Here is a 57,671-nt window from a genome sequence, read left to right on the forward strand (position 1 = left end):
TATCATTCCCCTCATACTGCAATGCCGGGCGTTGCTTGACCACGCTGACCACCACCGGTTTTAGGATGAAGTTGGCCATGGCCCGTTGTTCGGATTTGGCGGCGTGGATGATTTCCAGGGTTTTGGGTTGGAGGATCTGGTCCAGGTTGCGGTTCAGGTTTTGCAGTTCGTCCTTGGTCAGCATAAAGCTTACGGCCAGGTATTCGAGCTGCTGCTGTACCAGCTTGAGCATACGCACGCGGTCTTCTTCCATGAGTTTGCCGGCGATCTTGTTGGTGATGACCGAGGAAATCACCCCGCCGATGATGCCGCCTGCGGCGCGGCCAAGCATGGCGGAGACCGGGCCGAGCGGGCTGAATACGATGCCGCCGGCAATCGAGCCGATGGTGCCACCGGCAATGCCGGAAGACACCACGGCAAGGTTTTTGACGAACTGGGCTTTGGAGATGCGGCCGCGGACCATCTTGACCATATCCGGGCCGGTGGTGACGGCGATCAGCACGATGGAGGTGATCACGGTGCCGCGCAGGGCTTTGTTGAGGCTGTTCTTGGAGCTGACGCCAAAGCCTTTTTGCAGCAGGCTGCGTTTGCTGTGCGACAGTGCTGAGACGTCGATCTTGCTCAGCACCTTCTGCACCACGGCGACCCGGTTGAGCTGCTGTGCGCCAACGTACACGGTCAGGCTTTTGCCGAAGGTTTTGCCGCCCTGGATGGCGGCGACCTTGAGTGCCTGCTTCTTGTCACCGGTGGAGGCGTAGTAGACGCAGGCGCTCAGGGCAAAGCTGATGCCGCCGGCTACGGCGCCAACAATGGCCCCTTCGGCGATGTCATAGGTGACCGATTCAAGGGTGCCGAACTTGGTGATGTTCTTGGCCTGGTCGTAGGTCAGGTGCCCTTTGACCACCAGGTCTTTGGCCTGTTCGGGGTCGCTGACGCCCGGGACCTTGCCGTCCTTGATCTTGTTTTTCATGGTTTCCACGGCCAGTTCGTACTGATCCTTGGGCACCTCGATCTGCATGGGCTTGCCCTGGGCATCCAGGTATTTGTAGCTGCCATTCTGCCCATCGAACCCGGCACCAACGCTGCGTGCGGCGGTTTGGCAGTATTTGGTTTGCAGGCTGGCACCGTCGACCAGGCGGTCTGCGCCGTTCTTGGCATTGTCGCCGCCAACAAGTTCCGCCTTTTTCATCATCAGCTTGTCGATCCGATGGTTGGCGTTTTCAGCGGCAAAGCCGTGGCCCTGGCCGCCGGTGGCGAACAGCTTGTGGTTGGCATCCAGCGCCGCGCCACCGGCCATCAGCACAAAACCACTGGTGGCGGCGCTGTCGAGAAAGTCCTTATAGGGCTTGTCTTTGATTTCCAGGCACAGGTTTTCGGTTTCGCGGCAGGTGCTGGAGCAGAACCATTCGCCCTGCTCGGGCACGTGGCCCTCTTCAGCGTGCCCGCAGGAGGTGCATACCCGGATGTTGTCGATCTGTTTCAGCGGTACGAAGAAGGCCTCGGTGCCAATGCCGTAGATCACGCCCAGCCCGGCGCTGAATTCGAGAAAGTCCCGGGCCTGCTCTTCATTCAGGCGATAGGTCTGGCCGATCAGTTGCACCACTGCATCCAGGTCCAGGCGGGCCGATGGGTTGATCATATGTTCGATGCGTCGGCGGTTGTGCGCGTCCCACTCGGCCTTGAAGACCCAGGGGTCAGACAGTATCTCGTACTCGTGCAGCACGCCCCGCTCGACCAGCAGGACGACGCAGCCCTGATACAGCGCCTCGGCATCGGCCTGATCCAGGTGGTGTTCATCGGCCAGCGTTTCACAGTGTTCCCGGGCGTTGAGTTGCTCGGTCTCGGACAGTTCGGCAAACGCCTGGGTGCAGAAGGTCCGGCGCTCGTGGCTGTCCATCAGGGCGTACAGTTGCACCAGCAGGGCAGCCACCCAGTAAGCGCCGCCCAGCCAGGCTTGCAGGCCGTTCAGTGGCTCGATCGCGGCGGCAATCCAGGGTGAGATGATGGCGCACAGGGTCAGCAACAGGGCGGCATGGAACAGGGCCCAGCCTTGCCGCTCTTTCTTGAGCAGCAGGGTGTGATTGGCGTTGATTGCATTGAGCCCGCGGGTCTTGAACACGGCGCCGATGACCGCCAGCGCCAGCAGCAGCGTGATCAGGTTGCGGTAGTAGCCAAAGCCCGAATCCTGCAGCCCGTAGTAACGCCCTTCCAGGTAGACCCAGCCAACCAGCAGGCTGAAACCACTCAGCATCAGGTAAGGCATAACCAGCTTGAGTCGCAGGGCGTTGGCGAACTTTTCCAGCAGAATCGCCAGCAAGGCGGCCGGCCCCATGAACACCGCAGCGACCATGCCCAGCACGCCGCCGGCCACTACCACGATGAATTTGAACAGTTTTTTCAGCAAGACAATGCCAACAACCAGACCGACCAACCCTAGCAAGAGATACAGCATGCTCCCTCCAAAGAGCGAAATAGCGCGATGCCATCATGCCATGCGCCACTCACCAATATTCTGCCGATAAACGCAACAAACTGTGCCGCCGTTTCGCCTGAAAACACACATTGCCGGAGCAAAAAAGAAAATCGACGGACAGCCCGACAGCAAGCATGGCATCATCATGCGACCATTTATGTCGCAGCAAGATGTCTCAGCACATTCAGCCCAAGGACCGACCATGAGCCAGCGCGATACCCTGTTCCGCCACCTCGCGATTCTGCAGATGCTGCCGCGGGCACCGCACAGCCTGAGTACCACCACCATTGGTCTGCGTTTGGAGGAACAGGGCTACGGCATGACGCCGCGCTCGATCCAGCGTGATCTGGAAAAGCTCGCTGAGCACTTCCCGCTGCAGTGCCACAAGGAGTCCAAGCCCTATCGCTGGAACTATGTGGCCAACTACAACAGCGACCTGCCCGCCCTGGATACTGTCACTGCGCTGACGCTGGTGCTGGCCGAGGAGTCGGTGCGCGGGCTGTTGCCTAAGGTGGCGATGGACAAGATCAGCTACAAGTTCCAGAGTGCCCGCAAGCATCTGGAAGGGCTGCAGGGTAATGGTTTCTCGCAGTGGAGCCAGCGTGTGCGGGCGATCCCCAACGGCAAGTCGCTGATCCCCGCCGAGATCAAGCCGGCCATCTGGGAAGGGCTGACCGATGCCCTGCTCAATCATTACGCCGTGGACGTGAGCTATCTGAGCCGCTTCAAGGGGGAACTCAAGCACTACACTCTGCACCCGCTGGGGCTGGTCACCCGCGACAGCAGCTCCTATCTGCTGGCCACGGTGAACGAGCATGAAGACGTGCGCCAGTTTGCCCTGCACCGCTTTCGCAAGGTCAAACCCAGCGCCAGCCTGTACCGCGCCCAGCCAGGCTTCAACCTGCAGCAGTATATTGACCAGGGGGCATTCGGCTTTCCGCTGGCGCAGGAGCCGGTGAAACTGGTGGCGCGCATTACCAACTCAATGGCCTGGCTGCTGGCGGAAACACCCCTGAGCCGGGACCAGTCACTGTCCGAGCCGGACGCCGAGGGTTGGGTACGGCTGGAAGCCACGGTGCCCAACGATCAGCAGACCCAGTGGTGGATCATGGGTTTTGGCGCCAGTATCGAGGTGCTCGAACCACGCACCTGGCGCGAGCAGATTTTGCAGCAGGCTCGCGAGATAGTGGCGCGCGGAGCCTGATGCGACACAACTTGTCGTAGCAGGCCGGCATCATCCTCGTATCGCGTCACGAGGATACGAAATGGCCGTTGCTCCGCTGCATGACCTGCTGTTCATCACTGCCCTGCTCTGCGGGCTGAACCTGCTGTTGTGGCTCAAGCTGGCACTGGCAGCACAGCTGGGCCGCTGGCTGTCGCAGGGTTGGGTATCCAAACTCGACACCCTGCGGGGCTGGCTGGGCTGGAGCGCGGCGGCACTGGCGTTTGCCAGCGTGTTGCTGGCGTATGTGGCGGTGTTGGTGTGGTGAGGGGCTCTTCCCACGACAACTTTCTGGCCCTTAACGTTTTTTTGCCAGCAATTCGGAACGCCCAATTATCGCGTTGGTACGCTCCGGTTTACGCGGTCCTGAGAAGCCTGCATCTGCGATGGCAGTATCCAGGCCACGAAACTGGGGTGCGGCTTTGGCGCTGCGTAATGTCTCCATTCCCTCATTCCAGGCATGCACCATGTGCTTGGCCACATCGCGCCAGGCCGGTTCGTTCTTGGCGGCTTCAATGACTTCTTTGCCTACCTCTACCGCTGACTGACAGAGCTGATCGACCATAGCAGCGTACTGAGCCGGGGGAATGCTCAAGACAGCTTTGAAGAATGTTTCCAGCGAACGGCCCGGCGTCCAGGTTTGCCGGCCGGCAATGGAGAGCCCAGGGGGACTGGCTGCGAAGCGTGGATAGGCCTGCGTGGTCACCAGGTCATAGACCGGGGTAAAGCCCACGTCGGCCAGGGAGGTGTAATACAGTGCGATGTTTTTTGCGTGACAATCTGCATTGCGCACCACGTAATTGGTCAGCAGTTGCCAGCCCAGGTGCTCGCGCTGTTCACGCAGGTGATCTGCGCTTATGTAGGGCCGGGTGGCGTTCCACACCTGCTCAATGGAGGGACGGTATTTCTCGTGTGGCGGCAGGCCCAACAGCCCACACGCGTCTTCCATACCAAACCGGGGAACGCCCTGCTCATCAACATCAAAGCGGTCCACGACCAGTACTCTGCCATCCTCCGACATACTGCACCTGGCAACGGGGACGACATTCAGCCGTGCCAGAACGCGCATGGTGTAGAACTCGTTGAAGCCTAGAAATGGGGTGCTGTCATCAGAGCCTTTGATGATATGAAACCCCGTCCTTAACGTCGGTTTGCCATGCAGTGGCTGGTTGTGTACTGCATCTTTGGCAATGAACTTTGGTACGACTCCCGAGACAGCTACCCGCGCATACTGGCGCACAAGTCTGGCGAAGTGTTCCGTGGTGTTTTCCGCTTGGAGCAGTTGGCTGATTTCAAGCGGGTCCATGTCGATGCCGGGGCGAACGCCCTCAGGCGTAACCGCCACCCTGCCAATACCGGTGGCGCCGACCAGCCCCAGAAGCGATAAGTCGGTGCCATCAAGCAGCGCTCCGAACTCTTCACGAATAACCCCCAGCAAATAGCCCTCGGGCAGGTTCTGCCGGAAAAATGGAAACAAATCACGAGGCCAGCGCCATGGCTCTTCGCGAACTGGCATTGTCAGGCTGACGAAGTCTGCCAACTCGGTGCCCGGAAGATATTTCAGGACGTACTCATCACGCTCCCGGTAGAGCTTGGCCACATGTTTTGCATTGACGTGTACGTCGAGAATCATGGTTACCCTCTCTCGGAACGCTGTTCGGCAAGGATATCCTCAACGGTACGCGTATGGCCGGCCTTGACCAGCTTCAAGTCATACCCTGCGGCCTCCAGCAGGCGAACCAGCGCCGAAACGCTCATATCCCCCTTGGCCAAGGTTTCCATGCGGGCCACAGTGGAGCGTGATACACCGGCACGCTTGGCAATGGCTTCCTGGCTCAGGTTCGCGTCACGGCGTGCTTGCTTGAGCATTTCGGCAACGTCGTACAGTGAGGACATTTGTAGCTCCTGAGCATCAGAAATAGACAATTCACCGAAAAATGTAGCCTGCAAGCTACATTTATACAAGTTCTGCCTATAAAACATTGTAGCCCTTAAGCTACATATCTGCCCGACCTGGTACATTTTGTAGCTTACAAGCCACAAATACCAGCTGTGATATGCGTATCTGGTGTCGCTATGACAGAGGTCCATTTTTTTGGGGGGGAATGGAATGGATGGAGCGGTCAGACTTGGCGCTGGCGCTGGCTTCCCCAGGCGCGAGCGGATGCTCGCGCCTCCCAGGGGGGACAGGTTAGTGGCTGATCATCCAGGGCCGGGCGGAGGGGAACATCTTTTCGCCGTTGGCGGTCCAGAACAGTTTTGATTTACCGAGTTTCTGATGCGCGCAGCCGCAGCCCTTGCCGTGCTTGTGCTCGTGCCGGGCCTGTTCTTCGGCGCGGTACTCGGGCGTGGACAGGATCGGGCTGTGCATGGCCTTTTCGTTGCGGTCCTTGGCCTTGCGTTCACTGTCGTCGACCTTGAACAGGTGGCTCGGTAGCAGGATCACCTTGGCTGACATCACGCCGCACTGCGGGCAGGGCTGCGGTTTGTCGAACTCGTCCATGGTGGCCAGGGCATGGAAAATTCCATGCTCCTGGCACTTGTAGTCATACAAAGGCATGGCGGCTTACTCCTTGTCTTTCGACAGCGGTACGTCCATGCCGCCGGACACTTTGGTTTGCGGGCCGCTGGCGCTGGGGTTGATGTCGAAGTCGAAGATGCCGGTCGGCAGCCACAGGGTGGCGCAGGCGTTGGGTACGTCGACCACGCCGCTGATATGCCCTTCCACCGGGGCGCAGCCCAGCAGTGCGTAGGCCTGGGCGCGGCTGTAGCCAAACTTGGTCAGGTATTCGATGGCATTGAGGCAGGCCTGGCGGTAGGCGATATGCACGTCCAGGTAGTGCTGCTTGCCCTGCTCGTCGACCGAGATGCCTTCGAAGATGACGTAGTCGTCGTAGCGCGGCTTGATCGGGCTGGGTTTGAAGATCGGGTTCTTGATGCCGTACTTGGCTACGCCGTCCTTGATCAGGTTGACCCGCAGGTGAATCCAGCCAGCCATTTCAATGGCGCCGCAGAAGGTGATTTCGCCGTCACCCTGGCTGAAGTGCAGATCGCCCACCGACAACCCGCCGCCCTTGACGTAGACCGGGAAGTAGACCTTGGAGCCGCGCGACAGGTCCTTGATGTCGCAGTTGCCGCCATGCTCACGCGGCGGTACGGTGCGCGCGCCTTCGGCAGCGGCCTTGGCTTTGGCCTCGCCGCTCAGGCGGCCCATGTGCGCGGTTTCGGCATAAGGCAAGTTGGCCAGGCCGGGGACGCGTTCGGGGTCGGTTTCAAACAGTTCGGTTTCGCGCTTGTTCCACTCTTCGAGCATTTCCTTGGACGGCAGACAGCCGATCAGGCCGGGGTGGATCAGGCCGGCGAATTCGACATTCGGAATGTGCCGGGACTTGGTGAACATGCCGTTGAAGTCCCAGATGGATTTTTGCGCTTCGGGGAAGTGCTCGGTCAGGAAGCCGCCACCGTTCTGCTTGGAGAAGAAGCCGTTGAAGCCCCACTGACTTTCGTCGAAGGTGCCGATGTCGAGGATGTCGACTTCCAGCAGGTCACCCGGTTCGCAGCCTTCCACGCCAATCGGGCCGGACAGGAAGTGCACCTGGCTCAGGTCAACGTCACGCACGTCGTCGGCGCTGTCGTTGTTGGCGATCTGGCCGCCGGTCCAGTCGTAGCATTCAAGGATGAAGTCGTCGCCAGGCTTGACCGTGGCGACCATGGGAATGTCCGGGTGCCAGCGGTTGTGGACCATGTCGTTTTCGTAGGGCGACTTTTTCAGATCGATCTTGATGATGGTGTCAGCCATTGTCAGCTCCTGAGGGCAGATGGGGGTCGAAATGAACTACCGGGTCACTATCGCCAAGCGCTGGCCTGGCGACCATTCGTGAAATGACACCCCTGTCTACGTCATTTGACGTAGATGGTATGGGGAGGCTGATTCAGGGGTGGGGATGCCTTTGTGGATTGCCACGGCGCTGACGCGCCTCGCAATGACGGGGTGGGGGGCGGTGGATTGCCGCGGCACTGCGTGCCTCGCAATGACGAGGTGGGGGGGCCGCGGCGGCGGATGACTGCCCCCTGCGCCTCGCAATGACGCGGTGAGGGGGACGTTGCGCCGGGGCTGGCCCCTTCTCCGTCATCGCGAAGGCCGTAGGCCTGTGGCGATCCAGGGTTAGTCGGTGGGGAAGACTTTTAACTGTCCGTTCTGGTAGTCGGCGATGAACAGGCTGGCACTGGGGGTTTGCAACAGGGCGTGGGCGAGTCTTGGGGTGAGTATTTGGCGTACCTGGCGCGCCAGGTCGCGGGCGCCGTAGCGGCGGTCATAGCCCTGGCACAGGAAGTGGCGGGCGTTGGCGGTGAGGCGCAGTTCGGCCTGCTGTCTAGCCAGGCGGCGGGTCAGGCGTTGCAGTTCAATATCCAGCAATGGTTCGCTGAGGTCATCGTTCAGACGCTGGTACTGGACGATATGGTCGATGCGGTTGATGAACTCAGGGTCGAAGCGCTGACTCAGGGCCTGGTCAAGTATCTGCCGCTCCTGGGCGGTGCTTGGGCCAAGCCAGCGCCACCAGCCGGAGCGAAAGCGGCCGTGGTAGCGCGCCAGTTCAGCGGCACCGAGGTTGCTGGTGAGAAAGATCAGGCTGTTGCGAAAATCCAACGTGCGGTTGCCGGCCGGCAGGGTCAGTTGGCCGGCGTCGAGGACGTTGAGCAGGGTACGGATGACCTCGCTGCTGGCCTTTTCCAGTTCGTCGAGCAGGACAATGCCGGGCTTGCTGTAGCTGCCACGGATTTTGTCGGCATCGAACAGGGTGTGGCCTTCCTTGCTGCCGACGTAGCCGGGCGGCGCGCCCGTCAGTGCCGAGGCGTAGTGTTCCTGGCTGAGGGTATTCATGTCGATGCGGCACATGGCGTCCGGGCTGCCGTGCAGCGCCTCGGCCAGTACCCGCACGGTTTCGGTCTTGCCGACGCCGGTCGGGCCCATCAGCAGGCAGACGCCAAGCGGTCGCTGTTCCGGGGCCAGGTCGGCGCGGATGACCTGCAACAGGTCGCTGAGGGTGGCGAGGGCGGCGTCCTGGCCGATGATGCGCTGGTGCAGGAGTTGGCTGACCTGCTGCGGGTCGAAGGTAAAGCGGGTCTGGCGTAGGCCGGTTTTGCTCGGGCGCTGGGCCAGCAGGTCGCGGTTGGCGGCAAGGCGTTCGTTGGCGAAGGGCATGGACCTGTCCTTGTCTGTGGTAGTGAATAGATTGCCGTGTCGGTGGATTGCCACGGCACTGCGTGCCTCGCAATGACGGGGGTGGGGGTGTTACACCGGTACTTGACTCCCCCCTCCCCGTCATCGCGAGGCCGTAGGCCGTGGCGATCCATGCCGGCAACTCAGCCCCAGGCACCCCTCTCCTTGCCGGCCACTGGCAGTTCACCTACCGGGCAGTCGGCCACGCCTATGGTGCTGCGGGTCATGGCTTCGACCTGGTCGCGGGCTTTTTCTGCGTCCATGACCCAGGTGCGGTAGAAGTCGAACGGGCAGTCAGCCACGCCGCGGTCCCCATCGCCGGAGTTAAACACGCCGGTGTAGCCACGGTGCAGCAACTTGAACAGGTGGTTCTGCGACTGGTCGTTGGCGCGCGCGTCGCGGATCTGGCTGACCGACAGCTGGGCGTACTGCACGCCCATATCTTCCTCGCCGCATTCGCCCAGGGTGCGGCCGTCGAAGCCGATGATCGCTGAGTGGCCGAAGTAGGAATACACGCCGTCAAAACCGGTGGCGTTGGCCACGGCGACGTAACAGTTGTTGGCCCAGGCCATGCTCTTGGCCATCATGATCTGCTGTTCCTTGGCCGGGTACATGTAGCCCTGACAACGGACGATCAGTTCGGCACCCTTCATCGCGCAGTCGCGCCAGATTTCCGGGTAGTTGCCGTCGTCGCAGATGATCAGGCTGATTTTCAGGCCCTTGGGGCCTTCGCTGACGTAGGTAGTATCGCCGGGGTACCAGCCTTCGATCGGGCACCAGGGGATGCACTTGCGGTACTTCTGGACGATCTCGCCGTCGCTGTTGATCAGCACCAGGGTGTTGTACGGCGCCTTGTGCGGGTGCTGTTCGTGGCGTTCGCCGGTGAGCGAAAACACGCCCCAGGTGTTGGCGTCGCGGCAGGCCTGGCTGAAGATCGCGGTTTCATCACCGGGGATGCTGGCGGCGGTGGCCATCATCTCGTCGTTGTCATACATAATCCCCATGGTGCTGTATTCGGGGAAGATCACCAGGTCCATGCCGGGCAGGCCCTGCTTCATGCCGCGAATCATGTCGGCAATCTTGTGCGCATTCTCAAGCACCTGCCCGCGAGTGTGCAGGCGCGGCATCTTGTAGTTCACCACGGCAACGCCGACGGTGTCCTTGCTGCTGGAAATGTCACCATGACGCATGGCGGACTCCTTATCGCTGATTGATGGTCAGACGGCCAGGTAGGAAGCGATCTTGGCTTCGTCGACGCTGGCTCTGAGTTCTTCATGGACGATCTCGCCCTTTTCGATCACCAGAATGCGGTCGGCAATATCGAGGGCGAACTTGAGCACCTGTTCGGAGACGATGATCGACAGGCCACGCTGATCGCGGATGGTTTTCAGGGTGCGGGCCATGTCGCTGATGATCGACGGCTGGATGCCTTCAGTCGGCTCGTCGAGCAGCAGTAGTTTGGGGTCGCTGGCCAGGGCGCGGGCAATTGCCAGTTGCTGCTGCTGACCACCGGAGAGGTTGCCGCCGCGCCGTGAGCGCATTTCCAACAGCACCGGGAACAGCTCGTAGAGATCGTCCGGCACGCTGCGCCGACCGGTCACGGTCAGACCTGTTTCGATGTTTTCCTTGACTGTCATGGTCGAGAAGATCATCCGCCCCTGGGGTACATAGGCCAGCCCGGCCTTGACTCGCTGGTGGCTTTTCAGGCCGGCGACTTCGCGCTCATCCAGGGTCACGCTGCCGCCCTGGCTCGGGATCACACCCATCAACGACTTCATCAGCGTGGTCTTGCCCATGCCGTTGCGGCCCATGATGGCGACGATTTCATTCTTGCCGACGCTGAAATTGAGATTGCGCAGGATCTGGCTCTGCCCGTAGGCCACGCTGTAATCGGATACGTTCAACATGTTCTGCCCTCTCAATGGCCCAGATAGACTTCGATGACCTTGGGGTCGGCCTTGACCTTCTCCGGCGAACCCTCGGCCAGAATGCGGCCCTGGTGCAGCACTGTGACCTTGTCGGCGATTTCCGCCACGAACTGCATGTCGTGCTCGATCACGATCATGGTGTGTTCCTTGGCGATCTCACGCAGCAGCACGGCGGTCTGCCGGCGTTCGTTGACCGACATGCCGGCCACTGGCTCATCGAGCATCAGCAGTTCGGGTTTCTGGATCAGCAGCATGCCAATCTCCAGCCACTGTTTCTGGCCATGACTGAGCAGGTCGGCCTGGGTGTGCAGATGCTCGGAGAGGAAAATCCGCCCGGCGATTTCCTCGATGCGCGCTACCACCTCGGCGCTGCGCTTGAAGGCCAGGCTGCCGAACACCCCACGCCCGCTGGGGTAGGAGATTTCCAGGTTCTCGAACACGGTCAGGTCCGGGTAGATCGAGGGGTTCTGAAACTTGCGCCCGACCCCGGCCTTGACGATCTGGTGCTCCTTGAGCCGGGTCAGTTCACGGTTGCGAAAGCGGATCGAACCGTCAGTGGCCTTGGTACGGCCACAGATCAGATCCAGCACTGTGGTCTTGCCGGCGCCATTGGGGCCGATGATCACGCGGATCTCGTTCTGGTCGACATAGAAGCTCAGGTCGTTGACTGCCTTAAAGCCGTCGAACGAGACCGTGAGCCCCTCCACGGCGAGGATGAAATCGGTATTGGATCCCTGGCTCATGAGCTGGCTCCCTGGCTGCTGGGTTGAAGGACGTCAATGCGCGGCTCGCCCGGCTTGCCGAACAGGCGATCAAGCAGCCGGTCGACATGCGGCGCCACCCAGTTGGCGTACAGGCCGGCAATGCCATTGGGCAGCGCCAGCACTACGCCGATGAAGATCAGGCCCATGGCGAACAGCCACAGATCCGGGAAGCTCTCGCCGAACAGGGTCTTGGCCACGCTGACCAGCAGCACGCCGTAGACCGCGCCGATGATCGACAACCGGCCACCGACGGCGCAGAAGATCACCATCTCAATCGATGGCACTACCCCGACGAAGCTCGGCGACATGAAGCCTTCCTGCAGGGTGAACATGGCCCCGCCGATGCCAGCAAAGGCGGCGCCGACGCAGAACACGAAGACCTTGAAGTTGGCGATGTCGTAACCGGAAAAGCGCACCCGGTCCTCCTGCCCGCGCATTGCCACCAGAATCCGTCCGGTCTTGCTGCGGCGGATGTACTGGGCGACCAGCAGGCAGACGAACAGCAGCGCCACGCAGACGAAGTAGAGAATGTAGCTGGCCTCGTCGGTGTGGATGTTCCAACCCTTGAGCGTGCGCAGATCGGTGATGCCATTGACCCCGCCAGTCAGACCCTGCTGGCCGATGATCAGGATGGTCAGAATCGCGGCGATCGACTGGGTGATGATGGCGAAGTACACCCCACCGACCCGGCGCTTGAACATCGCTACGCCGATCAGGTAGGCGACGATGCTCGGCACCACGACCACCGCGATGATGGCGAAGGTCAGGCTGTAGAAGGGTTCCCAGAACCACGGCAGTTCGGTGATGCGGTTCCAGTCCATGAAATCCGGGATACCCGGAGTGGTCTGGATCGCGGTGTTTTCCGGGGTCGAGGCCTCGAGCTTGAGGTACATGGCCAGGGCGTAGCCGCCCAGACCGTAGAACACCCCCTGCCCCAGGCTAAGGATGCCGCCGTAGCCCCAGCACAGCACCAGGCCAACGGCGACGAAGGCAAAGCTGAGGAACTTGCCGACCTGATTCAGACGCATCACGTCCAGCGCCAGCGGCAGCGCCACCAGCAGCACCAGCGCCAGCACCAGAAACGACAGCAGATCCTGGCGCGGCATGAACTCCTTGAAGGATGAGAATGGCATGACGGGCTCCTCCTAGCGGCGCACTTTGAGACTGAACAACCCCTGGGGGCGGAACATCAGGATGATCACCACCACCAGCAGGGTCAGAACCTTGGCCATCGAACCGCCCATGAAGAACTCCATGATCGATTGTGACTGCGAGATGCTGAATGCCGAGGCGACCGTGCCAAACAGGCTGCCGGCGCCGCCGAACACCACCACCAGGAAGGTGTCGACGATGTACAGCTGGCCAGAGCTGGGGCCAGTGGAACCGATCATGGTGAAGGCACTGCCGGCGACCCCGGCAATGCCGCAACCCAGGGCGAAGGTCAGGCGGTCCACCCGGGCCGTGTTGATGCCCACAGCGCCCGCCATGTCGCGGTTCTGCACCACGGCGCGCACCTGCTTGCCCCAGCGCGAGCGGTACATCAGCACCGCCACGGTGACTGTGGCCAGCACCGCCAGGGCCATGACGAACAGGCCGTTGATCGGCACCTCGATCATGTCGGTGAGCTGGTAGGAACCCATCAGCCAGTCGGGAATCACCACCCCGACCTCACGGGCGCCGAAGATCGAGCGGTAGGCCTGCTGCAGAATCAGGCTCAGGCCCCAGGTGGCCAGCAGAGTGTCCAGCGGGCGATGGTAGAGAAAGCGGATCAGTCCCCATTCGACGATCACCCCGAGCAGCGCCGCAGCGAAAAAGGCGAGGACGATGGCGAACAGGAAGTAGGAGCCGAACAGCTCGGGAAAGTGGTTGGCGAACAGGTTCGAGGTCATGTAGGTGACATAGGCACCGAGGATCATGAACTCACCATGCGCCATATTGATGACCCCCATCTGGCCGAAAATGATGGCCAGGCCCAGGGCCATAAGAACGAACACCGCGAACAGGATCAGACCGGCAAAACCCTGCATGGCAAAGATCGCGGTCAGCTCGGCGGCAGAGAAGTCAGAGAACATGGTCCTTCCTCCGGCAGATGGACAGGCAAACCAGGCAAAACGGTCCCGCCGGCCGACTGGCCGGCGGGGTATACAGGCTTACTGGTAACCGGCCGGGAACGGATCGGGTTCCATCAGCTCTTCGGTCTCGTAGACCACCTTGAACTGGCCGTCACGCTGGGCGTGGCCGATGCGGGTCTTGGACCACAGGTGGTGGTTTTCGTGGATGCGTACATAACCTTCCGGTGCGGTGGTCAGCTCGATGCCCGGCGAGGCTTCGCGCACGCGGTCAACATCGAACGAGCCGGCCTTCTCCACGGCGGCCTTCCACAGCCAGGGGCCGAGATAGGCGGCCTGGGTGACGTCGCCGATCACCGCATCAGCACCCCAGCGGGCCTTGAAGGCTTCGACGAAAGCCTGGTTGTTTTCATTCGGCAGGCTCTGGAAGTACTTCATCGAGGCATAGGCACCCTCGATGTTGTCACCGCCGATACCGAGAATTTCATCCTCGGTGACCGAGATGGTCAGCAGGGTGAAGTCTTCCTTGGTCATGTCCAGACCCGCGGCCTTGAGCTGGCGGTAGAAGGCCACGTTGGAGCCACCAACCACTGAGGCGAAGATCACGTCCGGCTTGCGCAGGCGGATGCGGTTGATCACCGAGTTGAAGCTGGTGTGGCCGAGCGGGAAGTAGTCCTCACCGACCACCTGGCCACCCAGGTGCTGCTCGATGTGGGTACGGGCGATCTTGTTCGAGGTGCGTGGCCAGATGTAGTCCGAGCCGATCAGGTAGAAGGTCTTGGCACCCTTGTCTTCAGACACCCAGTCAAGCCCGGCGAGAATCTGCTGAGTGGCTTCCTGGCCGGTGTAGATCACGTTGGGCGACTGCTCCAGCCCCTCGTAGAAGGTCGGGTAATAGAGCATGCCGTTGTTGCGCTCAAAGATCGGCAGTACCGCCTTGCGCGAGGCCGAAGTCCAGCAGCCAAACACCGCTGCCACCTTGTCCTGGCGCAGCAGCTTGTTGGCGCGGTCGGCGAAGGTCGGCCAGTCACTGGCGCCGTCTTCCTGAACGTATTCGATCTGCCGTCCGAGTACCCCGCCCATGGCGTTGATCTGCTCGATGGCGAGAATCTCGGCCTGCACCGAGCCCTCTTCACTGATCGCCATGGTGCCGGTGATCGAATGCAGGATGCCGACCTTGACGGTGTTGTCGGTCACCGCCAGGCCAGTGGTGTTGACCTCAGCGGTGCTCGGGTTGGCCGTGGCGGTCAGGCTGATGCCGGACAGCAGCACGGCGGCGGACATGGCCGCGATCGAACGCGCCAGAAAACTGCGGCGGGACAGCTTGGGTTTGGAGTGCTCCATGGTGATTCCTCGTGTCGGTGAAACTGGGAAAAAACGGCACCACCGGGGCAGATCCGGTGATGCCTTAAGCGCACGACTCGCATTCTGCTAAGCACCCATCAAGCTGCCCATTCGACAAATACCCCAGCCGCCTACGTCATTTGACGCATGGCCGGCAGGTTCGCTGCGGTATAGAAATTAGCGCGGTTATATGTATTCGGAACGGCCTGCCCGACGCGAACCACGCATGGATTGCCACGGGCCTGCGGCCCTCGCAATGACGGTGAGTGAAGGCGATGACGGGAGGGGGACTAGCCTTGTCATTGCGGGGACGCTAGCCCCGTCAGTGCAAAGACGCCACAGCGCGTCATTGCGAGGAGCAGAGCGACGCGGCAATCCAAACGCCCTGCCCAACGCGAACCCGGCATGGATTGCCACGGGCCTGCGGCCCTCGCAATGACGGGAGGGGGGCTGACCGGAAAGGAGCAGATGAAAGGCTCGCTTAAATAGACAAGCTGGCATGTATATTGAGAGAGAGCCTGCCAGGGGGCGGCCAGTGCAGCGTTACAGCGAACTGGCCATCCGGATATCGCACCATGCCGGTGCAGATCGAGCCGCCAGTGTCACCAAAACTGGCACCGAGGGGAGTCCATGACTGCCAGGCAACACATCTTCCGCGTGCGCCGCAACTACAACCAGTGGGTCGCCAACGAAACGCTGGAGGACTACGCCCTGCGCTTCACCGCCAAAAGCGCCCGACGCTGGCCGGCGTCACGGGTGGCCGGTACTGCGCTGGGGGCTATCTCGTTTCTGGCCCTGGAAGCGATTGGCGGCGCCATTACCCTGCATTACGGCTTTACCAATGCGGTGGCGGCAATTCTGGCGGTCAGTCTGGTGATTCTGCTGACCGCCATCCCGATCAGCTATTACGCTGCCCGCTACGGGGTCGACAGCGATCTGCTGACCCGCGGTGCCGGCTTTGGTTACATCGGTTCGACCATCACCTCGCTGATCTACGCCAGCTTCACCTTTATCTTCTTTGCCTTGGAAGCAGTGATCATGGCCATGGCGCTGGAGCTGCTGTTTGGCGTGCCGCTGGCGCTGGGCTACATCATTTGCGCACTGGTGATCATTCCGCTGGTGACCCATGGCATCACCCTGATCAGCCGCTTCCAGCTATGGAGCCAGCCTTTCTGGATCATCCTGCAACTGGTGCCGTTCGTCTTCATCATCTATGCCGACGCCAGCGCGGTGCAGGACTGGACCCAGTTCGCCGGCCGTGAGCCGGGCAGCGATCCGGCCAGCGGGCTGAACCTGCTGATGTTCGGCGCCGCCGCTGCGGTGATGTTCTCGCTAATCGCCCAGATTGGCGAGCAGGTCGATTTTCTGCGCTTTGTACCCAAGGCCGAGCCCGGTAAAAGTCTGCGCTGGTGGGCGGCGGTGATGGCCGGCGGGCCGGGCTGGATCATCATCGGCGCGCTGAAAATTCTGGCTGGCTCGTTCCTGGCCGTGCTGGCGCTAAACCACGGGGTGCCCTACGAGGAAGCCGCCGATCCGACCCGCATGTACATGATCGCCTTCGGCTACCTGACCAACTCGCCACAGGTGGCGCTGGCTGCAGCCGGTATCTTCGTGATCCTGTGCCAGGTCAAGATCAACGTCACCAACGCCTATGCCGGCTCGATTGCCTGGTCGAACTTCTTTTCCCGGCTGACCCACAGCCACCCCGGCCGGGTGGTCTGGCTGGTGTTCAACGTCAGTATCGCGCTGCTGGTGATGGAGCTGGGGGTATACCGGGCGCTGGAAGAAACCCTGGGCTACTACGGCATCATCGCCACCGCCTGGGCCGGCGCACTGGTCGCCGATCTGGTGATCAACAAGCCGCTCCGGCTGTCGCCCAAGCATATCGAGTTCAAGCGTGCGCATCTGTACGACATCAATCCGGTGGGGGTCGGCGCCATGCTGCTGGCCACCCTGGTCGGATTCCTAAGCTTTGCCGGGCTACTCGGTGAAGTGGCGCAGGCTCTGGCGCACTTCATTGCCCTGGGCACTGCCCTACTCTGCGCCCCGCTGATCGCCTGGCTGACCGGCGGACGTTATTACCTGGCGCGCGAGGTGATCCGCCTGCAACCCGAGGCTGACGAACGACTGGCCTGCTGCGTGTGCGAAAACCGTTTCGAGCCCGAAGACATCACCCATTGCCCGGCCTATGGCGGACAGATCTGCTCGCTGTGCTGCTCGCTGGATGCCCGCTGCGGCGACTACTGCAAACCCGGCGCCGGCTATGCCGAACAGATGCGCGGTTTTCTCCGGCTGCTGCTACCCGAGCGGCTGATGCCACGGGTCGGCTCACGGATCGGTCATTTTCTTGGCCTGCTGGCGCTGATCAATGGCGTTACCGGTCTGCTGCTGGCACTGATTTACTACCAGACACCGTTCAGCGACAGCGCCACCCAGGCCCTACTGGCCAGCACCCTGTGGAAGGTGTTTTTCATTCTGCTGATCATCACCGGGGTGATCAGTTGGCTGTTTGTACTGGCCAACGACAGCCGCCGGGTCGCCCAGGAGGAATCCAACCGGCAGAACCGCCTGCTGCTGGAAGAGATCGAAGCCCACGAGCTGACCGACCGCGCACTGCAGCAGGCCAAGGAGCAGGCCGAAGCCGCCAACCAGGCCAAGAGTCGTTACCTGACCGGCATCAGCCATGAGCTGCGCTCACCGCTCAATGCAGTACTCGGTTACGCCCAACTGCTGGAACAGGACCCGCAGATTCCAGAAATTCGCCGCCCGGCGCTGGGGGTGATTCGCCGCAGCGGCGAGTACCTGGCCGATCTGATCGAAGGGCTGCTGGATATTTCCAAAATCGAGGCCGGACGCCTGGAGCTGCACCTGAGCGAAGTGCGCATCGACCTGCTGCTCGATCAACTGGTCCACATGTTCCGCCTGCAGGCCGAGGCCAAGGGCCTGGCGTTCGAGTTCCACTGCCAGGATCGCCTGCCGTGCTGGGTACGTACCGACGAAAAGCGCCTACGTCAGATTCTGATCAACCTGCTGTCCAACGCCATCAAATACACCGAATCCGGGCATGTGCGCCTGACCCTGCGCTACCGCAGCGAGGTCGCCGAGTTCAAGGTCGAAGACAGTGGCGAGGGTATTCGCCGCGAGGATCTCGAACGCATCTTCCAGCCCTTCGAACGGGTGCGCAATCCCGGCTCGACCGCCTTCGGCACCGGGCTGGGACTGACCATTACCAAGCTGCTGTGCGAAATCATGGGTGGCGACATCAGCGTGCAGAGCCACCCGGGCCAGGGCAGCACTTTCAAAGTCGCACTGCTGCTGGCCAGCGCCCGGCGCGACAGGCCAGACGATCCGCCCCCGGCACTGCGGCCACCGCACGGCTATGCCGGCCCGATCCGGCGCATTGTGGTGATCGACGACGAAGACTCACACCGCCAGTTGATGACCAACCTGCTCACGCCTTTGGGCTTTGAGGTACAGACCCTGGCCAACCCCTTGCTGGCCGTGGAACTGCTGCGCCAGCAACCAGCCGACCTGCTGCTGCTCGATCTGAACATGCCCGGCCAGGACGGCTGGAGCCTGCTGGCCGAACTGCGCGCCAGCGGCTGTACCACACCGGTTATCGTGCTGTCCGCCGATGCCGCCGACGGCGGCCAGTCTCAGCTACCGGCACTGCATCAGGGCTACTTTATCAAGCCGGTGCAACTGGCCCAGTTGCTCGAACAGATCGGCCTGCTGCTGCAATTGCAATGGCGCCATGAACCGGCGATGCCGGCAGCTCACACACAACCTGCGCCAGCCCCGGCCACACCCCTGCCCGGCCTGCCGACCTTGCAGGCACTGGCGTCCATCGGCCATCGCAAGGGCCTGCTTGAAGCGCTGTACCAGTTGCGCGAGCAAGACAGCACACGCCATGACTACTACAACCAACTGATCGGCCTGGCTGAGGCCTTCCAATTCGAAGCCCTGCAGCAACGGCTTCAGGTAACCGACAATGAATGCTCTTGAACGCCCACGCGACACCATCCTTATCGTCGACGACGCTCTGGACAGCATCCGCATGCTCAACGATGTGCTGGAAAATGCCGGCATGACCGTGCTGGTCGCCCTAGAAGGTGCCCAGGCTCTGAACATCACCCGCAACATCACCCCTGACCTGATCTTGCTCGATGCGCTGATGCCGAACATGGACGGCTTCGAAACCTGCCGCCAGCTCAAGACCAACCCGGCGCTGACCGATGTACCAATTATTTTCATGACCGGCCTGAGCGACACCGAACATGTGGTCATGGGCCTGAACAGCGGCGGCGTGGACTACGTCAACAAACCGATCAAGGCCGACGAACTGCTGGCCCGCATGCAGGTCCATCTGGCCAACGCCCGCATGGCCCAAAGCGCCCGCATGGCACTGGATCACACCGGCCATTACCTGTTCGCAGTGGATGCCAAAGGTGAACAACTCTGGGCCACCCCGCAGGTCAGCCAGCGCCTGCACCAGTGCGGCTATGCGCATACCGACAACCTGCAGCTACTGGCCGGCGAACTCGCTACCTGGCTCAGCCACAGTCCCCAGCCCGGCCACCACCTGACCCCCGCGCGAGCCAGCAAAGACGGCCCGGTAATCGAATTTCTCGCCAGCGTATCAGCCCAGGAACACCTGCTGCGGCTGGTCGACAACCCGCGCAGCGATGATGCCTGCGAGCGCCTGCGCGACCACTTCGGCCTGACCGGGCGCGAAGCCGACGTGATGCTGTGGATCGCCAACGGCAAGACCAACCGCGAAATCGGCCAGATCCTCGACATGAGCCCACGCACGGTGAACAAGCACCTGGAACAGGTGTTCCGCAAACTGGGGGTGGAAAATCGCACGGCCGCGGCTGCGGCAGCGATTCGGTGTTTGGCGCGGTTTTGAGGCTGCCTGGACTTACTCGTTATACCAGCCAACCAGCACCAGGTAACGTCCAACCCGGCGAATCGCTGCGGTTTTTGCTTCAACCTTCTGGGTCACAGGGTTGCGCCACTGATAGCTGAATTCACCTTCATCACGGTTCTGCATCAAAGCAACCACGGGGGCGCCCAGGTCACTGCCGGCATGATCCTTGACCGTTTCAAACCGGGTACCTACCAGGCCGTGATTGTACCCATGGGCCAGGAAACGCCGGGTTTCGTTATCTACCACAACCGGGTAGATATCATCCTGATAGAACTCGCTGTCCAACTGATTGATCAGGGCAATGGTCTGTTCGGGATCAGTTTCCAGAGCGCGAACAACGCGTTCCAGCATGTTCACCGCGCTGGCCTTATCGGCCCTTGGCAGGTAGTAGCCGACAGCCAGGATGTGTCCATTCATCGGCTGGTAGAAAGCCTTCTTGCGCTCGACCCGGCCCAAGCGCCAGTTGATCCAGCGGTACTCACCTTCCTGCACACCCTGCTCCAGCGGAGTCTGCAGAATGGACTGAAAACCTGTTCGCAACTGATCATCCAGCAGAGGCGTTATGTTGCGGCCAATTAACACTCGCGAAGGGCCGCCGCTGGCCATCATGACGCCCTGACGATTGACCACAAACACATAGAGGTCATCCTCGGTAAAAGGCCCCAGTCGGCTGAAAGCTGCAAAGCTGCGCTCCCCCTCTTGCTGGTATTGGGCGACCGCCCGCTCGAGCAATCCACGAGCACGCAGCTCCTGGTCAGCATAGGAATCGGCCCATGTCAGCAGGGACTGAATGGAGGCGATAAGGCCAACAAGAACGGCAGCTCTCATAAGTTGTCACTCTAGACCGAAGGACGATATTTCGACCCTAGCCGATGCCAATCCCATAGGCATCGTCTGCTCGGACGATGCCGGCTACCAATCAGGCCCGGCGGGCAAAAAATGCCGAAATAGCCTCACAAAAATCCGGCTCGGCGGCACAGGCAATGAACGCCTCACGCTCAGAATCCAGCTGTTGTTCAAGCGACTGAACCGGAGAATCACGCAGCAAGGCTTTCAACCTAGGCAACAGCCCGGCAGGATATCTATTTAGGCGCTCAAGCCAGACTTGCAGTGCATCTTCCAGTCCAGCCCTCGGCGCCACCTGGTTGACCAACCCCCACTCAATGGCTGAGACGGCATCAAGATTACGTCCCAACAAGGCCATCTCCAATACCCGCCGGCTACCGATGCGTCGCGGCAGATGCCATGACAACCCTAGATCACAGGTAGTGGCAATATCGCTGTAGGCATAAACGAAACGAACATCATCCGCCGCCAAAACCAGGTCCGCCGCCGCCACCAAACTCAGCCCTGCACCAGCTACCGCGCCCTGCACACAGGCGAGTACCAGCCAGGGCGCCCGCTGCCAGTCAGCGATACAACGATGCATGGCTTCAATGATAGCCGTGGCAACCTGCACCGGCTGTTCCTGCATGGCACGCAGGTCCCCCCCCGCCATAAAGGCTTTACCGCTGCCCTGAAGTACCAGTATGCGCACATCATCGCGCGCCAACAGGACTTCAGTGGCCTGCCGACACTCGTTGGCCATGGTTACGGTCAAGGCGTTGAACGCGGCAGGGTTGGCAAAAACCAGCCTGGCACATCCATCACTCAGTTCCAGACTCAGTTGCTCACCAGAAAACAGTGTGGTCATTTTCAATACTCCATTCAGCACAAAGCCGGCCTGGAGCCGGCTTTGTGCGAGCACCCAAGGCTCAGCGCTGGTCAACCACAATGAACTCGCGCAGCTCGCTCATGGCAGCAGGCACATCGTTCTCATCCATGAAGAACTGCTGATACCACTCACGCAACTGATAAATCGGGCCGTCACCCTCGGCCAGCACTGGAGTATCTACCCGGCGCTTGTGGCTCCAGATATCCACATCCTGATAGAAAGAGGTGCGATTCTGCTGCACATAATCAAGCGCCAACTGCTTGTTCTGCTCCTCGGTCCAGCCCGGAATCTTCTTGACCAGCACGCCAAAACGCAGCTCGAACTGGTTGGGGCCGATCGGTACATGGCAATTGAGCAGGATGCTCTCGACTACCAGACCTTCATATTCGGCTTTCATGCGGGTGAAATGAGTAGCTGGGCCATAGTAGGCCGAATCGGCAACCAGATCGCCACCTAAACGTTCGGAATCGCCCATAAACAGCTGAGTGCCGATATGGCCCTTGAACGTATTACGGAAATACTTGGTCGGAGTACCATGAACAGGGCCAAAATGCTGGGCATCGACTAGGTTGTCGACCAGCTCGCGCGGGTTGGTATCGATAACCATCAGATCCAGGTGCCAATCGTCATCCCAGTCCGGGCTGTCAATTTCTGGCAGATAAGGAATCTCAACGCCCTCAGCGGGCGGTTGACCTTCCGGGTTGTTCCATACGAAGAACAGCCGATTGACTTCGCAGGTCAGCCACTTCCGGGTCTTGGCTTTGGGTGGAATACGCTTGCAATAGGGGATTTCGGTGCAACGGCCGCTGGTATCAAATGCCCAGTGATGGAAGGGACAAACGACCCGCCCATCGACGATTTCACCCTGAGAAAGATCCGCCCCCATGTGCGGGCAGTAGGCATCCAGCACACTGATTTCACCAGCCTCATTGGCAAAAGCCACCAGGCGGGTGCCGAAAACGTTCAAGGTATGCAGTTTGCCGTCTCGGTATTCCTTGGCCTCACCCAGGCAATGCCAACCGCGGGCATAGCGGTGCTCCGCCGCCTCGACAACCGACTTGACGTTGATCAACTGATTCATTTTCTGTTCCTCACTGAGCATTGTTATCTTTGTTCACCACGGCTTGGTTCCGCCCACGTGAATACGCCCGCAAAGCGCAGCGGCCTGAACCCGTTCGGATAAAAACCACATCCGTTACATGGCATCTTGGCGCTATAGCCCAGGGGCTTCATCCTTCACTTGGACTAGATCAGCTCGGAACAATCTGTTGCTCAACAGCAAACGGCTGGGCATGAATGGTGCGTTTCTGGTGGGTGCCGGACAGATCTTGCTGGACCAGCCAGAGCATCACTGCAGCAGGGACCTCGGGCGGCGCCGAACCGGCACCCAGAGCCCGGATACCAGCCTCACCCAGAGTTGCCTGCAGCGCTTCGGTAGTTACCACGCCCGGGTTCAAGGTGTAGGCACGCAAGCCTTTACCTCCCAGTTCGGCCTTGATGACTCCAGACAGTCGCGAAACCGCTGCCTTGCCAGCAGCATAGGCATACCCCCAGCCACCCTGGCCAGCAGGCACCGGCGGATTGCTCTCGCCGGCCCCGGAAGTGACGTTGATGATCACTCCAGCCTGCTGGTCAACCATGGCTAGCGCCAGCCTGCGACTCAGCAGGAATGGAGCGATCAGGTAAGCCTGTGCCACTCGTTGCAAGGTGTCCACCTGCAGATCACAGAGCAACGCATTCAGGTCACCCCCCTGATACACCGCATTGTTAATCAGCACATCAACACGCCCGGCGAGACTCAGCGCCTGCTCAGCAGCCGCCTCGACCGAATCGTTATCAAGCAAATCCAGATGTACGCACCAGACTTTCCGGCCCAGAGCACGGACTTCGTCGGCAACGCTCTCCAGGCTACCTGGCAGCGGCTGGCCATTCTGGTCCAGAAGGCTGTGCTCCAATTGTTGGCCTGGTTGCCGCATCCGTCCCGCCAGCACCAGATCAAAACCGCTGGCGGCAAAAGCCAGGGCCGCAGCCCGCCCAATGCCACGACTGGCTCCAGTAATCATTGCAACCTGCATCAAGAGTTCTCCGTTTCAGATCTGATCTGCCGAGGACTGCCCGGCGACGTGGGCCTGCAGAACCTCTTTGGCCAGATTGATCGGGGTAACCTCATGAAGGCTACCGTCGGGCTTTCCCTTCCCTCGCGGGGCCCTTACATGATCGTAGATAAAGGCTTCGGTCATAATGCACTCTTTCAGATTTTCTACGCACAATTACGGTATATAGCCAGTATCTGGATTCGCCCCATCTCGACTCATCGTCCGCATGGACTAAAAACCGGAAACTAAAACGTGACAGACCTCCGACCGACAAAAAAGCCCTCACGTGGAGGGCTTTGATGCTGACGGACAGGCGCGTCAGGACTGTGCGGTTCTTAACGGACGCAACTCTGGACGAGGAATGACCATGTTGCCATTGCGAAACGGTGAGACACCTCCTCGTCCCAGAGTCACGACACTATTGAGCATGACGCGAACCAGCTCGGCCTGACGTCGCACCCCCGTCTTGGAGAAAATCGAACGCAGATGAGCACGCGCCGTGTTGCGCATGATGCCAAGATTCTCCGCCGCCTCTTCGAGCGATAGACCGTTAGCCAACTCCAGGGCAAGAGCGGTCTCCGCCGGGGTGAAACTGAACAGCTCCTTGGCCACCCGGTTGTCCACTTGGGACTTGCCTACAGCATCACGTATGTAAACCACAACCGCGGGCTGGCCCTTGCCCTCAGCCCACTGCATGGTTGGAATCGGCTCGACTACCACTCCCAGACTCACCTCCCCAGAGGGACGAGCTACCGAAAGTGCCTCACGGCTTTCTACAACCAGGCCATTACGCTCATCAACCGCCTCACGTACCAATTTATGCAGTTCACGATTATCACTCGGGTAACTCGCCTCAAGACGAGAACCCACAAGTTTTAAGCCATCGGCCACTTCAAGCAAATCTCGGGCAACATCGTTGAGCTGCAGCACTGCACCGTTCTCATCCAGCACGATGGTGGCCACGGACAGCCGATTGATGGCCTGAGCATACAGCGAGCCCAGAGACTCACTTTTGCCCAGCAGATTATGTACATGCAGGCTGCGACGCAGATGCGGCAACAGGCGTTGACATACCTGCTTGTCCTGGTCGCCAAAAGGCGCGGCAGACTCTGGGCGAGTGATGCGGAATCTAAGGATACCGGCCTCGGGGATGGCAATATCAGCCCCCATGACATGAAAGACATCCTGCTTGCAAACATGATTTCGGTAATAGTCACTACCGCGCCACTCATCCTGAGTCATCACGTCATCCACAGTAAACACCGTATCCGCAGGCTGATTGCAGAACGGCGTATCGGATTGGTGATAGGTGAAATACGTTACCTGGCCGCTGCCTTCCAGATTTCCGGCCACCAACATCAGACCGACGTCCTCGACACCGGGAATACGCAGGATAAGGGTTACGTAGTTCGCCTGAAAGAGTAAGCGCAGCTCTTCCAGAGCTTCGGAGAGACGGCCATTGTCAAGACCACCATCATGGATACAGCTGACGAGCCGATCATAGTCATCAAGGGTCAGCTTGGACATGATATCGGAGTGGTTTGCGCGCATGTTTGGGGTAATTATTGTCATTATGCAACCTCGCGAGCCAGCTCGTTGCATCAGGAGTCAACGACTGGCCTTGTTTTTGTATGACTTTCGTCTCTTTGCCTCGCCGCTCCATGGCCAAGACTTCAATTTACTCCATTGCCTACCAAGTTCAATAGCTTCCATAGCGCAGTCGGACGGTTGGCTGGCTGCTTATGGTTCGCTATCCAGCACGGACATTTTCCCCCGCCCAGCCTTGGCCTCAGGCCCCAGGGTTACGACGCTGTTCAGTATCAGTCGAACCAGTTCAGTCTGTCGCCTGACCCCGGTCTTGGAGAAAATCGCTCGCAGGTGCGCACGCGCCGTATTGCGCCTGATCCCCAAAGACTGGGCAGCATCCTCAAGCGAAAGACCATTGGCCAATTCCATTGCCAAGGCCGCCTCTGAAGGAGTGAAACCAAAGACCTGGCGCGTCATCGCGGCACTCAGCATCGACTTTCCTACCGCATCTCGTACGTAAACAATCACACGAGGTCGGCCGCCGCCTTCTTCCCACTCTTGCTGTGGAACTGGCTCTACCACCAGTCCCAGGCTGACCTGACCGGAAGGACGCGATACCGACAGGGCCTCGGAAAGCGGTGCAGGGCCACTGGGCTCTGCCTGCAGTGCCGCGCGTATGGCCTGATAGAGGCGCTTGTTGTCTCCCGGATAGCTGGCCTCAAGACGCCCGGCCACCACCTTGAGGCCATCATTGTGTTCCAGCATGCTGCGGGCAGTCTGATTGTCTTCAAGAATCCTGCCGCTCTCATCCAGCACCAGGGTAGCTATTGACAGGCGGCCTATGGCCTGGGAATACAAACTGCTCAAAGACTCCCGATGCCCGAGCAGCCCATGGATATGCAACGCCCTGCCCATGTGCGGGATAAGGCCGGCACAGAAGCGTTTTTCCTGCTCGCTAAAGTCCGGCATGCTTTCCGGACGGGTGATTCGAAAACGAAAGATACCACCACTGGATGGAGAAATATCAGCCCCCATCACATGGAACACACCCTGAGGCTCGCAGAAACTCTTGAAGTAGTCCGAAGCACGCCAGGCCGTCTTGCTCATGACATCAGTTACGGTAAATACCCGATTAACCGGCGTGTTGACGAACGGGGTTTCGGTATAGGGATAGGTGATATAGGTGATACTGCCCTGCCCCTCAACATCCCCGATAACGATCATCAGCCCTTTATCGGAGTCTTGCGGTGTACGCAGGATCAAAGTCACGAAGTTGGCCTGCATCAGACTCTGAATACGCGAGAGGAAGCGGCTCCAGCTATGATCGTCAATCGCAGAATCATACAAATCAGCCAGCAGCCGGTCATACTCTGCAACATCAAGCATGAGCCGCTGACGCGCCATCTCGCTCATCATTGGCTAACGCCCCTGCAAGCCGGTCGGCTGAGACCCGCTCAACCTAGCAGTGACGGAAACCAGCGGCTTGCCCCGATTGAACCAGGCTGCCAGCCCAGGCAGCAGGAAGATCGCGCCAAACACGTTGACCAGGAACATGAAGGCCAGCAGGATGCCCATGTCGGCCTGGAACTTCAGCGGTGCAAACACCCAGGTGCCGACCCCGACTGACATGGTAAAGGCTGTAAAGAGAGCTGCTGTTCCCCGCTGGCACATAGCTTCATAGAAAGACGTACGCACATCCTTACCCAACGCCAGTTCATGCTGCATGCGCTCATACAGATAAATGCCGTAATCCACCCCTACGCCCACACCCAGCGCCATGACCGGCAAGGTGGCGACCTTCAGGCCAATGCCGAACAAAGCCATCACGGCACTACACAAGGTGGCGACAATAGCCAGAGGGATCAGGATGCACAGCACTGCCCGTCCGGAGCGGAAAGTCAGCCAGCAGAACAGTGCCACCGCCAGCAACAGTGAGCCATGCATCTGAGCCTCAGCCTGCTGCACCGCTTCATTGGAAGCAGCCATGACACCAACGTTGCCACCGGCCAGTTTGAATGCGACCTTGGGCTCGTCAATCCGTGCGATGATCCGTTCAACCTGATCCACCACATGAGTAATGGTGTCGCCCTCATGGTCGTTCAGAAACAGCAGCACCTGCATGGTCTGACAGCCATCCACTACCAACCCGTGGGAGTCGGAGTAGGCGCGTGATCCAGCCATCAAACCACGTGAAGAGCCTGGAATAGCGGCCCAGCGCGGATTGCCTTCATTATTTCCGGCAATCGAGACCTTGCCCATACCGGCCACACTTTGTACCGAGTTGACCCCTTCGAGACTACGCGCATGGAAATCCAGTTCCTCGACTGCCCGCATTACATCGGGGTCAAGGCAGGCTTCCTCGACACCGGTCTCCATGTAAACCGCCAGGACATCCAGACCAATCGAGTAGCTCTGCGTGATTCGTAGATTATCCTGGTTGTACCTGGCCGACTCACGCAATTCGGGTGCACCAACGCCAACATCACCGACGATCAAATCACGACTCTTCCAGGAACCCGCCACCAACAGGGTCAGGCTGATGGCGAACACTGCCAGCGCCGGCCCTGGGGTAGCCAGCACCGAAAGCCGCCACCAAAGTTTGTGTTTCTCACCCTTGTGCGCCTGTTGGGCGGCATAGGCCCGCTGATCCAGCCGGAGGTAAGAAATGATGATCGGCAACATCATTTTGTTGGTGAAGATCATCAGCAAACCACCGATGCAGGCGGTAATGCCCAGCTCACGCACAATCGGAATATCGATCAACATGATCACGCCAAAACCAAGGGCATTGGTCAGCAGAGCCAGCGCACCGGGGATGAAGATCTTGCAGAAGGCACTCTTGGCGGCCGAAAAAGAGTCCATCCCGGTGAAAATGTCCTGTTTCCAGGCATTGGTCATCTGAACAGCATGGGAGACGCCGATCGAGAAGATCAGAAATGGCACCAGAATCGACATGGGGTCAATGCCCATGCCGATCAACGGCAGAGTACCCAGCAACCAAACCACCGGCACCAGCGCCACCAATAGCGCCACGACAGTCTGCACCAGCGAACGTGAATAGAACCACAGCAACAAGGCAGTCACGAAAAAGGCAATGGCAAAGAAGCCCATGACCGCGAAAAGCCCATCAATCACATCTCCAACCAGCTTGGAGAAACCAACAATATCAATTTCAATGCGCTCACCTTCAAAGCGCGCCCGGATATCCTCAAGTTGCGCAGCCACCTCTGCGTATGAGACTCGCTCGCCGGTCTCCGGGTTAAACTCCTGAAGCTCGGCATTGACGATGGCCGCAGTCAGGTTATTGGCTACCAGACGACCGATCTCGCCGGAGCGCGCGGTATTGCCACGAACCTGCTCCAGATCTTCAGGTGTACCGCTGAAATGAGGAGGAATGACCACATCACCGACAAAACCGTCCTCGGAGATTTCCACATAGCGAACATCTGGAGTGAACAGTGAACGCACGCTGGCACGACGAACCCCGGGAATGAAGAACACTTCATCGGTTACCTGGCGCAGAACATCGAGAAACTCGGCGTTGTAGATATCACCCTCACCCTTCCAGTTAACACTGACCAGGATGGTGTTGGCTCCACTGAAGGTTTCGCTGTAATGGAGGTAGTTCTCCATATACGGATGACTGATCGGAATCTGCTTGTTGAAACCCGGATCAAGACGGATCTGCGTGGCGCTGTAGCCCAGCCCCAGCGTAACCAGCAAAAACAGCGCCAGAAAGGCCTTGCGGTTCCCCATCAACAGGTCGGCAAAGGACTCGACCCAGCGATCTACCATACGAACGTGCTTGGCCATGACAACCTCTTATTGACCGATGACAGCGAGATAAGTGCGTCCCTTTTGTGTCAGGCCTCGTTGCCCGGCGACAAAGAGATCACTGTTGGGCAGCACCACAGCAGAGGTCAGTGTCCCCAGCCCCTGCATGAAACCAAGATCGCCAAGCTCACCTGAGCGCGAGACATTGACATAGGCGCCGCCGGTACCAACGATCACGATACCGTCGGCATTCACGGCATGACCGTACAAGGGCAAGCGGTGTGGCAGTTCAAGCTGGTTCCAGCTCATCCCGTCATCATGGCTGACGAACACATGACCACGCATGCCGTAGGTAACCCAGGTGCTGCCCTGCAAATGGGCAACACCAAACAGCGAGCCACGATAGAATGGCTCGATGCGCGACCAGCTTTGTCCATAATCCTCACTGCGTAGTACCAGCCCCATCTCGCCGACCATCATCTGCAGGCGCTGACCATCGCCGGCCAGATCGTTCAGGTGCTCGCCATGCAGATCCAGTTCCTGGGCTTCCCAGCTATAGCCGGCATCGTGGGAGATGAAGAAACGTCCGAAACTGCCATAGGCGAACACTTTCTGCCCGTCGGCGGTCCAGGACCCCAGCAGCGGCTCACCGGCATCGCTATCGTTCATGATCACCTGCCAGCTTTCGCCCGCATCATCACTACGCAGCATCAACTCATCATGACCAACGGCAATCAGGGTCTGCTCGCCCAGCCAGTTGATGCCCGTCAAAGTAACAGGCAGCTCGCGGTCACTGTGGGTGGTACGCCAGGTATCACCCAGGTCGTCACTGAGGATGATGCTGCCGCGCTCGCCCACGGCAACTACACGCCCCTCAAACTGCACCAGATCGTTGATCTGGACGCGTCCCAGATCCATATCGACCTGCTGATCAAGCCCTTCACTGCGCGGAGAAAAGGCGAAAACCACCAAGGCGGCAACGACTAGGCAGAAGGAATAGCTGATCAATTTGCTCATGGCGCAATCCACTCTGTGATGCCCCAGTGGGACATCTCTTTGTTTTTATTTGCCTGCCAGCTGTCTGAAGGTGAGACATAACCAACTGAAACAGACCCTGGAACGATCTTGGTCCAGCCAGGCTGCGGCAACATCGTCCAAATGGCTTACGTGATCAAAGCAATGAGCAAGTGGCCCTGAGCAAACTGTTTCGCCGGCAGGCCGATAGGGCGCCAACGCCCCCTGAAAACGACCGGGCCCGCACAAGGCGGGCCCGTAAAGCAGTGGCGAGCATCAATCACTCGAGTTCAAACAGACCAGCGGCCCCCATACCGCCACCGATACACATGGACACCACGACATAGCGCACACCACGTCGACGCCCCTCCAACAGCGCATGACCAACCATCCGTGCACCGCTCATGCCAAACGGATGGCCGATGGAAATAGCCCCACCGTTCACATTCAGTCGCTCGTTGGGAATGCCAAGGGTGTCGCGGCAATACAGCACCTGACTGGCAAAGGCCTCATTGATCTCCCACAAGCCGATATCTTCGACCTTGAGCTGGAAGCGTTCGAGCAGTTTGGGAATCGCATAAACCGGACCAATACCCATTTCCTCCGGCTTGCAGCCCGCCACCGCGATCCCCCGATAGATGCCCAAGGGCTTGAGTCCACGACGGTTGGCTTCTTCACGGCTCATCAACAGGCAGGCGGCGGCGCCATCGGAAAACTGCGACGCATTACCGGCGGTAATATGTTCCCCTTGAGTAACCCATTGCCCGTCCTTCCATACCGGCGCCAGCCCCTGCAGGCCCTCCAGCGTCGTACTCGGGCGATTGCATTCATCCCGATCCGCACAAACCTGCTCATGCCCAGCCGGCTTGCCCTCCTTGTCGAACAGCAGCTTGCTCGCATTCAACGGAACGATTTCCTCGGCAAACAGGCCAGCCTGCTGGGCAGCAGCCGTACGCTGCTGGCTTTGCAGGGAGTAGGCATCCTGTTCGGCCCTGCTGATGCCGTAACGGCTGGCTACGATCTCGGCGGTCTCGATCATCGGGATATAGGCACTCGGCATGACCTCCAGAACCGCTTCAGAGCGGGCACGGTAAGCATTCTTGTGCTTGGTCTGGGTCAGTGACAGCGATTCCACGCCACCGCCAATTGCCACTGACAGTTCGCCAGTCATGATTGCCTTGGCAGCCTCGCCTATGGCCATCAGTCCTGACGCACACATCCGATCCAGCGCCATACCTGGTACGGTATCCGGCAGACCGCCGGTATAGGCGCACAAACGCCCGATGTTGTAACCCTGGGTACCTTGCTGCACCGCAGCGCCCATAATCACATCGCCTACCTCAGCTGGAGCAATCCCAGCCCGCTCAACCACTGCCCGCACCACATGGCCACCCAGCACAGGGGCCTCGGTATCGTTGAAAGAGCCACGAAATGATTTGGTCAGCGCGGTCCGCGCGGTAGCAACAATCACTGCTTCTTGCATTGGGGAAAACCTCATCAGGCATCGGAGTTGAAGGTGTAGCGGCTGATGGTGTCGACCACGCAACCAGGTCGATCACTGCCATCGACCTCGACAGTCACTCGCACCACCACTTGCACAGCGCCATTGGCCAAAGTCTCGACCTGGGTAATTTCACCGGCGCCTCGAATCCGCGCGCCAACCCGAACCGGAGCCGGAAAACGCACCCGGTCACAGCCATAGTTGACTCCCATCTGCAGGTTCTCTACCCGCATCAGACGGGGCAGGAAGTAGTTCACCAGCGACAGGGTCAGGTAACCGTGGGCAATGGTGCCGCCGAATGGACCAGACCTGGCTTTCTCCGGGTCAACATGAATCCACTGGTGATCACCGGTGGCCTCGGCAAACTGATCAACCCGGGACTGCTCGATCAGAAGCCAGTCTGTCACGCCGAGCGATTGGCCAAGCGCCTGTTCCAGCGCAGCGGCGCTGTCAAAAATTGTCATCATGCTGTATCTCCCCGATTCTCATGCACGCTGTGAGCTGACCGGCACGATCTCGCCAGTCATATAGCTGGAGTAGTCGCAGGCCAGAAACATCATCACATTGGCCACTTCCCAGCATTCGGCGCCACGGCCATAAGCCTCGCGGGCCTCCAGCTCCTTGAGCAACGCTTCGGGGGCCGATTTGCGCAGCATCGGATGCACCGCCAATGAGGGTGCTACAGCGTTAATCCGCACCCCCAGCTCAGCCGCCTCCAGCGCCGAGCAGCGAGTCAGCGCCATGACCCCGGCCTTGGCTGCGGCATAGTGGGCCTGTTCTTTCTGCGCCCGCCAGCCAAGCACCGAAGCATTGTTGACGATCACCGCGCCACGTCCGCGGGCCTTGACCTGCTGCAAAAAGTAGCGGGTCATACGCATAGTCCCGTTGAGCGTCACATCGATGACCTTGTGCCACTCAGCATCCTCCATATCGATCAGCAGTTTGCTGGTGCCCAGCCCTGCGTTATTGATCAGGATGTCGATACCAGCAAGCCGGTCCTCAGCGAAGTCGATCAACGCCCGAACCTGCTCTTCATCGGCAACGTTGCAGAGCAGCCCCCAAACCGCATCCAGGCCAGTCTCCTGCTTCAGTTTCTCGACCGACGCCGCCAGGCGACCCTCATGCACATCACTGATGACGATGCCGCGACAACCTTCTTCAACTGCCCGGGTTGCCGCAGCAAAGCCAATGCCCGCGCCAGCAGCGGCGGTTATCAGCACCGACTTGCCGCTCAGCAGGCCATGCCCCGCGACGTATTCAGGGGTTTTGATCATGTCTTTCATGACAGTTTTCCTTTGGGTTCTTTCGGCATGCCCAGACCACGCTCGGCAATAATGTTGCGCTGGATCTGATTGGTACCGCCGTAGATGGTGTCCGAGCGCGTGAACAGGAACAGGGACTGCAAACGCGTCAGGTTGTAGGGTGCGGACTCGATAATCTCGGCTTCAGGTCCCAGTACATCCATCGCCAGCACGCCCAGGTTGCGATGCCAGCTAGCCCAGTGCAGCTTGTACACCAGCGATGACGCCTGGTCATGGCCACTGTCACTACCCGAGAGCATGCGCATGGCGTTGTAACGCATCAGTCGCAAACCGGTATGCGCCTCGGCGATACGCTGGCGGATCACTGGGTCAACAGCCGCACCATTGCTTTTGGCGATCCGAATGATCTCGTCCAGTTCATTCTGGAATTGCATCTGCTGCCCCAGGGTAGAAACCCCACGCTCAAAACCGAGCAGTGCCATGGCAACCTTCCAGCCATCTCCGGGCTCGCCGACGATATCTGCCGCAACGGCATCATCGAAGAAGACTTCGTTGAACTCCGAGGTGCCGGTCAACTGCTCGATGGGTCGTACGACCACACCTGGCTGATGCATCGACACCAGAAAGAAGCCCAGCCCCTTATGCCCTTGCGAGTCCGGCTCGGTTCGCGCCAGGACGAAGCACCAGTCCGCCTCATGAGCCAGCGAGGTCCAGACTTTCTGCCCATTGATCAACCAGCCACCGCCCACCGGGTCTGGCCGTGCCCGAGTTTTGACGTTAGCCAGATCAGAGCCTGCACCGGGTTCGGAATAGCCCTGACACCAAAGCTCAGTACCAGCCAGAATTCCCGGCAGATACTTGAGCTTCTGCGCCTCGCTGCCAAAGGCAATCAGGGTGGGCCCAGCCAGACCTTCGCCAATATGCCCTACCCGACCTGGGGCTCCGGCTCGAGCATATTCTTCATGAAAAATAACCTGCTGCTCGATACTGCAACCACGCCCGCCATCGGCTCTGGGCCAGCCAATACCGGTCCACCCCCCCTCAGCCAGTTTTTGCTCCCAGCGCTTGCGCTCAGCGGGGAACATGTGTTCATCGCCCGGGCCTCCGCGAAATCGGAGTGCGGCAAACTCACCTACCAGGTTCTTCCGCAACCATCCGGCAATCTCTGCGCGGAAAGCCTCGTCTTCGGCACTGAATGTCAACTTCATGCTCGACTCCTCAACCCAGCAACAGGCTGGCGATCAACTCGCGCTGCGCCGCGCCACTGCCCAGGTACAGCTCGCTGGCCTTGGCCCGCTTGAAGTACAGGTGCACATCGTATTCCCAGGTAAAACCCACCCCGCCATGCAGCTGAATGGCAGTACCGGCGTTGAAAAAAAAGGTATCGGAACAGTAGGCCTTGGCCATAGCGGCGGCTTCACGCAGCTCGCCGGCCAGAGTCTTGTCGCCGTCAGGATCAATGGCCTCCTGGGCCACACAGGCGGCGTAATACACCGCCGAGCGGGACACCTCACACTTGAGCAGCATATCCGCCGCCTTGTGCTTGAGCGCCTGATAACCCGCAACCGGTCGGCCAAACTGAACGCGCGCCTGCATATAGGACACACTCATGTCCAGCACCTGGCGGGCTGCGCCAGCCTGCTCTGCCGCCATGGCCAGCTTGGCCAGATCCAGCAGGGTTTCGAGTACTGCTGCCCCATCAGCCTCGGGCGCCAAACGGGCACTCTCAGGCAGGCAGACCTGATTGAGAACGATCCGCGCCTGATGCCGAGTCTGATCCATCCCTGGCTGCCATTGGCGATTGAGGCCTTGACTACCGGCCGGGACGCAAAACAACGCAATGCCTTCACGCCCCTGGCTTGCTGCCTGACGCGCCGCCACGATCAGCAGTCCGGCGGTGTGGCCGTCGATCACATAGCGCAACTCACCACTGAGCTGATAACCCTCGGCAGTTTTCTGCCACTCTGCCCCCAATGCTTCACAGCCCCACTGCCCGCCTCGGCGTGCAGCTTGTGGCCCAGTCCAGGCCAGGGTAGCGGTCAGTTCGCCTGCGACGATAGCGGGCAGATACTGCTGCTTCTGCGCCTCGCTACCGGCCAGCAGCAAGGCATTGACTCCCAGTCCGACGGTGGCGAAGAACGGCGAACACAGCAGCACACGCCCCATCTGCTCCAGCACTGCCGCCAGTTCAACCTGTCCCAGCCCCATACCTCCATAGGCTTCCGGTACTGTGATGGCCTGAAAGCACAGTTCCTGACAGATACGCCGCCATAGCTCCGGGTCATAACCAGCCTCAGTCACCATGGCTTTACGTACAGCGGCTGGGGTCGAGACATCCTGTAGAAAAGCCGCAGCACTATCGCGGATCATGTTCTGCTCGTCGGTAAAGCGAAACTCCATGGACGACCTCCAGGCTTAGCTGCCGTAGACCTTCTGCGCCGGCACTTCATTGGCCAGCAACTGAGCCACGGCCTCGGCTACTTCAGCCGGCTCCCAACGCCCGCCTTTGTCGACGCCTTCGGTCGTACGCCAGCCGTCAGCAATCGAAATTTTTCCGCCTTCGGCCTCAAATATCCGCCCGCTCACATGAGCAGCCGCCTCGCTCGCCAGCCAGGCCAGCAATGAACTGACATTTTCAGGTGCCCAGTAATCGAAGCCACCATCCTCCGGTTTGGCCATGCGCTGGGCCATAGACTCCACTGCGGTGGTCATACCAGTACGCGCAGCCGGAGCCACCGCGTTGGCAGTAATGCCATAACGGCGCAGCTCAGCAGCCTGATTCAGCGTCAGCGCCGCAATCCCAGCCTTGGCAGCGGCATAGTTGGACTGCCCAATTGAGCCCTGCAGACCGGCTCCAGAGGTGGTATTGATGATTCGCGCATCGACCTTGTGCCCGGCCTTGGCCTGATCACGCCAATAGTGCACAGCATGTGAACTGATGCAGAAATGCCCCTTGAGATGCACACTCATGATCGCGTCCCACTCGGCCTCGGTCATGGAGGCGAACATCCGGTCGCGATTGATGCCGGCGTTGTTGAGTACACAGTGCAGATCACCCCAGGTTTCTACTGCCTGCTTGACCGCGTTCTCGCTGTCGGAGTAGTTGGTGATGTCAGAACAGTTGACTACCGCCTGACCGCCTGCGGCAACGATCTCATCGACCACTGCCTGGGCAGCCTCGCGATTGATGTCGTTGACCAGTACCCGGGCTCCTTCGGCAGCGAAGACTCGGGCATGCGCTGCACCCAGCCCGCCGCCAGCACCGGTAATGATCACCACTCGGTCATTCAAAATTCCCATCATGTCTCTCCTGATTGTCTGGCCTGGCGCTTCAAAGGCGTTCGATAATGGTGACGTTGGCCTGTCCACCGCCTTCGCACATGGTCTGCAAACCATAACGGCCGCCACTGCGTTCCAGTTCATGCAGCAGGGTGGTCATCAGCTTGGTCCCGGTCGCACCCAGGGGGTGGCCAAGGGCAATAGCACCACCTAGCACGTTGGTACGGGCCGGGTCGTAATCCAGCTCTTTCTGCCAGGCCATGACCACCGACGCGAAAGCTTCATTGATTTCAACCCGGTCGATCTCGGCCATGCGCAGACCGGTTTTTTTCAACGCCTGACGGGTTGCTTCGATCGGAGCGGTGAGATGCCAGATCGGACAATCGCCACGCACACTGAGGTGATGAATGCGCGCGCGCGGAGTCAGGTTGTAGCGCTTCAGCGCGGCTTCCGACACCACCAGCATTGCCGACGAGGCATCACAGGTCTGGCTCGATACAGCTGCGGTGATATCCGGAAACTGCGGGTCAACCGGTTCCAGGCTGGCCATTTTTTCCAACGTGGTCTCGCGCGGCGTTTCGTCCTGTTTCAAGCCATTGAGTGGCACGATCTCACGTTCGAAATGTCCGGCCGCAATCGCCTGCAATGCCCGCTGATGGCTCTCCAGGGCGAAGGCTTCCATCTCGGCACGGCTGATCTGCCAATGGCTGGCGATGCGCTGGGCGGCATAGAACTGGTTGACCGGCTGATCGGCAAAGCGCGCGCGCCAGCCTTCACTGCCGCAGAACGGGTCGGCAAACCCCAAGGGCTGGCCCGCCAGCATGGCCGAGGAAATCGGAATCTGGGTCATGGTCTGAACTCCGCCCACCGCGACCACATCCTGAGTTCCACTCATAACCGCCTGAGCGGCAAAATGCACGGCCTGCTGCGATGAACCGCACTGGCGGTCAACCGTAGTACCAGGCACATTCAGCGGCAGCCCGGCCGCCAGCCAACTGGTGCGAGCAATGTCACCCGCCTGGGAGCCGATGGTGTCAACGCAACCAAAAATCACGTCGTCATACTCGTCAGCAGGAATGCTGTTGCGTTCAACCAGCGTCCTGAGTACATGCGCCCCAAGGTCAATGGCATGGATGCCGGACAGGCTGCCCTTGCGCTTGCCGGTCGGGCTGCGCAGGGCATCTACGATATAGGCTTCAGGCATGATTCAGCTCCCAAAGGTGTATTGCGGGCCAATCGTGGCGTCATCCGCCAGAACGGCCTTGGCCACTCGTGACTTGTGGAAGGCGCGGTCGCCCCAGGAAGAATCAAGCGCCCAACAGCGCTTCATGAACATCTGCAGATCAACTTCCCAGGTGTAACCCATGGCGCCATGCACCTGGATCCCATGTCGAGCCGCCAGCCATGCCGCTTCGCAGCAGGCCAGCTTGGCATGGGAGACACACAGAGCAGCACCTGCCTCCCCCCGCGCCAACGCATGGGCGGCGCGGTAAAGCACCGGTTTGGCAAACTCGATCTTGCTAGCCACATCCGCCAGGTGGTGCTTGACTGCCTGGAAGCTGCCGATAGGTTTGCCAAACTGTTTACGCTGAACCACGTAGTCGACCGACAGATCGAGCATGCGTTGCGCAAGCCCCAGGCTTTGGCCAGCAACCGCCAAGGCGCCTCGGTTAAGGGTCTGATCCCAAGCCTGTCGACCATGGACCGCATCTGCCAGGCAGGACTCGGCATTCGGGGTTACGCTCAGGCGGCTCAAACGCCGGGAGCTGTCGATGCTGGGATTGCGCTCATAGCCGATCTGCTCACGGCTCAGGGCATGTACCTCACCCTGGTGCTCAACCAGCACCACGTCAGCCAGGTGCACATCGGCCACCAGCGGATTGACTGGATGGCCAACGGCAATCCGCACATCGCCCTCGGCAATCTGCGCCAACAGCTCGTCACGGCGCGGGGTTCCAGCCGGCAAGGCATTTAGCAGACCAGTGGCAACGTAAGCGGTATCGGCCATGGAGTCGGCAATTGCGTAATAACCCAGCTCCTGGGTCATTAGCGACCAAGCGATATCATCCATACCCAGGCCACCCTGGGCTTCTGGCACAGACAGGGCTGTCAGGCCCTGCTCGGCCATCTTGCGGCGCATGGTCGGTGAGCGGCCTTCTTCGGTTTCCCAGATTTCACGGAGCATCTCCGGTGGGGCCTCAGTCATCAGGAACCTACTGATGGCCTCGCGGAAAGCGAGCTGGTCTTCGGTAAAGGTAAAGTCCATGGTCGGCTCCCTCAGGCTTTCGGCAAGCCGAGCATGCGCTCAGCGATGATGTTGCGCTGGATTTCGTTGGTACCGGCATAGATAGGACCGGCCTGGGCAAACAGGAAACCCTCCAGCCAACTGCCACCATCCACCGCTTCTGGGGCGGTACCGCGCAGCTCGCCGTAGGCACCGAGTATCCGCATCGCGGTCTCGTGCATTTTCAAATCCAGTTCGGACCAAACGATCTTGTTGATACTGGCCTCCGCACCGATTTTGGCGCCTTTTTCAACCAGGCCAACGGTGTGATAGGCCGCCTGGGCATAAGCTTGAGCCCCCATCCAGCTTTCAATCACCGCATCTCGCACGCCAGGATCTCGTTCGGCGATCTGGGGATTGGCCTGATACAAAGCAACCAGACGCTTGGCCGTCTGCTGGAAACGGGCCGGTGAGCGCAGCAGCAGACCCCGCTCAAAACCAGCGGTAGCCATAGCCACATGCCAGCCCTGCCCCTCAGCACCGATACGGTGCTCAACCGGCACGCGTACTTCGTCAAAGAAGATTTCGGCAAAGGCTTCTTTGCCATTCAGCGCCTTGATCGGGCGAATGGTTACCCCTGGGCTATCCAGCGGCACCATCAGATAGGTCAGGCCATGATGACGCTGACTCTGCGGATCACTACGGAACAGGCCAAAGGTCCAGTCGGCGAAACTCGCCCGGGTCGACCAGGTTTTCTGACCACTGACCACATAGTGATCGCCGTCGCGAATGGCCTTGCTACGGATCGCCGCCATATCCGAACCGGCATTGGGTTCTGACCAGCCCTGTGCCCACATATCCTCACTGGACGCGATACGCGGCAAGAAATGGCGCTTCTGCTCTTCGCTACCGAACTCCATCAGGGTCGGTCCGAGCAGTAGCTGGCCATTCTGGTTAACCCGCATAGGCGCATTGGCAGCGTAGTACTCTTCCTCGAAAATCAACCACTCGATCAGGTCGCAGCCTCGACCACCCAGGTGCTCCGGCCACATGACCATTGACCAGCGGCTGTCATACAGCTTGCGCTCCCAGGCACGATGCTCTTCAAACCCTTCACGGGTGTCGTAACTGTTCAACGGCTGGCTAGGCACGTTGTCCTTGAGCCAGGCTCGCACCTCGGCGCGAAAGGCGTTTTGCTTGTCGGTATAGTTCAGGTGCATGGCGTGGTTCTCAGAAGCTGGCTTCGCGCTTTTCAACAAAGGCACGACGGGTTTCCGCCGAATCGGGCATGGTGTAGGCCTCCAGAGTGAAGCCCTGCTCCCAGCGGTACTTGTCTTCCAGGTTGCCGTCTTCAATTCCGTTCAATGCTTCCTTGGCTATACGGATCATTGCCGGGCTCTTGGCGGCAATTTTCGCAGCGATATCGCGTGCGCTGGCAGCCAGCTCCTCGCGCTCGACCAATCGCTCGATAAAGCCGTAACGCATGGCGTCTGGTGCTGTGACGGTTTCCCCGGTGAAGAACATGTAGCGGACCTTCTGTACCGGAAACAGCCGCTGCAGGTGAGCACCACCTCCCATTGCCCCGCGGTCCACTTCCGGCAAGGCAAAGGTCGCGCAGCGCGAGGCAACCACAATATCGGCCGCACCGGTCATACCAATGCCGCCGCCCAGCACAAACCCATGCACAGCGACGATCACCGGCACCCGGCAACGGTGAATGGCCTTGAAGGTGGCATAGTTACCAGCATTGACCTTGACGATCCGTTCGGGATGAGCGTCCAGCTCCTTGATATCCACACCAGCACAGAAGCCGCGGCCTTCTGAACGGATAATCAGCACCCGCACCTCGGGGTCGGCGCCCAAGGCATCAATCTGGTTAGCCAGAGCCAACCACTCCTGGCTATCGAGCGCATTGACCGGTGGTTTGTCGATCACCAGCTCGGCAATGCCCTGTTGAATCTGGGTAGTAAAAGCGGTTGTCATACGTGGGCACTCCCCTGTTGCTCGGCCACAGCACCGGCCGGATCATCTTGCATACGTTGAAAGAGCCGTTGCAGGCAGGTTTCAGCCTCAAGGGCGATCTCATCAATCACCTCTTGGCAGCTCTGCAAACGGTCGATTGCTGCGGCCACCTGTCCACTGGGTAGAATGCCTTCGTCCGGAAAACCCTCGACCATCGAGCGTTGCAGCAAAATCGGTTGGTTGGCGGCCATGATCACTTGCGACATGGCGCTGGGGTCATCCTTGATCGCCTTGAAAAAGGTACAAATCATGTGCCCGGTACTCATGCCGGTCTGCGCCTTCCATTTGCGCGCACTGTTGAGCGCAATCCAGAGCCGCCCCATCGGGCTGGCCGCTTCCAGCTTGCGTATGAACGGGTTGTCGACCATCCGGTGCCGCATACCGTCCACCGCCAGAGTGACGCGAATATTCTGGGTATCCTGCGTCGCCAGATAGCGCTCCAGGGTTTGAGCCGGGGTCGGCGAATCAGTGGTCATCATGAAACGGGTGCCCATGGCAATGCCTTCGGCTCCGGCAGCTAGCGCCGAGGCCAGACCCCGGCCGGTAGAAAAGCCCCCGGCCGCGATCACCGGTACATCAACCGCCGCCAGCACTTGCGGCAAGAGAATGGTGGTCGGCACGCCACCTGTATGGCCGCCGCCTTCTCCGCCTTGAATGGTAATCATGTCAGCACCCAGCTCAATCGCCTTGAGCGCATGCTTGAGCGCACCGACTGTAGGGATACAAAGCACGCCGGCGTCCTTGAAACGCTGAATGGTCTTCTTGTCCGGGCCGCGGCCGTAACTTACAGCCCGCAGGCGATACTTGATGGCCAGATCGACACACTGGGTGGCATTGTCCTGAAACATGTGAAAGTTGAGGCCAAAATTGCTGCCACCGGTAGCCTCAATCACCTTGCAAATCTCACCCTCAAGCTGATCGGCTGCGATGGTCGCGCCCGCCAGAAAGCCGAAGCCGCCGGAGCGGGTAGTGGCAATTACCAGATTCGCATCAGAGACCCAGCCCATGGCGGTCTGAATGATCGGGTAGCGGCAACCCAACGCTTCGGTAACTCGCGTTCTGAGTGCCGTCATCACGCGCCACCCTTATCCTTGGCAGCCTGAGCCTTGTTCGCGGCAGCCATGGCCTTACCGTCAAAACCACCCAGTTTGTCGCCTGACACCTGCTCATTGTGTACATGGGCAAAGTGGTGCCAGGCGAACACCGCCTCCATGCCTGTGCGCTTGCCCTGCAAATCCTCGATGTGGTTGACCGCCTGCTTGGTCAGCGCCAGCCCCATGCGTGGCTGCTGAGCAATGCGCTGAGCGATCTCCAGCGTGCTAGCTTCAAGTTGCTCTCGCGGCACAACCCGATTGACCATACCCAGTTCGTAGGCACGCTGGGCGGGCATGCGCTCACCCAGAAAAAGGAATTCCTTGGCGATACGCGGGTGCATTTCGAAGGCATGGGCAAAATACTCAACCCCGGGAATACCCATTCGTACCACGGGATCCTGGAAGAAGGCATCATCACTGGCCACGATCAGATCACAGACCCAGGCCAGCATCAGCCCACCGGCGATACACCCGCCCTGTACCATGGCGATGGTCGGCTTGGGCATCTCGCGCCAGCGCCGACACATATTCAAGTAGACTTCCTGCTCACGCACATACAGGAACTCACCGCCAGGCTTGTTGGTGTGATCCCACCACAAGTGCTTGTGCTCAAAAGACTTGGTCACATCGCGCCCAGGCGTGCCAATATCATGCCCGGCTGAGAAATGCTTGCCGGTCGAGCACAGCACAATCACCTTGACGCCGTCATCATTGATCGCCCGGCGGAAGCATTCATCCAGTGCATAAGTCATCTGTGAGTTCTGCACATTGTTGTACTGGGGGCGGCTCATGGTAACGATGGCGACCCCCTCCTCGACCCGATACAGCACTGGTTCATCGGTCTCGTAAACAGCAGTGTCTGCCCGCTCGACAAATTCGTTACGCTCGCTCATGCCCGGACCTCCTCAGTGGTACGGATACCCGCCGGATTACCCTTGAGCTGCTTGGCACGCAGATTGTGCGGATCGAGTCGCTGAATCAGCGCCAGTTGATCAGTTGTCGGATGGCGGGTCTCGGCCAGATCATCAGCCTTGAGCAGCGGGAAGCCTGTACGCTCCTGGACCAGCTCGAAATCGACACCGGGGTGCAGTGAGACCACTCTCGGCGCATTATCCGGCCCCTTCCAATCCATCACGCACAGGTCGGTCACTGCTACACCGATGCCCATCAGGTCGTGGCGCATTCCCGGCCCCCAGCGCTCCGGTTTAAAACCAACCCCCGAGACCATGTCCACCTCATCGGCAACAAAGACCTTGGCGCTGTGACTGGGTACGAAAAAGGAGTTGCGGTGGTTGATGCTGTTACCCGGCAAACCACGTACACCAAGCATCGCTACCTTGGGCTTTTTGTAGTCACCCACCACCGAGAGGTTGGTCTGGGCCCAGCGGTCGATCTGAGTCGGACCAACCATGGCGTGCCGACGACCATGCCAGACACAGTCAAACACCCGCTCGAAGGGCATGTACCCTGCGTACTTGGGTACATAGTCACCACGCGGACCCACCGGAATCGGCTCTTCCACCAGATAGGCTTCGCTATCGGTCATCAGCAGTTCCGGGCTATGGGTCAGTTTGGCCAAACTTGCTGCCAGGCGCGGGATAATGCCCAGGCCGGAGGCAAGCAGTTCACCGTTGTTGCGCCAGGCTTCCGAGGCCGCGACTATCATCAGTTCAGCCAGGCTGAATTCGGGCTTGTTCATCGTCGTCTCCTCAGAAAATCGGCAGGGGCAGGCCACTGATGCGCTCGGCGCCACCATTGCGCTCGAGGTAGTCGGCATCGCTGCAGTTCACGTATGTTTCCAGATAGCGCTGCCAGCCACCTTCTTCACCGGCACTATCGCTATACGCCTTGAGGTGCTGCAGATCCCAGCCATACTCTGGCCCGCAGTAAGTCGGATGCGCCCCCAATGGGGCCTCCACCACACCGGTAACCAGCGAGCGCTCGAAGGTACTCAAACGAGCTGTTGAGGCATCCATTTCCAGACGCTCCACAACCGTTTCGGCACTGACAAAACACTGCTGGGCAGCCCGGGCAAAATGCTGGTCGAAATAGGCGTCATGCCCGGTTATCAGGGTATTACCCAAACGGTCGGCGCAATTGACGTGAACAAAGGCGACGTCCAGGTTCAGAGCGGGCATAGCCAGCAGCACTTCACCATCGGCATATGGCGAGGCAATGGTTTTCAGCTCAGGATTGTGGGTCAGCACATCAGTCGCCAGCCCCGCCCGGGCTGGCAGAAAAGGCAGGCGCATGGCCGCGGCCTTGAGCCCCCACTGGAACAGCCCCTCATCCAGCTCCATCACGTCCAGCGTTCCTGCCTGTCGAGCCTTGCGGAAGTACGGTTCGAGCGGAATGGCATCCATGGTGGCAAAGCCAAAGATCAGTTTCCTGACCTTGCCGGCGGCACAGAGCATGCCGACCTCAGGACCACCATAGGCGACCACCGTCAGGTCCTTGACATCCGAACGCAGAATTTCCCTGACGATTGCCATCGGCTTGCGGCGCGGCCCCCAGCCACCAAAACCGATGGTCATGCCATCACGCAGCTGGCCCACGACATCGGCCACGGTCATCAATTTGTTCATTGCTGCTCCCCCTGCTGGCCGACACCGAAGTCGTGTCCCCAGATGCTGACGCTGGTGAATTCAAAGGCGGTGTGCTTGTCCCAGTCGACTTGCAGCCCACCCCAGCCATACTCCAGATCGAAGCCCGAGGGCGTTTTCATGTAGAAAGAGGTCATCTTGTCGTTGAGGTGTTGACCCAAGGTCGCAGAAAGCGGAACACCCTGGGCGATCCGCCGATCATGAGCACGACCAACTTCGGTCATTGAGTCCACCTCAACCATGACGTGTACGCACTTGCTCGGCACGTCGTACTCGGCAATCGCCAGGCTATGGTGGCGAGCGTTGGCGCAGTGCAGGAAGTGGATACGAATCGCTGGACCGCTCGGGTCCGGGCGGAAGTTGAAGATGTCGGAAATCTCGAAACCCAGCACATCCCGATAGAACGAGGCGCAGGCGTCGAAGTTAGGGGCTGGCAGCACAGTATGACCAAGCCCCATATCGCCAGTAAGAAATCGCGGCACCCCTTGCGGCGAAACGAAAGGCGCACAATCGGACAGATAGCCCCAGGTCAACTCATGGCGGTTGCCGCAGGGGTCGTGCAGGACCACAGCCTCGTTAACACCACGCTGCCGACAGAATTCGGCGTCTTGCACGCGGTACTCGACATCCAGAGCCTGTAGCCTGGCCAACATTGCATCGAAGGCGGACTTGCTGGCCAGCTCCCAACCCGACGCCAGATACTGGTCTGGAGCCCCTTCCAGCACCAACATGCGGAAGGGGCGATCATCCATCTTGATGTAAAGACCGCCACCGGGCGCGTCGCTGGTCATCATACCCAGCACATTTTCGGCGTAATCCCGCCACTTCTGCAGATCATCGATCTGCGCGACGAAATAGCTCAATGCGCGAATTTCACTCATGCCGCCACTCCTCATTCATTGCTTTTCGGGCTTATGAGGATTGTTGCGCGGCACCTGCAGTGCATCATCGTCCGTTGAGACTAAAGCCTGAATCCAGCGAAAATACCTTCACGATGCAACAAAAAAACCGCCCCTGCAGAACAGGGGCGGAAAGGAGAGTCACCCTGCAGGTGACCAGTCAGCACAACGGAGGCTTCACATGTAGAGAATGACCAGGTCATTGATCACAGCAGGGCGCTCCTGCCCAACCACATGAACATTGATTTCCATCACCATCTGAGTACCACGCGGCAGAACCTCTACCGACTTGACCCGCGACCTGGCATGAATCAGCGAGCCAGCAGGTACCGGGCTTGGAAAACGCAAACGCTCTGAGCCGTAATTGACCATATTGTTGAAACCGGTAACCTCAAAATCCAATGGCACTTGCATCCGCGACATCAGCACCTGAACCAGGGCGCCGTGCGCGATGGTTCCGCCAAAAGGTCCGTCCTTGCGGGCTCGCTCCGGGTCGGTGTGAATCCAATAATCATCACCAGACAGCGCAGCAAAATCATTGATCAGCGACTGATCAACCAGTACCTGGCTACTCCAGTCACTGAAGGTCTCAGAAACCAGCGCCTTGAGCGCCTCGATATCCTTGACATCAATTTTTCGCTTGGCAGGCCCTGCATCAGCCGAGGGTTGCGGCGGCGCCTTGAGGACTTCATCTAGCTCGATTAGATCTACATCCACGCTGGTATAACGTAGCAGTACGGTTCCATCCTCTTTGACCCGTGCTCGTACCGGCTTGAGCGCCATACCCACCTTGAGCGCCTCAGGCTGAAGCCCTACCAGCGTTGTATTGAGTCGCACACCCTGCTCCAACTCAACCACAGCCAGAATTTGTGGCTCTGGGCCTGCAAACTCAGGCAAGGTCGGCACCCGGGCTACGGTATAGGTATAAAGCGTGCCGCGACCATCCACTTCACGCCAGCTCAGCTCATGGGACAGGCAGTGACTGCAGTGACGGCGTGGGTAAAAGGTCCACTGCTGGCAGCTATTGCATTGCTGCAACAAAATCTTGCCGGCTTTCAAGCCATCCCAGAAAGGTGCGGAAATGGCAGTTGCCAGCGGCATTGGTTTGTTAGACATGCTTCAAGCCCCCTGCAGAATCAATGCGCCTTGCTCACTCATAACACCACCGGTGCCAGAAACAAACACCTGATCGCAGACCTTGAGCTGCCGCTCTTCGGCCTTGCCGGCGATCTGCTGGTAGGCTTCGACGACCTGCGAAAAGCCTCCGGCAGATCCAGCCTGACCAAAGCTGAGCTGGCCACCATGCGTGTTCATCGGGAAGTTGCCTTTATAGGTCAGATCATTCTCCAGCACGAAGCGCATCCCCTCCCCCTTGGGACAGAATCCTGCATCCTCAAGACTCAGCAGTACGGTAATCGTGTAGCAGTCGTATATCTGTGCGGCATGCATATCGGAAGGACGCATTCCGGCCATGGCAAAGGCGCTACGCGCCGCTGGCCCGACAGGGGTCTCAGTCATATCAGGAGAATAGCTGGGAGACTTATAACCCAGACGCTCACCAAACCCGGTAATGTAAGCAGGCCGCCCCTTCGAGCGCAGCGCCACTTCCTTGGAGGCGACAATCACTGCAGCGCCCCCCGCCACCGGCATCACGATCTCCAGGATGTGCAAGGGATCAGCCACCATTTTGCTATTGAGCACATCCTCAATAGTCAATGGCTGCCCCCGGAAAATTGCATCCGGGTGGGCCTGGGCACTCATCCGCTGATCAACCGCGATTTTGGCCATCGCGCGCTGATCGTAGCCATACTGGGCCGCATAGCGCTGGGCAATCATGGCATAGCCGGTGTTCTGGCCCATGTGGCCATAGGGCAGATCGAATTCCGCCTCAGGCGCCCCATACTGGGTACTATGCCCACCAAAGCGCATGGCCCGCGCCATGGCCGAGGGGTCATCGTCCGGCCCGAACGGGGCCATACGCTGAGGAATCACACACAGTACCGCCTGACAAATGCCGAGTTCAATCGCAGCCGCCGCCCGCCAGATCATGCCAACGGCGGTTGTGCCACCAAGATCGACGACTTCGGCAAAATTCACCGCGATTCCGAGATACTCGGCCGCCATGGCAGGAACAAAGCTCGAGGCCTCATGAAAATGAGGCCCATTGATGCACAAACCATCGATATCACTAGCCTTAAGGCCCGCATCGGCCAATGCCTGCGCCGCCAGGTCCGCCACTTGCTCCAAATGGAACATCTGCGGCGCAGTGGCGTATTTTTCAGGCTTGTATTGCGCGGCGCCGACAATTGCCGCTGTACCTTTCAAACCCATGCTCTTCCCCTTGTCAGGCGTTTTGGAACGCATAGCAGGTGTTATTGTTTCAGACAGCAGGCATTGTCAGACGCGAAATGCGCTGCTTCATCGTCCATAAGGCTTACATACGCAAATTAATCATGCTTTCCAAACGGACGAGGTTGATGCAACCAATTTGTCCGATCATCCCATGAGCCTGTCAGCTAAGCTGATTAGTACCTTAAGAAAATACGCAACAAGGAAGAAAGCATGATAAGAACACTAATTGGCGCTCTAGCACTGACTACCTCGATCAGCTCTGCGGCAATGGCCGACAGCCTTCCTCAGAATATCGTACTGCAACGTGAAAGCATGCACTCGTTCACGCTGCTCTTACAGATGCAAGCCGAAGGCTTGCAGCGTCGTGAACTTAATGATTTTCAACAAAGCTTGCAAAGCCTTGAAAGAGCGGCACCGCAAAAGGATAAAGAAGGTGCTACTGACAATCTACCTTTAGCCCAGCATATAAAAAACCTCGTGGACATGATAGAAAATCTTCAAACAGGCCAGGTGCCGAGCACACATGACCTTAGCGAAGCCTACCTTGTGCTTAACCAGACCTTAGAACAACTGAACAATTCAGAGCAAGACAAGCGCTACGCAAGCATATTAATAAACAGCTATCTTGCCATGCGCTATGTATATAAAAGCCATGTTGGACTGGCACCACAAACCAACAATAGATCACAAAGCTACTATACGACCCACCTTAGCGACCTGGTTATCATATTAGACCAAGAAATAAACAGCATAGCTTCAGAAAACCAAAACACTGATATCAATCCGCGCTGGCACATGCTAAAAATGAGTTACAGTGACATGCAGCAAGGCTGGACGCGAACAGTCTCAGGAAACCCATACACACCAACCATAGTACGATTAAACTCCAGCGTTCTCAGCAGGCAGCTTGAGTCGCAGATCTTAAAGACTCATAAAGAATGAAAAATGCCCGCTAAACAAGCGGGCACACCCAAAGAATACTACCAATCACTAATTATCATCACCGGCTAACTGAACAGCTTCCAGCAATTTGAGCTTATGCATAAGCTCTGCCATATGAGAAAGATAGATTGTTAACTCCTGAGTTGGAACATCAGGCGTTATCCTTTTAGCATAAACATCAAGCGCAAGATTCAATACAGCAGAATCTTCAGGCCACGCATAATAGACAATGTCAGCAAAGTAGCTAGCCAGCTTGATATCGCTGTCCGCAACACTCCTTACGATACCCAGAAACTCATTTCGCCCTCCTGACATCTCAGCCAAGGCTGATGCTTTAGACGAATAATCGGGCTGACTAAAGTTCGACGGAACACCGTCCCACCAACCGTTATATTCCTTGAAAACAGTTTTACCAATATCACTAAACCGATTATAGGTCTCAGCCATATCTGGACGACCAGCTAACTCATTAGGCATTTGCATTTTTTCAACAATTTGATCACGACGCAAACCTGAATTAAGGCCTTCTGTGACCTGATCAACAGCCGATTCGAACACCAAAGCAGTCGCACTTAGCTTATCTTCAATTTCTTCAAAACCGAGCATCACCGGGCCGTGCATAGGGAGTAAAACATTTGGCTTTAGCGAGATCATTGACCTCAAAGCAGCAGCCCAGTCCCCAACATACCTTTGCCGGCGTTTTCCATTGCCTGCATTTGGTAAAAAAGGTTGCCACAAATCAGCACTAACAACTAAATCATGCATTGGCACATGAACCCATAAGTGATCAGCCGTTTCGCCACGGGCACTATACAGATTAAAGGTAGTCTCACCAACAATGTACTCCATTTCACCATTGAAGGTAATCGTTGGCTGTAAAACGTCATTTACTGATCTCGGCACATTAGCCGGATGCTGGTTATTCAAACCAACAAGTGTGTGAGATGCAAGCTTAGTATCAAGATACATCTCATACATATAGTCAGACGTAGTGATAATCTCTGGATTATCTCCAGCCTCTATAATTGACCAAGCCCCGTAGGCATGATCTGCATGATGATGGGTGATAATAATTGAGTGTACCTTCTTGTCACTTATTTCCCTGACCGCATCAAGCAAAGCCGGCCCTGCCGGGGCATAAGCAGCATCAACAAGCACCAGCCCTTCACTGGTTTCAAAAACAGCCACATTGACAAAAGGAAAACGCAACAACCAGACACCATCACCATAGGCTTTCACTTCAAGCAAATCATATGCATCTTGAATGGCTTTGGGATTCGTCCTGCTGTGCATATTATTAGCAATCGCATGTGAAAAAGCACCGCCAAAGCCAATATTAGAGTTTGATGTTAATGCCTCAAGCACCGAAGGGTATTTTTTAAATACCTCAGCTCTCATCTCGAAGCCATTGTAACTATTATCTTGACCCGCACTCAAAGCGCCAACGCACAGACTGGTTATTGATGCAATGAAAAGCAGCAATACCTTCTTAAAAACTCTCATAACAAACGCCTCTAGCTTAAAAAAAAGCGACGCACTAGGCGCCGCTTAATTAGCAGTCAAAATGACTCAATTAACGCCCCATGGCACGCAAACGGTCTGGAGTAAACATGGCCGGAGTCAAATCATTACGATTCAGAATAGGACCCTGATCACGATCCATCGTCATTGAGTATCCAACGTAGGAGCTACTATTCAGGTCATGATAGAAAGACGTGCCAGCTTGCCATGCACTGGTATCTGGGTGGTAGTAGTAACTCAAAACACCATGCTTCCACAGATTACCGCGAGTATCATAATTGTCAGCCATGACGCCATGCCAAGTATCCTCATCGATAAACAACACGCGACGCGAATACAAATGGCGACTCGTTGGCTTCAACTTCGCTTCCAGAACCCAGACACGGCGTTTTTCATAGCGAAGAAATTCAGGGTTCGGGTGATTAACGGTAAGAAGCTCATCATAGGATGTTTCTTTTGAGTTCAGCTTATAGGCATTGGCAGGTACATAAATTTCGCGTTTACCAACCAACGTCCAGTCATAACGCTCAGGAGAGCCATTGAACAAACGGTCCTCATCAATCGTCATAGTCCCGTTACTTCCCGGCATAGGCTGATCAAAGCCGTAACCGGGTGCCAAACGCACACGACGGGTACCGGTATTGTAAGACCAGGCTGTCCGTGCTGATGTAGCCCAGTTGAACGGCTCGTGGTTCATCGACATATTGCCACGTTCGCGCAATGGCAACAGCACCTGTGTGGAGCAGTAGGCCATAACACCAGGCGACTGATCTGTCATGACTTCACGATCGGCAAAATTACCCGAGTTCAGGCAAATACCGTGTGAACGCCCCCAGCTAATATTACCATTGGCTGTAACTGCGCCGATATCTCTCGTCTCATCCTGGGTCGTTGAGCGAAATGGAACCTGATGATTCCACTTCAACTCATAACCATTTTTAGGAATCGGGAAAGGTATAAAGCCTTTGGCGCTGATGCCCATGCCATCATGCGTCAGCTGAGCATTCAATGCATTCCACTTGGCACGCTCGCAAACAAATTCCGGATACGCAAAATCACGTCGGCCTTGATAAACGTTGATGACGTAGGTTTCTGGATAGCGCTCAAACATGGCAACCTGACCGTCAGTCAAGTTTTCCAAGTGATTCTTGTAATTTGAGGCGTTAATTTCAAGAAGCACAGGATCGTCAGCAAAGGGATCCACTGGATGCTCACCACTATTGGGTTCAGGCTCCCAGCCAGGAACCACACCAACATATTTCCCAGTAAATTCGGGAATTGACCCATCGGCATTGCCTGCGCGTTCTGCACCGACACACGTCAGATCCTGTCCGAGGCGAGCTGCTTCTTCAGGAGATACAGCTGCATTGGCCAAGCTTGAAATAGCCAGACTAACAGCAGCCGCAAGAGCAATTACCGCACCATGTTTACTCATTATTTTTGTCTCCACTGGTGTTGTATCTTCATCATTATGATCAACGGCATCTTGGACTCATCGTCCAATCAGACTACAGGTGCCGACTTAGATGCCTGAGAAATACAACTCTATTAAAAGGAATATTTGGCACCAAAAGTGATATTGTCGCGATCAGATAAATTCCGACGTCTTTCAGGGTTGGCTGAACTCAGATAAGCGGTATATGTAGTACTCAGCTCAAGATTGTTCAATCTACGGAAAGTCATACCAACCGAGAGACGCTTATCATCCTGACCTGCAGCAATAGTCCCAGTCAGAGGTGTTGCTCCTTCAACAACATGTGACCAGTTGATTGGTACATTGAGGTCCCAACCAGAGAAGATACCTGGGTAAGACAGAACAGCCTGAAGCGTGTAAGCAGTTGCTGACTTGGTCTGCCATGCAGTATCAGTTTTGTAGGTAAAATCCTTACTACCACCTGGGTGGCGATCCACACTATTGGCCCGTTGATGAACAATTTCACCAACAAAGGTTGTCGAGCTAGCCCATGGCATATGCCCTAATGCGTGAATAAAACTCAACTGCATTTGCTGTCCTGCCCCTGTTGTAGCTGAAGGCCCACCTTGAGTCATCACGTTGATAGGTGCACCTGTACGATAGGACCACTCGCCGCCAATTTGTGTGTCACCCCAACGAGTAGAGACACTCATCCCAGTCAACTTTATATCTTCGTAATACTCAACCTGGTAGGTAGTTGGCAAAAAAGGACTGATGGGGTTCAAACCAAAACCACCCTGTGAGATTCCTGCAGGATTACGATCATGATAACGAACGTGGAAAAGCCCAAGTTCCCAATCCAGGTTAGGTCGGTACATCGCCCGTACACCATATTGGCCACTGGAACGTGGCTTATTGGTACCCGCATAGTTAATCTGAGTATTGAATCCGGGCGCCAGATTTACCAGAATAAACTCGCGACCTGGGCCCACAACATCAGTGGTTGACAAGTAGGAACCTACAGGATTTAGCTCATTACCTTTCCACTCATATTGGTAATATGCCTCAAGGCCAAAATCCGGTGTAACTGACCAGGCTGCCGAAACCTGCCCCACAGGCAATAGAATATCCTTTACCTCAACACCTGGCTGGCCGGAGTTAACTACGTTGACAGGTCCCTGTACGCCGTTTACGCCGGGATAGAACAAACCTTCGCCCCAGGCAACCATGTGTCGCCCGGCTTTTACGCTTAACCCCTGATCACTTGGCAAATCGAAATCGGCAAACACATAAGCATCAAGAAAGCGCGTCTGGCCACCAGAATACTTTTTGGCATCACTGGTAAAGCGGTCGTTACGGCCTGACTTATTGATAGTACCAGGAGAGTCATTGTCATTCTTGCTGTGATACACATGATCATAAAAGGTACTGGCGCGAAGCACCGCGCCATAGTTGTCCTGGCGATAGATCATCTCACCCAGCACACTGAGCCGGTTGGTGGTCAGTGAGTGACGATCAAAGTTGCGGTTGCCATCATCGGCATTGATGTTGTCGATCAGTTTAGAGTCCTGGCTGCGCATACGGACACCGATGCCGTAACCAGTTGTCACTGTCCAATCGAGAGTAGCACCATTGGAAAAGTTGATGGGTTCACCCGCGTGCACGCTGGTGGAAGAGACAGCAGCAACTGCCAGAGCCAGGGAGGCAAAGGCGAAAGTAGCCGACGCACGACGCGTACTCTTCTTGTTATTGTTGTTCATAACTGCTCCTATCGATTCAGGTTGAATAAACCCTTCCTGTGGGGTGTGTTACACGTGAATGTCTTCTGGCAAAGCGAAAGCCTGACCGTCACTGCGTCTGAGGCTGTATACCCAGGCCTCGTTGTGCAGTTCGCGATGCAGGACTCCCTCTTCCATAAGGAAATTCAGATGTGCTTGGGTCTCCCCGATGGCCATCAGCAGATCAAAACTGTTGCGCACCCGCGGGAAAAGCACGGCACGACACTGGTCCACTCCCTGTGGCGTTTCGAGCGCCTCACTGAGCAGATCAAGATGACGTTCGTGATGTTGTTGCAACTGCTGCAGCCGGTGATGCAGCCCGTAGAACGGCAGTTCATGGGCAGGGAAAACCAGAACGCTGTCCGGCAGGTTGCGAAAACGCTTGATCGAAGCCAGCCATTCACCTAAGGGGTTAGCCTCAGGCTCCGTTACGGTGATGCAGATACTTGAGGTAATGCGCGGCAACACCTGATCGCCGGACAACAGCATTTGATCCTCTTCGCTGTACAGGCATGCGTGTTCAGGCGAGTGACCCGATCCGACCACCACACGCCAGTGACGCCGGCCGATCTTGAGAATGTCGCCATCACGCAAACGCCGGTAACTGTGCGGCGCCTCATTACTGAAGAAAGTGTCACTGACCGCGCCGAGCAACTGCTGTACCTGCTCAGCCTCCAACCCGGCCCGAAGATAGAACTGCTGGAACTGCCATGGCGTTTCAGCATCTTTGGGATTGGGCTGTAGAATTGAGCTGTACTCCCCGAAGGTCATGTAGACCGGGCACTGGAAGCGATCACTCAGCCAGGCGAGCATGCCGGTATGGTCGTAGTGACAATGCGTGGCGATCACTGCCAGGATCGGCTTGCTCTCTAATGCGCCACTCAACACCTGCTCCCAAACAGAATGGCTCTGCGGGGTGTTCAGCCCGGTATCGACAACCACCCAGCCATGCTCATGCTGCAGCAGATACAAATTGATATGATCCAGGCCGAACGGCAGCGGCATACGCAGCCATAGCATCCCTTCAGCCACCTGCATGACCTCTCCGGCATCGGGTGCACGGTCCCAGGGGAAGCGCAGGCCCACCTGCGCCTCCCGAGTCTGCAGGCTGATCTCGCTCACGCTGATTCTCCATCGAAGGCAGGCAGGCCGTTACGCGCCAGAGCCTCTGGGCTATAGAGCACGTAGCACTGATCGGTGTCGTCCTTGATGTAGAGAGGGTCGTCGAACAGCTCCGGGTTGTAACCCTGACGCTGCAGGTCAACTTTGCGCAGCTTGAAAGTGCTGGTCATATCAGCCATGGCAGATACGCGGACAAATACCGGCACGGCATAATGCGGCACGCGACTACAGGCGAACGAGTGGAAAGCCTGCGGATCAAAAACATGCCCAGGTTGCATCAATATTGCAGCCATACCGGCACGCCCTTCATGCCCCGGCACCCGGACACCGTAGATATTGATCAGCTCCATGCCCGGGAAATCACCTAGGGCATCAGCCACTTCCAGAGTCGAGACGTTTTCGCTCTTCCAGCGGAAGGTATCGCCAATCCGATCGACGAAATAACAGTAGCCATCTTCGTCATAGCGCAGCAGGTCACCCGAACTCCACCAGGCATCGCCATCCATGAAGACGTTGCGCAGGATCTTTTTCTCGGTAGCCTCAGCCGAGGTATAGCCCTCGAAACGACCAGCGCCGATTTCTGGATGATCAACAATAAAGCCAACAGCCTCACCCACCTCTCCCGGCTGACAATGCACATAACGCCCATGCTCATCGCGCACATGGGTCTGGGTCTGGGTATCGAACTTGAGCAGTCGGAGGTTGGTCTTGTCCCAGAAAGGCACTCGCCCGCAGGAGCCGACATGGTTATCCAGATTGATGGTTGCGGCATTAGCCTCGGTTGAGCCCCAGCCCTCGAATACTTCAATCGGCCCAAAACGCTCCAGCCAGCGGGTCCAGACATCCTTGCTCAAACCAGCGCCAAGCATGCAACGCAGGATGTGCTGACGATCTCCGGACTGTGCCGGCTTGTTCAACAGGTAACGGCAGATCTCGCCGATGTACTGGAAAATGGTTACGTGGTTGTCGCGTACATCACTCCAGAACGCGCTGGCACTGAACTTGCGTCGAAACACGATGGACGCACCGGAAGCCAGAGCAGTTGAAGTCACCGAGGTAGCGGCTGCGCCGTGGTACAACGGCAGGCAGCAATAGAAGACATCTTCGGGCCGAGTTGCCAGAGACACCTGCATGACATCCCCTGAGGTCATCCAGCGCATGTGGCTGTATCTGGCCGCCTTGGGCAGGCCGGTAGTACCCGAGGTGAAGATGTAGAGCATGTCATCCTCAGCCTTGACGCCAGCCCGCAACTGCCGGTCCGGCTGCTTGACACTGGCTGCGTCAATAGCGGGATAGAAGCTCTGGTCAATGCTGCTCGGCAACTGTCCGGCGGCAGGCTTTTCTGCATCTGGCACCAGCCAGCATGGATAGTGTTCAACGCCCTCGGTTTCCAGGAACACTCCCAGGCACTCTTCGCCAACCACCACAGCCTTGGCGCCGGTGCTTTGCAATGCATGCAGCAGTGGCTTACCTGTCAGGTGGTAATTGATGAATGCGGTTGTGACCCCGATCTTGGCCAGCGCAAACCAGCAAAAGAAAAAGTCGGGACGGTTCTCCATGGCCATAGCACAGACATCACCGGCCCGCAGTCCGCGCTGGATGAATACCTCAGCGTATTGATTGGCCTTTTCATCCACCGCCTGGTAGCTGAAATGACAGCCGTTGTAGATCAGGAAATCCTTTTCAGCATGAGCTGCCGCCTGCTGTTCGAGACGATCAGCCAGCGTATAGTGATCCGCAGGCTTGATCCGCGTTGCAGCGGCCGAACGCAAATCCAGCTTGGCCTGGGTTTGCTCACGACTGGGAATATGTGCTGGCAGGGTTTGTTGTTCTTGTTCGACTAGGCCATGTGCACTCATGCATTTTCCTCCACAGGATTCTGGCTATACCGGGGGTAGTCGGTGTATCCCTCAGGTCCAGGGGAATACAGGGTCTTGCGCTCAAACGGAGCCAACGGCAGTTGATCGCGGATACGCTCAACCAGATCGGGATTGGCAATGAAATGTCGCCCGAATGACACAGCGTCCGCCTGCCCTTGGGTAATGGCTGCTTCAGCACTGTCAGGCTCAAACCCGTCATTGACGATCAAAGCGCCCTTGAACCGGGCACGAGCTACAGCAAAGGCGTCGACCTTGCGGGTATGCGCACGCATGATGTGCAGATACGCCAGGTTCATGCCGTCGATAACATGCAACAGCACATCAAGCGTCGCAGTTGGGTCGCTATCTTCGATATCGTTGAACTTGTTGCCAGGACAAAATCTCAGCCCAACCCGCCCCGCACCGATGGCCTCAGCCATACTGGCCAGCACTTCATGGGTAAAGCGGACCCGGTTCTCGACACTGCCGCCGTACTCATCAGTGCGCTGGTTGGCGTTTTCCGACATGAACTGCATCGGCAGATAGCCACTGGTACAATGCAGTTCAACCCCGTCAAATCCAGCCTCGCGAGCATTGATTGCTGCCTGACGGTAGTCGGCAATCACCTGACGGATTTCTTCACGACTCAAGGCATGGGGCATATCAGCCGCTGCCATACCGATTGCATCCGTGAACAATTCGATGTTGGCCTGCACCGCCGAAGGGGCCACTGTGCGACTGCCAGCTGGCTTGTTGTGGCTTGTAGCCGCGCGCCCACAGTGCATCAACTGCAGCACGATCTTCCCGCCTCGCGCATGGACGGCATCAGTCACTCGACGCCAGGCGGCAATCTGCTGGCTGTTATAAATGGCCGGAGTTCGGCAATAGCCCAACCCGTCAGCCGAGGGTGATGTCCCCTCAGCGACAATCAGGCCAGCACTGGCACGCTGCGCGTAGTAGTCGACCATGATCGCCGTGGGTATTGCCTGGTCATCCGCGCGGCTGCGCGTCATCGGCGCCATGACGATGCGGTTGTTCAGCTCAAGCTCACCAAAACGGACAGGTTGCAATAATGCGTTCATCAGCATCCCCTCAGCGCACACGAATCTTCGGCGCTGGGGTATCACCCCGCATTTGCCGCAGAAAGTTTTCCAGCGGTGCTGGTTCGGCTACTTCAGGTAGCTGATCGCGCTCGGGACTGGTTGCCCAGAACGACTTCCAGGACGGAAACAGATCATGGAATGTGCCGTGGTAAGGTTCACGTCCCGGCCAGCGCATTTTCATGTCACCGATCGGCGGTTTGTTGAGATCCGTCGCGTACCAGTAGCAAGGCAGCCGTCGGCGGAAATACCACTGACCGTCGATGCGCTGATAGTCATCCCAGTAGAGCATCTGCATGATGACCCACTCGGCACCAGTCTCATGCTCGTTCTTGGAGTACACAACGCCAACAGCATTGTCGGCATCGACGAACTCAATGATGTGTTGCCCCAGGTGATGCGAGGTGCCGGTAAATTGATGCCGCAGCGTGTCATCGACCCAGGCCTTGAGGTGGGCACGACCAACCTTTTCCCGCCCCACGCGAATGTCAGGCGCAAACAGACTCACATGGGCATCCAGATCGCGCATGTCCAGTGACAATGAATACTTGCCGGCCAACTGACGAATCGCTTCAATCGATTCGAGCCGATCCAGTCGCTGTGCAAAGGTGTTCTGATCCATA

The 57,671-nt window shown here is 58.2% G+C and carries 49 protein-coding genes (1 of these 49 running past the window's edge); 5 read left to right on the top strand and 44 right to left on the bottom strand.

Annotation, left to right across the window (positions count from 1 at the left end; all coding sequences use genetic code 11):
• Window positions 1-2,452, bottom strand: partial view of a YeeR family protein gene (locus BVH74_RS17485; protein WP_080051343.1) — the 5' portion only. It extends 32 nt beyond the left edge of the window; 2,452 of the gene's 2,484 nt are visible here — the first part of the coding sequence; the start codon lies at window positions 2,450-2,452; its stop codon lies off the left edge, out of view.
• Between the two features lie 223 nt (window positions 2,453-2,675).
• On the opposite strand from BVH74_RS17485, the gene BVH74_RS17490 reads away from it, so the two are divergent.
• On the top strand, window positions 2,676-3,677 hold the full coding sequence (locus tag BVH74_RS17490) for a helix-turn-helix transcriptional regulator (RefSeq protein ID WP_080051344.1): 1,002 nt from the start codon (window positions 2,676-2,678) through the stop codon (window positions 3,675-3,677).
• 61 nt (window positions 3,678-3,738) lie between these two features.
• Window positions 3,739-3,963 (top strand): hypothetical protein, encoded by a 225-nt coding sequence (locus tag BVH74_RS17495; RefSeq protein WP_080051345.1) that lies wholly within the window; start codon window positions 3,739-3,741, stop codon window positions 3,961-3,963.
• Window positions 3,964-3,993: 30 nt separating this feature from the next.
• On the opposite strand, the gene BVH74_RS17500 is transcribed toward BVH74_RS17495, so the two are convergent.
• The 11 genes from BVH74_RS17500 to urtA all read right to left on the bottom strand — a co-directional run bounded on the left by BVH74_RS17500 (window position 3,994) and on the right by urtA (window position 14,961).
• Window positions 3,994-5,328, bottom strand: a complete 1,335-nt coding sequence (locus BVH74_RS17500) for a type II toxin-antitoxin system HipA family toxin (protein ID WP_080051346.1) — start codon at window positions 5,326-5,328, stop codon at window positions 3,994-3,996.
• 2 nt (window positions 5,329-5,330) lie between these two features.
• On the bottom strand, window positions 5,331-5,591 hold the full coding sequence (locus BVH74_RS19135; protein ID WP_119701139.1) for a helix-turn-helix domain-containing protein: 261 nt from the start codon (window positions 5,589-5,591) through the stop codon (window positions 5,331-5,333).
• A 295-nt stretch (window positions 5,592-5,886) separates the two neighbouring features.
• The gene (locus tag BVH74_RS17510; RefSeq protein ID WP_080051347.1) at window positions 5,887-6,255 is read right to left on the bottom strand and encodes an FmdB family zinc ribbon protein; all 369 of its coding nucleotides are present in this window, start codon (window positions 6,253-6,255) and stop codon (window positions 5,887-5,889) included.
• 6 nt (window positions 6,256-6,261) lie between these two features.
• On the bottom strand, window positions 6,262-7,494 hold the full coding sequence (gene fmdA, locus BVH74_RS17515; protein WP_080051348.1) for a formamidase: 1,233 nt from the start codon (window positions 7,492-7,494) through the stop codon (window positions 6,262-6,264).
• A gap of 366 nt (window positions 7,495-7,860) precedes the next feature.
• Window positions 7,861-8,898 (bottom strand): AAA family ATPase, encoded by a 1,038-nt coding sequence (locus tag BVH74_RS17520; protein ID WP_080051349.1) that lies wholly within the window; start codon window positions 8,896-8,898, stop codon window positions 7,861-7,863.
• Window positions 8,899-9,059: 161 nt separating this feature from the next.
• Window positions 9,060-10,106: an aliphatic amidase gene (locus tag BVH74_RS17525; protein WP_080051350.1), complete on the bottom strand. Its 1,047-nt coding sequence runs from the start codon at window positions 10,104-10,106 to the stop codon at window positions 9,060-9,062.
• A gap of 27 nt (window positions 10,107-10,133) precedes the next feature.
• Entirely contained in the window at window positions 10,134-10,823 is a 690-nt protein-coding gene (urtE, locus tag BVH74_RS17530) for an urea ABC transporter ATP-binding subunit UrtE (protein ID WP_080051351.1), read from the bottom strand.
• Between the two features lie 11 nt (window positions 10,824-10,834).
• Window positions 10,835-11,587: an urea ABC transporter ATP-binding protein UrtD gene (urtD, locus tag BVH74_RS17535; RefSeq protein ID WP_080051352.1), complete on the bottom strand. Its 753-nt coding sequence runs from the start codon at window positions 11,585-11,587 to the stop codon at window positions 10,835-10,837.
• Window positions 11,584-12,741: an urea ABC transporter permease subunit UrtC gene (gene urtC, locus BVH74_RS17540; RefSeq protein WP_080051353.1), complete on the bottom strand. Its 1,158-nt coding sequence runs from the start codon at window positions 12,739-12,741 to the stop codon at window positions 11,584-11,586. The genes urtD and urtC overlap by 4 nt, the downstream gene beginning before the upstream one ends.
• Window positions 12,742-12,753: 12 nt before the next feature.
• Window positions 12,754-13,680, bottom strand: a complete 927-nt coding sequence (urtB, locus tag BVH74_RS17545) for an urea ABC transporter permease subunit UrtB (RefSeq protein ID WP_080051354.1) — start codon at window positions 13,678-13,680, stop codon at window positions 12,754-12,756.
• Window positions 13,681-13,758: 78 nt separating this feature from the next.
• Window positions 13,759-14,961, bottom strand: a complete 1,203-nt coding sequence (gene urtA, locus BVH74_RS17550; protein ID WP_218189185.1) for an urea ABC transporter substrate-binding protein — start codon at window positions 14,959-14,961, stop codon at window positions 13,759-13,761.
• A gap of 690 nt (window positions 14,962-15,651) precedes the next feature.
• Here urtA and BVH74_RS17555 point away from each other — a divergent pair.
• Entirely contained in the window at window positions 15,652-19,026 is a 3,375-nt protein-coding gene (locus tag BVH74_RS17555) for a hybrid sensor histidine kinase/response regulator (RefSeq protein WP_080051356.1), read from the top strand.
• Entirely contained in the window at window positions 19,013-19,930 is a 918-nt protein-coding gene (locus BVH74_RS17560; protein WP_080051357.1) for a response regulator transcription factor, read from the top strand. The genes BVH74_RS17555 and BVH74_RS17560 overlap by 14 nt, the downstream gene beginning before the upstream one ends.
• A 12-nt stretch (window positions 19,931-19,942) precedes the next feature.
• Here the strand turns inward: BVH74_RS17560 and BVH74_RS17565 are convergent, their stop codons facing one another.
• The 25 genes from BVH74_RS17565 to BVH74_RS17685 form a co-directional block, all read right to left on the bottom strand.
• Complete coding sequence (locus BVH74_RS17565; RefSeq protein ID WP_080051358.1) at window positions 19,943-20,779, bottom strand: cache domain-containing protein; 837 nt, start codon at window positions 20,777-20,779, stop codon at window positions 19,943-19,945.
• A 91-nt stretch (window positions 20,780-20,870) separates the two neighbouring features.
• The gene (locus BVH74_RS17570; protein ID WP_080051359.1) at window positions 20,871-21,644 is read right to left on the bottom strand and encodes an enoyl-CoA hydratase/isomerase family protein; all 774 of its coding nucleotides are present in this window, start codon (window positions 21,642-21,644) and stop codon (window positions 20,871-20,873) included.
• A 61-nt stretch (window positions 21,645-21,705) separates the two neighbouring features.
• Window positions 21,706-22,746 carry a 3-ketosteroid-9-alpha-monooxygenase, oxygenase component gene (locus BVH74_RS17575; protein ID WP_080051360.1) on the bottom strand — a complete coding sequence of 347 codons (1,041 nt, stop codon included), beginning with the start codon at window positions 22,744-22,746 and terminating at the stop codon, window positions 21,706-21,708.
• A 169-nt stretch (window positions 22,747-22,915) separates the two neighbouring features.
• The gene (locus tag BVH74_RS17580; protein WP_080051361.1) at window positions 22,916-23,743 is read right to left on the bottom strand and encodes an SDR family NAD(P)-dependent oxidoreductase; all 828 of its coding nucleotides are present in this window, start codon (window positions 23,741-23,743) and stop codon (window positions 22,916-22,918) included.
• A 336-nt stretch (window positions 23,744-24,079) separates the two neighbouring features.
• Entirely contained in the window at window positions 24,080-25,333 is a 1,254-nt protein-coding gene (locus BVH74_RS17585) for a helix-turn-helix transcriptional regulator (RefSeq protein WP_218189151.1), read from the bottom strand.
• Between the two features lie 168 nt (window positions 25,334-25,501).
• Entirely contained in the window at window positions 25,502-26,704 is a 1,203-nt protein-coding gene (locus tag BVH74_RS17590) for a helix-turn-helix transcriptional regulator (protein WP_231705538.1), read from the bottom strand.
• A gap of 3 nt (window positions 26,705-26,707) precedes the next feature.
• A complete protein-coding gene (locus BVH74_RS17595; protein ID WP_080051363.1) occupies window positions 26,708-29,101 on the bottom strand; it encodes an efflux RND transporter permease subunit in 2,394 nt (797 codons plus the stop codon).
• 9 nt (window positions 29,102-29,110) lie between these two features.
• The gene (locus BVH74_RS17600) at window positions 29,111-30,079 is read right to left on the bottom strand and encodes a WD40/YVTN/BNR-like repeat-containing protein (protein WP_080051364.1); all 969 of its coding nucleotides are present in this window, start codon (window positions 30,077-30,079) and stop codon (window positions 29,111-29,113) included.
• 277 nt (window positions 30,080-30,356) lie between these two features.
• On the bottom strand, window positions 30,357-31,559 hold the full coding sequence (locus tag BVH74_RS17605; protein WP_080051365.1) for an acetyl-CoA C-acyltransferase: 1,203 nt from the start codon (window positions 31,557-31,559) through the stop codon (window positions 30,357-30,359).
• Between the two features lie 14 nt (window positions 31,560-31,573).
• Window positions 31,574-32,044 (bottom strand): MaoC family dehydratase, encoded by a 471-nt coding sequence (locus BVH74_RS17610; RefSeq protein WP_080051366.1) that lies wholly within the window; start codon window positions 32,042-32,044, stop codon window positions 31,574-31,576.
• 18 nt (window positions 32,045-32,062) lie between these two features.
• Entirely contained in the window at window positions 32,063-32,851 is a 789-nt protein-coding gene (locus BVH74_RS17615) for an SDR family oxidoreductase (protein WP_080051787.1), read from the bottom strand.
• 5 nt (window positions 32,852-32,856) lie between these two features.
• Entirely contained in the window at window positions 32,857-34,047 is a 1,191-nt protein-coding gene (locus tag BVH74_RS17620; protein ID WP_080051367.1) for an acyl-CoA dehydrogenase family protein, read from the bottom strand.
• Between the two features lie 10 nt (window positions 34,048-34,057).
• The gene (locus tag BVH74_RS17625) at window positions 34,058-35,239 is read right to left on the bottom strand and encodes an acyl-CoA dehydrogenase family protein (protein ID WP_080051368.1); all 1,182 of its coding nucleotides are present in this window, start codon (window positions 35,237-35,239) and stop codon (window positions 34,058-34,060) included.
• Window positions 35,240-35,254: 15 nt separating this feature from the next.
• Window positions 35,255-36,139, bottom strand: a complete 885-nt coding sequence (locus BVH74_RS17630; protein WP_080051369.1) for an SDR family oxidoreductase — start codon at window positions 36,137-36,139, stop codon at window positions 35,255-35,257.
• Between the two features lie 31 nt (window positions 36,140-36,170).
• Entirely contained in the window at window positions 36,171-37,322 is a 1,152-nt protein-coding gene (locus tag BVH74_RS17635; protein ID WP_080051370.1) for an acetyl-CoA C-acetyltransferase, read from the bottom strand.
• Window positions 37,323-37,325: 3 nt separating this feature from the next.
• Window positions 37,326-38,384, bottom strand: coding sequence for an acyl-CoA dehydrogenase family protein (locus BVH74_RS17640; protein ID WP_080051371.1), 1,059 nt, complete (start codon window positions 38,382-38,384; stop codon window positions 37,326-37,328).
• 11 nt (window positions 38,385-38,395) lie between these two features.
• Window positions 38,396-39,562, bottom strand: a complete 1,167-nt coding sequence (locus BVH74_RS17645; protein WP_080051372.1) for an acyl-CoA dehydrogenase family protein — start codon at window positions 39,560-39,562, stop codon at window positions 38,396-38,398.
• 10 nt (window positions 39,563-39,572) lie between these two features.
• Window positions 39,573-40,325 carry an enoyl-CoA hydratase family protein gene (locus BVH74_RS17650; protein WP_080051373.1) on the bottom strand — a complete coding sequence of 251 codons (753 nt, stop codon included), beginning with the start codon at window positions 40,323-40,325 and terminating at the stop codon, window positions 39,573-39,575.
• Entirely contained in the window at window positions 40,322-41,437 is a 1,116-nt protein-coding gene (locus tag BVH74_RS17655) for an NAD(P)H-dependent flavin oxidoreductase (RefSeq protein ID WP_080051374.1), read from the bottom strand. The genes BVH74_RS17650 and BVH74_RS17655 overlap by 4 nt, the downstream gene beginning before the upstream one ends.
• A complete protein-coding gene (locus BVH74_RS17660; RefSeq protein WP_080051375.1) occupies window positions 41,437-42,351 on the bottom strand; it encodes an enoyl-CoA hydratase in 915 nt (304 codons plus the stop codon). Before BVH74_RS17660 ends, BVH74_RS17655 begins: the two co-directional genes overlap by 1 nt.
• Window positions 42,348-43,157, bottom strand: a complete 810-nt coding sequence (locus BVH74_RS17665) for a CoA-transferase subunit beta (protein ID WP_080051376.1) — start codon at window positions 43,155-43,157, stop codon at window positions 42,348-42,350. The genes BVH74_RS17660 and BVH74_RS17665 overlap by 4 nt, the downstream gene beginning before the upstream one ends.
• 10 nt (window positions 43,158-43,167) lie before the next feature.
• Entirely contained in the window at window positions 43,168-44,043 is an 876-nt protein-coding gene (locus tag BVH74_RS17670; RefSeq protein WP_080051377.1) for a CoA transferase subunit A, read from the bottom strand.
• Window positions 44,040-44,942 (bottom strand): VOC family protein, encoded by a 903-nt coding sequence (locus BVH74_RS17675; RefSeq protein WP_080051378.1) that lies wholly within the window; start codon window positions 44,940-44,942, stop codon window positions 44,040-44,042. Before BVH74_RS17675 ends, BVH74_RS17670 begins: the two co-directional genes overlap by 4 nt.
• Before the next feature lie 195 nt (window positions 44,943-45,137).
• The gene (locus BVH74_RS17680; RefSeq protein ID WP_080051379.1) at window positions 45,138-46,076 is read right to left on the bottom strand and encodes a bifunctional OB-fold nucleic acid binding domain-containing protein/MaoC family dehydratase; all 939 of its coding nucleotides are present in this window, start codon (window positions 46,074-46,076) and stop codon (window positions 45,138-45,140) included.
• Window positions 46,077-46,079: 3 nt separating this feature from the next.
• The gene (locus BVH74_RS17685; protein ID WP_080051380.1) at window positions 46,080-47,291 is read right to left on the bottom strand and encodes a thiolase family protein; all 1,212 of its coding nucleotides are present in this window, start codon (window positions 47,289-47,291) and stop codon (window positions 46,080-46,082) included.
• Window positions 47,292-47,522: 231 nt separating this feature from the next.
• Here BVH74_RS17685 and BVH74_RS17690 point away from each other — a divergent pair, with 231 nt between their 5' ends.
• Entirely contained in the window at window positions 47,523-48,254 is a 732-nt protein-coding gene (locus BVH74_RS17690; RefSeq protein WP_080051381.1) for a hypothetical protein, read from the top strand.
• 48 nt (window positions 48,255-48,302) lie between these two features.
• Here the strand turns inward: BVH74_RS17690 and BVH74_RS17695 are convergent, their stop codons facing one another.
• The 7 genes from BVH74_RS17695 to BVH74_RS17725 form a co-directional block, all read right to left on the bottom strand.
• A complete protein-coding gene (locus BVH74_RS17695) occupies window positions 48,303-49,757 on the bottom strand; it encodes an MBL fold metallo-hydrolase (RefSeq protein WP_080051382.1) in 1,455 nt (484 codons plus the stop codon).
• 70 nt (window positions 49,758-49,827) lie between these two features.
• Window positions 49,828-51,210, bottom strand: a complete 1,383-nt coding sequence (locus BVH74_RS17700; RefSeq protein WP_080051383.1) for a DUF1329 domain-containing protein — start codon at window positions 51,208-51,210, stop codon at window positions 49,828-49,830.
• A gap of 113 nt (window positions 51,211-51,323) precedes the next feature.
• Entirely contained in the window at window positions 51,324-52,949 is a 1,626-nt protein-coding gene (locus tag BVH74_RS17705) for a DUF1302 domain-containing protein (protein WP_080051384.1), read from the bottom strand.
• Between the two features lie 48 nt (window positions 52,950-52,997).
• On the bottom strand, window positions 52,998-54,089 hold the full coding sequence (locus BVH74_RS17710) for an MBL fold metallo-hydrolase (RefSeq protein WP_231705539.1): 1,092 nt from the start codon (window positions 54,087-54,089) through the stop codon (window positions 52,998-53,000).
• Window positions 54,086-55,948 (bottom strand): long-chain-acyl-CoA synthetase, encoded by a 1,863-nt coding sequence (locus tag BVH74_RS17715; RefSeq protein WP_080051385.1) that lies wholly within the window; start codon window positions 55,946-55,948, stop codon window positions 54,086-54,088. The genes BVH74_RS17710 and BVH74_RS17715 overlap by 4 nt, the downstream gene beginning before the upstream one ends.
• Complete coding sequence (locus BVH74_RS17720; RefSeq protein ID WP_080051789.1) at window positions 55,945-57,030, bottom strand: alkene reductase; 1,086 nt, start codon at window positions 57,028-57,030, stop codon at window positions 55,945-55,947. The genes BVH74_RS17715 and BVH74_RS17720 overlap by 4 nt, the downstream gene beginning before the upstream one ends.
• A 10-nt stretch (window positions 57,031-57,040) precedes the next feature.
• Window positions 57,041-57,670, bottom strand: coding sequence for a nuclear transport factor 2 family protein (locus tag BVH74_RS17725; protein ID WP_080051790.1), 630 nt, complete (start codon window positions 57,668-57,670; stop codon window positions 57,041-57,043).
• Window position 57,671 lies beyond the last annotated feature (1 nt).

The organism is Halopseudomonas phragmitis (assembly GCF_002056295.1).
Classification (GTDB): Bacteria; Pseudomonadota; Gammaproteobacteria; order Pseudomonadales; family Pseudomonadaceae; genus Halopseudomonas; species Halopseudomonas phragmitis.

Bases quoted from the DNA above. Each gene is read 5' to 3' on its own strand.
- BVH74_RS17510 (WP_080051347.1), bottom strand. From the start codon at position 6,255: ATGCCTTTGTATGACTACAAGTGCCAGGAGCATGGAATTTTCCATGCC.
- BVH74_RS17675 (WP_080051378.1), bottom strand. From the start codon at position 44,942: ATGAGTGAAATTCGCGCATTGAGCTATTTCGTCGCGCAGATCGATGAT.
- urtB (WP_080051354.1), bottom strand. From the start codon at position 13,680: ATGTTCTCTGACTTCTCTGCCGCCGAGCTGACCGCGATCTTTGCCATG.
- BVH74_RS17600 (WP_080051364.1), bottom strand. From the start codon at position 30,079: ATGAGCAAATTGATCAGCTATTCCTTCTGCCTAGTCGTTGCCGCCTTG.
- BVH74_RS17685 (WP_080051380.1), bottom strand. From the start codon at position 47,291: ATGGGTTTGAAAGGTACAGCGGCAATTGTCGGCGCCGCGCAATACAAG.
- BVH74_RS17660 (WP_080051375.1), bottom strand. From the start codon at position 42,351: ATGAGCGAGCGTAACGAATTTGTCGAGCGGGCAGACACTGCTGTTTAC.
- BVH74_RS17605 (WP_080051365.1), bottom strand. From the start codon at position 31,559: ATGCAAGAAGCAGTGATTGTTGCTACCGCGCGGACCGCGCTGACCAAA.
- fmdA (WP_080051348.1), bottom strand. From the start codon at position 7,494: ATGGCTGACACCATCATCAAGATCGATCTGAAAAAGTCGCCCTACGAA.
- BVH74_RS17705 (WP_080051384.1), bottom strand. From the start codon at position 52,949: ATGAACAACAATAACAAGAAGAGTACGCGTCGTGCGTCGGCTACTTTC.
- BVH74_RS17690 (WP_080051381.1), top strand. From the start codon at position 47,523: ATGATAAGAACACTAATTGGCGCTCTAGCACTGACTACCTCGATCAGC.
- BVH74_RS17555 (WP_080051356.1), top strand. From the start codon at position 15,652: ATGACTGCCAGGCAACACATCTTCCGCGTGCGCCGCAACTACAACCAG.
- BVH74_RS17695 (WP_080051382.1), bottom strand. From the start codon at position 49,757: ATGAGAGTTTTTAAGAAGGTATTGCTGCTTTTCATTGCATCAATAACC.
- BVH74_RS17700 (WP_080051383.1), bottom strand. From the start codon at position 51,210: ATGAGTAAACATGGTGCGGTAATTGCTCTTGCGGCTGCTGTTAGTCTG.
- BVH74_RS17620 (WP_080051367.1), bottom strand. From the start codon at position 34,047: ATGAAGTTGACATTCAGTGCCGAAGACGAGGCTTTCCGCGCAGAGATT.
- BVH74_RS17665 (WP_080051376.1), bottom strand. From the start codon at position 43,157: ATGAACAAGCCCGAATTCAGCCTGGCTGAACTGATGATAGTCGCGGCC.
- BVH74_RS17560 (WP_080051357.1), top strand. From the start codon at position 19,013: ATGAATGCTCTTGAACGCCCACGCGACACCATCCTTATCGTCGACGAC.
- BVH74_RS17520 (WP_080051349.1), bottom strand. From the start codon at position 8,898: ATGCCCTTCGCCAACGAACGCCTTGCCGCCAACCGCGACCTGCTGGCC.
- urtA (WP_218189185.1), bottom strand. From the start codon at position 14,961: ATGTCCGCCGCCGTGCTGCTGTCCGGCATCAGCCTGACCGCCACGGCC.
- BVH74_RS17610 (WP_080051366.1), bottom strand. From the start codon at position 32,044: ATGATGACAATTTTTGACAGCGCCGCTGCGCTGGAACAGGCGCTTGGC.
- BVH74_RS17575 (WP_080051360.1), bottom strand. From the start codon at position 22,746: ATGAATCAGTTGATCAACGTCAAGTCGGTTGTCGAGGCGGCGGAGCAC.
- urtE (WP_080051351.1), bottom strand. From the start codon at position 10,823: ATGTTGAACGTATCCGATTACAGCGTGGCCTACGGGCAGAGCCAGATC.
- BVH74_RS17725 (WP_080051790.1), bottom strand. From the start codon at position 57,670: ATGGATCAGAACACCTTTGCACAGCGACTGGATCGGCTCGAATCGATT.
- BVH74_RS17635 (WP_080051370.1), bottom strand. From the start codon at position 37,322: ATGCCTGAAGCCTATATCGTAGATGCCCTGCGCAGCCCGACCGGCAAG.
- BVH74_RS17615 (WP_080051787.1), bottom strand. From the start codon at position 32,851: ATGATCAAAACCCCTGAATACGTCGCGGGGCATGGCCTGCTGAGCGGC.
- BVH74_RS17570 (WP_080051359.1), bottom strand. From the start codon at position 21,644: ATGACCACACTGTTTTCTGGTGAGCAACTGAGTCTGGAACTGAGTGAT.
- urtD (WP_080051352.1), bottom strand. From the start codon at position 11,587: ATGAGCCAGGGATCCAATACCGATTTCATCCTCGCCGTGGAGGGGCTC.
- BVH74_RS17640 (WP_080051371.1), bottom strand. From the start codon at position 38,384: ATGGACTTTACCTTTACCGAAGACCAGCTCGCTTTCCGCGAGGCCATC.
- BVH74_RS17680 (WP_080051379.1), bottom strand. From the start codon at position 46,076: ATGTCTAACAAACCAATGCCGCTGGCAACTGCCATTTCCGCACCTTTC.
- BVH74_RS17630 (WP_080051369.1), bottom strand. From the start codon at position 36,139: ATGGGAATTTTGAATGACCGAGTGGTGATCATTACCGGTGCTGGCGGC.
- BVH74_RS17490 (WP_080051344.1), top strand. From the start codon at position 2,676: ATGAGCCAGCGCGATACCCTGTTCCGCCACCTCGCGATTCTGCAGATG.
- BVH74_RS17565 (WP_080051358.1), bottom strand. From the start codon at position 20,779: ATGAGAGCTGCCGTTCTTGTTGGCCTTATCGCCTCCATTCAGTCCCTG.
- urtC (WP_080051353.1), bottom strand. From the start codon at position 12,741: ATGCCATTCTCATCCTTCAAGGAGTTCATGCCGCGCCAGGATCTGCTG.
- BVH74_RS17670 (WP_080051377.1), bottom strand. From the start codon at position 44,043: ATGAACAAATTGATGACCGTGGCCGATGTCGTGGGCCAGCTGCGTGAT.
- BVH74_RS17585 (WP_218189151.1), bottom strand. From the start codon at position 25,333: ATGACAATAATTACCCCAAACATGCGCGCAAACCACTCCGATATCATG.
- BVH74_RS17645 (WP_080051372.1), bottom strand. From the start codon at position 39,562: ATGCACCTGAACTATACCGACAAGCAAAACGCCTTTCGCGCCGAGGTG.
- BVH74_RS17650 (WP_080051373.1), bottom strand. From the start codon at position 40,325: ATGACAACCGCTTTTACTACCCAGATTCAACAGGGCATTGCCGAGCTG.
- BVH74_RS17500 (WP_080051346.1), bottom strand. From the start codon at position 5,328: ATGATTCTCGACGTACACGTCAATGCAAAACATGTGGCCAAGCTCTAC.
- BVH74_RS17715 (WP_080051385.1), bottom strand. From the start codon at position 55,948: ATGAGTGCACATGGCCTAGTCGAACAAGAACAACAAACCCTGCCAGCA.
- BVH74_RS17495 (WP_080051345.1), top strand. From the start codon at position 3,739: ATGGCCGTTGCTCCGCTGCATGACCTGCTGTTCATCACTGCCCTGCTC.
- BVH74_RS17595 (WP_080051363.1), bottom strand. From the start codon at position 29,101: ATGGCCAAGCACGTTCGTATGGTAGATCGCTGGGTCGAGTCCTTTGCC.
- BVH74_RS19135 (WP_119701139.1), bottom strand. From the start codon at position 5,591: ATGTCCTCACTGTACGACGTTGCCGAAATGCTCAAGCAAGCACGCCGT.
- BVH74_RS17655 (WP_080051374.1), bottom strand. From the start codon at position 41,437: ATGACGGCACTCAGAACGCGAGTTACCGAAGCGTTGGGTTGCCGCTAC.
- BVH74_RS17525 (WP_080051350.1), bottom strand. From the start codon at position 10,106: ATGCGTCATGGTGACATTTCCAGCAGCAAGGACACCGTCGGCGTTGCC.
- BVH74_RS17590 (WP_231705538.1), bottom strand. From the start codon at position 26,704: ATGATGAGCGAGATGGCGCGTCAGCGGCTCATGCTTGATGTTGCAGAG.
- BVH74_RS17625 (WP_080051368.1), bottom strand. From the start codon at position 35,239: ATGGAGTTTCGCTTTACCGACGAGCAGAACATGATCCGCGATAGTGCT.
- BVH74_RS17720 (WP_080051789.1), bottom strand. From the start codon at position 57,030: ATGAACGCATTATTGCAACCTGTCCGTTTTGGTGAGCTTGAGCTGAAC.